Raw genomic sequence first — 53,241 nt, 5'->3', positions numbered from 1 at the left:
GGGGGCCGGGGGCGGGGGCGGCGGGGGAGGAGGAAACGGGGGCGGGTAGGAACCGTACGGACCGTGATCACCAGAACTCATGGCCGCGGAGGGTAGCAGCGGTATCCCGCCCAAGTCCCGCCGGGCGACGAACCACCCAAATCACCCCGCGCGCCCCGTCACCGGGACATGGCGTCCCGCACCGCCTCGTCCGTACGCGCCACCACGGCCGTACCGTCCTCCGCCGTGATGATCGGCCGCTGGATCAGCTTCGGATGCTCGGAAAGGGCCGCGATCCACCGGTCCCGCGAACCCGCGTCCCGCGACCAGTCCTTGAGCCCCAGCTCCTTCGCCGCCGCCTCCTGCGTGCGCGTGATGTCCCACGGTTCGAGCCCGAGCCGCTCCAGCACCGCACGGATCTCGTCCTGTGTCGGTACGTCCTCGAGGTAGCGGCGCACCGTGTAATCGGCGCCCTCCTCGTCCAGCAGATGCAAGGCGCTGCGGCACTTCGAACACGCGGGATTGATCCAGATCTCCATGGCCGCAACCGTACCCCCAGGCACCCGTCAAACAGGGTCTGGCCAGGGCCGATTGTCAGTGGTGGGCAGTAAAATCGAGGTAGTCAGAGAGGGTTCCCGACCGCCCCAGGAGGATGCCCATGGCCGCAGCCGCACTGTTCTCGATCGCTCCGCAACCCCTGTCGAAGACCCCACTGCCGGCCGGACGGCCGCGCGCGTGGTACGAGACCCACAACCGCCGCCTCAAGGCGATGCGCCTGGCGATCGCGCTGCTCGACACAGGCGTGTACCACCCGTCGCAGGCACCCAACCGCAAGATACGCACCACCGCGGAGCTCATCGGCATCCACCCGCCGTCGGACACGACGTGCCGGATGGTGCGCACGCTGATCCGCTACGGCCGCTGAACTGAGGCCGGGGGCGCGTCTTCGGCACGACCGAAGGCGCGCCTCTGCCCGGAAAGCGCACTGCCTCGCGGAAGTGTGACGCGTCACAGGCACTTTCAACTTCGTTACTCACCAGTACAGTTGCTCCGAAATCGCGATCTGCCCCCACGCGGAGAGGGTCGAATGAGCACTTTGGAAGCCGCAACGCTCGATCAGGTGGTCGACACAGCCCGGTATCCCCTGTCGGAACTCGACAGCGCCGAGGGGCGGGACATCGTCTCCCGTGCCCGGCGCGAACTGTCGGCTCTCGGCTGCACCGTGCTGCCGGACTTCATCCGCCCGTCGCTCCGCGACGTTCTGCGGCAGGAGTGCTCGGCCATCGCCCCGCTGGCCCACTCCGACGTCGAAACGGTCAACGTCTACAACATCGCGGTGGGCTCCACTCTGCCGGAGAACCACCCCGGCCGGAGAACCTTCCAGCGGGGCAACGCGTTCGTCGCCCGCGACCGCATACCCGTGGATTCCCTCATCAGCCGGCTGTACTCCCACAAGACGTTCCAGCGGTTCGTCGCGCGCTGCTTCGGGCTGCCGACGCTGCACGAGCTGGCGGACCCGCTCTCCGGGCTGGTCCTCAACGTCGTCGCACCGGGGAAGGAGCACCCCTGGCACTTCGACACCAATGAGTTCACCGTGAGCATGCTCACCCAGCAGCCGCAGTCCGGTGGCGACTTCGAGTACTGCCCCAACATCAGATCCGCGTACGACGAAAACTTCGACGACGTCCGCGACGTACTGGACGGCCGGGGCGAGCGCCTCACCCGCCGCCTCCCCCTGCGACCGGGCGACCTCCAGCTGTTCAAGGGCCGCTACTCCTTGCACCGGGTCAGCCCCGTGCGGGGCGAAGTCGCGCGTCACTCCGCGATATTCGCCTACAGCGAGCGCCCCGGCGTGATCGGCAATGTGGCAAGAACCCGGCAGCTCTTCGGCCGGGTACTGCCCGAGCACCTGGCGTCCGAAGGCCGGGCCGTGCGGGGCGACCGGCTGCTGGACTGACCGACTGCCGGATCGACCGACCGCCGGGCCCGCAGTTCGCCATCAACAGAGGAGCAAGCCCCGTGCGTTTCGACGCGACCGGAAAAGTCTCGCTCGACCACATCTACACGCAGCCCGACCCGGGCACCTACTTCAGCGTCCTGCGCCCGCTCGGCTACTGCGTCCCGCAGCTGGCGAAGCCCTACTTCGCGAAGCTCATCAAGGAGTACGCGGAGTCCCAGCAGGTGGCGGAGCCGAAAGTGCTGGACATCGGCTGCTCGTACGGAATCAACGCCGCCCTGCTGAAGTACGACGCGACCATGGACGAGCTCTACGCGCGCTACTCCAACGGGGGCGGCCGCCAAGCCCTGCTGGCCCGCGACCGCGAACTGTCCCGCTCCCGCCGCCCCGCGCGCGGCATCCGCATCGTAGGCCTGGACACCTCTGCCAGTGCCCTGTCCTACGCCCTGGAGGCGGGGTTCCTCGACGACGCGGTGAACGCCGACCTGGAGGAACACGAGCCCACACCGCAGCAGCGCGCCCAGTTCGCCGGGACGGACCTGGTGATCTCGACGGGCTGCCTCGGGTACGTGACCGAGCGGACCCTCACCCGGGTCGTCCGGGCGCAGGGCGGCCGCCGGCCCTGGATGGCCCACTTCGTGCTGCGGATGTTCCCGTTCGACCCGGTCGAGCGCGCGCTGGCCGGTCTCGGCTACCGGACCGTCCGCGTCGAAGAGGTGTTCAAGCAGCGACGGTTCGCCTCCCCCGAGGAGCAGTCGCTCGTACTGGACAGATTGTCCGCCGCCGGGGTGGATGCGCGGGGCCTGGAGGCGGAAGGCTGGCTCTACGCGCAGCTCTACCTGTCCCGCCCCACAACAACCACAGGTCCCCACGACCCGAATCGAGAGCAGAATTGAACACGAGCCGGGCAACAGCAGCCGTCGACACGACCTTCTCCCAGGAGTACCGCCTGCCGCGCGTGCCGCTGCCCACGCTGGAGGCGAGCTGCGAGCGGTTCCTCGCCTGGTGCGCGCCGCTGCTGACCGCCGGCGAACGGGCGGCCACGGAAGCGGAAGTGGCCGCCTTCCTACGCCCGGAAGGCCCCGGCCGGGTTCTGCACAGGGCACTGGAGGAGTACGACGCCACCGACGGCGTACACAGCTGGCTCGACACCTTCTGGCCGTACCGCTACCTGGGCCGCCGCGACCGGATCGCCCTCAACGCCAACTTCTTCTTCCTGTTCAAGGACTCCGGCGAGGAGCAGGTGGAGCGGGCGGCGGGCCTCATCGCGGGAGCCCTCAACTACAAGCAGCAGCTCGACCAGGAACTCATCCCGCCGGTCGTACAGCGCGGCGCGCCCCAGTCGATGGTGCAGAACAAGTACCTGTTCTCCACGACCCGCATTCCCGGGGCGGAACTGGACACCGTCCGCAGCCCGTACTCCGAGGCGTCCCCGGGCCCGTCCGAGGCGCGCCACATCGTGGTGTTCTTCAGGGGCGGCATGTTCCGGCTGGACGTGCTCGGCGCGGACGGTGTGCCGCACAGCCTGGACGACCTGCGGGCAGGCCTGCGCGCCGTCATGAAGGCCGGCGCCGTACCCCCCGCTCCCCATACCTCCATCGGCCACCTCACCACCATGGCCCGCGTGGAGTGGGCGGCGGCCCGGCAGACACTCCTCGCGTGCCACCCCCGCAACACCGATGCCCTGAACACCATCGAGACCGCCCTGTTCTGCGTCTCCCTGGAGGACTTCGCACCGTCGGACACCCAGGCGGCGTGCGACGAGCTGCTGTACGGGGACCGGGGCAACCGCTGGTTCGACAAGGCCGTGTCCTTCATCGTCTTCGCCGACGGCCGGGCGGGCATCAACGTCGAACACTGTGAGCTGGACGGCACCACCATCCTCAGCTTCACCGACGCCCTCCTGAGCACCCCCGCCGACGAGCACTCCCGCAGGTCCGGAGCCCGCCCCCAGGGCCCGCCGGCCCCGGAACCCATCACGTTCGAACTGAACGACACCCTGCGCGCCCAGGTATGCTCCGCCGCCGACGCCTTCGCGCAGTACGGGCAGAACACGGCCACCAGCACCCTCTCCTTCGAGGACTTCGGCGCCGACACAGCCAAGGCACTCGGCGTCTCACCGGACGCGTTCGTCCAGGTCGCCTACCAACTGGCCCACCAGCGTGCGAAGGGCCACCTGGGCGCCACGTACGAATCGATCGCCACCCGGCAATACCGGCACGGCCGCACGGAGGCGATGCGCGTAGTCACCCCGGAAATGCAGGACTTCGTAACGACGATGGACGACCCGACGACGGACGCACACACCCGGCGCACCGCGTTCCGCGCCGCCGCCGACAAGCACGTGGCACGTGCGAAGGAATGCCAGGCGGGCCAGGCCCCGGAGCAACACCTGTGGGAACTGGAACTGATCCAGCGCCGCCGCGGCAACGAACTGGGCGTAACGCAGCAGCCACCCCTCTACCGCACTCCGGGCTGGCTGAAGATGCGCGACGACTACCTGAGCACCAGCTCAGCGCCCTCGGCCAACATCCAGTACTTCGGCTTCGGCTCCACCAGCCCCCGCTGCATCGGCGTCGCCTACGTACTCCTGCCCCACCGCTTCAACCTCTACCTGAGCACCCCGCTCCGGGTGGCCGCCCAGATGCAAACCTTCGCCACCCGCCTCCGCGAGGCGGTAACCGAACTGAGCGAACTGCTCGCGTCCGAGGGCTGACCCGGGCGACTGAGGGCCGTCACGCCGTACAACACCGGGTGACGGCCCTCGGCCAGAAGTCCCGACTCAGGTCTCACCCGACGGCTGGAGGTGAGAGGACACAGCCGGGTCGGGCGCCCATTCCGCCGCCATGGATCCGTCCAGTTCAAGGCCGAGAGTGTATAGTTGCTCCCCGCGCTCCTGGCCGTCTCTCCTTTCCCATATGTCGGCGAGGGCCCCAATAGCGCTCGAATATCCCGCGTCTACTGCGGCACGGCAGAGTTCACCGGCACTCTCCGTTTGCCCCGCGTCCAGCTGCATCCGGATGAGAGAGATCAGTGCGCGGGAGTGGCCGAGGTCGGCAGCTCTTCTGTAGAGCCTTTCGGCCTCGGCGCCATCGCCGAGGCTCCGTCTGTGATCGGCCACTTGCCGTATGGCCTGAAGATCGCCTTCCGCCATTGCCTGCCGGTAAATCTCTTCCCAGCCGCCGCGCCCTTCCTTCTCAGCCAGGCCTGCGAGCACGGACAGGCCAAGCCACCGACCCTGATACGTAGTCCAGGGGGCATCCCACATTCCCGTGAACTTCGACCCAACCAGGTCAACTGCCTCCCGGGCCAACCGCTTGCCGACTTCTGGACTTGGCGCTTCAGACAGGAGTGAGGCAAGTGCCGCCAGAACAAAGTAATCGCCCATATCGACGGCCTGCCGCGCCGCCCTTTCCGCCCCCGCTATGTCTCCTGCTTTCTCCCGCATGCGCATAAGTTCGAACGCTGCCGATACGTCTCCAGCAGCCAGAGCCCGACCGAAGAGGCGATCCGCGGCTTCAGAATCGCCCGCGAGCATGCGGATCCGACCGCAGAATGTCAAAGCTTCCGCGTCGCCGAGATCTGCGGCAGCGAGAGCGAGTTGTTCCGATTCCTCGCTGCTCTCCAGGTACTCGGGCAACTGCGCGAGAGCGAGAAGCGCGGTAGGGTGGCCTGTCTCCGCCGCGGCGCGAGCGAGGCGCTCTGCCTCCGCGTGGTTGTCGGCTTCCTTATGCAGCAGGACCAGGTTGAGCAGTGGGTCCCTGTATCCCACATCCCAGGCCTTCCACGCCAAATTCTCCGCATCGACAAGAGGCCCCCGGTCCTGGCAGAAGTACGCCAGTTGCGCCCACGACGCGGAGTGGCCGCCTTCGGCAGCTTCTCTGAAGAGGGTGTACGCCATGTGCAGTCTGCTGCGGCTCTCGGCGGAGCCGGCCAGCTCGTGGAGATCGGCGGCACTCGCCGAGTACCGCTTTGCCGCCTCCCAGAAGAGGGCTGGGGGAAAGATAAAGCGGCGGACGTTGCGGGCGTGATGGTCGAGGTAGTCAGCCAACCGGTACACGTCAGGTATCGCGCCCATACCGCTCGGACTCGCCACATCATGGAGGGGTGCGGCCACTCCCATAATCTTCGTGCGCGCGTAGGCCAGAGCCCGCGAGAACCAGTCGGGTGGGGCGGCGGCGCGCTGCGCTTCTGTCAGGTAGCCGGGAGCCGCAGCTTCGAGGAACCGGGCAGAGAGCGGAGAGGTATGCCCCAGACGGCGGGCATCCATGGCAGCGGTGATGACCGCCTTGCCATAGCAGTCCGGCGGCCCGTCTCCTTGCTCGTAATGGTCGACCAGTTGGGGGCCGGCTGCGAGCGTCTGCGTAATCGCTGCGTCTCTGCTGGTACGTACGGCAACGAGCAGTGACGAATCATCCAGGGCGTGTACGGACTTCAACGCGGACCCGTGGAAGGCATTCGGTACGTGAAACAGGTCCGCCTGGGCAAGCAGAGCACGCGCTTGCTTGTGAGGATCCTTGCCGTTGTCGTCCAGCCGAGTGAGCGTGCGGTGATGCTCGGGCCACAGAGTCGCGATGATGACGACCGGGCCGCGCCGCTCCAGTTGCCGGCGCAGAGCTACGGCGGCCGCCTCTCCGGAATGACCTGACAGAAAGCCCTGAGCCTCGTTCAGCCACAGCACCGTCCGCGGGGCAAGAGCGTCTGCGGCCAGCACCGACAAGAGACTGTCCGTGTCTTTCGGGAAGACCAACTGCCAATCGCTCAGACATGTCCGTACGGCTTCGTAGGCAGTGCGGGTCTTTCCGGTGCAGGACTCACCGCGTACCACCACGAGCACGGCATCCTTGCCGGCAGCCACCGTATCCAGACGTGCGCGCAACCGCTGGTCGTGTTCGCGTTCGACATACGACGGCAGAACGAAACTCTGGCCCGATGTACCAGGCGACGCCTCCGAAGCGCCGGGGATCGCCGGGTGCACCCCGAGCTGCTGAGGGTGCCAGTTCGCCAGTGGACGAGGCTTGTCGGTCAGCGACCCGAGACGTGCGGCAGCGTCGTGGTCAGCGAGAGCAGCGACAGCGCGTTCACGCTGTACCCCAGTCCCGATCGCCTTCGCCCTCAGTCGAGCGACCTCGTGGTGCCGGTCACGCCAACTGACCGGGTCCAGTAGCAGTTGCTCCTCGCGAGACATCTCGATTCCTGCTCGTTGAGCGGTATCGCGCAGCTCAACGACAGCGGCAATGAACGTATCTGCCTGCTGGGGGAACCGGCTGCCGTGCAGCCATTCCCTGATCGTCGTCGGTGAGCCGACGCCTGCTGAGCGTGCCAGTGGTCTCAACGTCAGATGCCGCGCCAAGCGCGTGCGGTACAGCTCCCCCAGCCGGCGCAGGTCCGCGAAAAAGGCGTCCTCTCCCGCTCGGGAACCCCCGTTGGTCACCATCCGCTCCCCTGGTTGTCCAGTACGTCCTGCGTATCGCTGGACACATTGGCGATGCGCTCCCCCGCACCAGGCACACCACCCGATCGGTGTCCAGAGTTTCGCACACAGCTGCTGAACGCCCCGTTGGACATGGACTGTTGGGCACGTCATTCGACAGCGTCTCCACCGAGGAGCCCCGTATGCCTGTTAGCGACGTCGTCCACCGGAGCGTCGGCCTCCTGACCGATGCCTTTACTCCTTTGGGCACACTGCTCTTGGCCGTCTTCCTGCTGATATATATCGGCGTGATCCTCCCGGCTGTGTGGTCTCATCACGCGTACCGCCGCAGGGCGGCCAGAGGAATGCTCGACCTTCTGCTGCGGGCATTGAAAGTGAGGACCCGATGAACAGCGACGACCTCGACAACACCGTCTCCGACGCGCCGACGACCCGTATGCAGCGGATCGCGCGCAGTCGTGGCGCGCGTATCACCCGAGCAGCGGCGGGAGGAGCGGGCCGTCTGGTCATCGCCGTGCTCAAGGCCGCCGCCACACCGGCCACCCCCGAGCAGGTCACGGCCGACGCCATTGCGAGCATTGCCAAGGACGTCTCCAGCATTGAGGACATCCTCAACTCCCTTTCCGGCCGCAGGCAGTCAGAGGCCTCGGAGGAGTTCGGCGACAGCCTTCACACGGTCGCCTCAGACCTCGCACGCATCGTGATGGACCTGGAGCGCTTCGCTGCCGAGGACGACGACCTGTGAGCGATGCCGGCTCCGTTGGACGGGTTCAGCCCGCCCGCCCCGGCGACCCCGCCCGGGTAGGCCCGTACCGGGTCATCGGCCGTCTCGGCTCCGGTGGCATGGGCACCGTCCACGCCGCTCTCGATCCTGCCGGGCAGAGGGTAGCTGTGAAGGTGATCCACGCGGCGCAGGCCGAAGACCCGGAGTTCCGGGCCCGCTTCCACCGCGAAGTTGTCCTCTCCTCCCGCGTGTGCGGCCCGTGCCTCCTACCACTACTGGCGGCTGATCCCGACGCCGCTGCCCCGTGGCTCGCCACCGAGTACGCGCCCGGCCCCACCCTGAACCAGCACCTGGCCGGCCACGGACCGCTTGCGGGCGGCAGCCTGTACGCGTTCGCGACAGGCACCGCACAGGCCCTGGCCGCTATCCACCAAGCCGGTGTTGTCCACCGCGACATGAAGCCGCAGAACGTCATCCTCACGCCGGCAGGGCCCAAGGTTCTGGACTTCGGTATTGCCCACGCCGCCGACGGCACCTCGGTAACCCGCACCGGCGTCATGACCGGCACCCCCGGCTGGATCTGCCCCGAGCACTACCGCAGCGGCACCGCCGGACCCGCAGGCGACATGTTCGTCTGGGGTGCCCTTGTCGCCTACGCGGCCACCGGCCGCCTCCCTTTCGGCACCGGCGCACCGGACGTGGTGGCCTTCCGCGTCATGTCCCAAGCCCCCGACCTCGAGGGTGTTCCGCAGGGCCTGCGGGAGACCCTGGAGAAGGCCCTCGCCAAGGAGCCGGACGAGCGGCTGACCGCGACCGAGGCCGCCGAGGAATGCTCACAGCTCCTCGCGTCCCAGGCCACGCAAGTCCTCAGCAGCGAGGCCGCGATGGAGTCGACCCTCGTCGGGGACCTCATCGGGGCCGAGTGGGACATGCCTGTCCTCGACGACCCCACCTGGCACACGCCCCCCGCCCGCTCGCGGACGAGGCTGTACGCGACAGTCGCGACGGCGGCCGTCGTCGTCGGCGGTGTGACCGGGGCATTCCTCGCGTTGATGCCCGCCGAGACCGGCAGCACGTCCGGGCACAAGAGTCCGAAGTCGTCTCAGGGAAGGACAACGGCGCCGGCTCCCGGCTCGACCGGTGCACCGGCTGCAGCCAACAAGGGTGACGCGAAGATCAAGGACGATCCGCTGCCCGCGTACACGAGGGAAGGGCGTGGGGGAGAGCCCCGCTTCGAGGAGTGGGAAGCTGCCCGTGGCCCGGCCGTCACTGCCGAGAAGGGAGCAGCGTCCGCGATCAAGGATCGTACGGAAGCCCTCCTCGCGGACGACGGCATGACCGAGGCGACCGTGGACATCACGTACAACCACGCCGCCCAAACCGTTTTCGTGACCTCGGACCCGCAGCCGCTGTGGGGCGACTCCGCGCACGACACGTTTCTCCAGAACGCCGAGAAGGCGGCATGCCAGGAACTCTCCGAACGGCTGGGCTTGAACCCGGGCGGCTGGTCGTACGGCCGGTACGCCATCTACTGGCGCGAACTCATGACACCGGCGACCAGCGACACCATCCACGTTCTGGGATACGGGGACGCGGCCGGCGGCTGCGAAGGCCTTGAAGGCAGGGAGTATTCATGGCAGCCGGACACAGAGGGGCTGGAGAGAGCGCAGACCCCGAGCACGAGCCGGGACGAGATCCGGGTGGCCGACGAGACCGTCAACCGCCTCTTCTCCGAGTGGAACGGCAACTCCCGCCTGGTCAACGATCCCAATTACATCAGCCACAGCGACACGAGTATCGGCTTCGATTCGTTCAAGAGCGTCATGTACGTGTGGGCGCGGAAACCCGAATGGGACCAGCACACCCGGAGCCGGTGGGCAGAGGCAGCCGCCACCGTCGCCTGCGACACCATCACCACTGAGGCCGGCGCCCGTAAGGAATGGGCCTACTCCCAGTACGCCGTCGCCATCCGCGGCAGCGACGGCCGTGCCACTTTCCTGCGCTGGGGATCAGGCTCGAGCTGCCTGGAATGACCCGGGGTACGACCGCCTGCGGCGTGAACGACGACGAGCCGCCCCCTGCTCCGTGAGGTGCAGGTGACGGCTCGCCATGATCGTGTGTGCCAGGCCGGCGACGGCCTGTCGGCTAGATGTCGAAGTACAGCTCGAACTCGTGCGGGTGCGGGCGGAGCTGGATCGGGGCGATCTCGTTCACGCGCTTGTAGTCGATCCACGTCTCGATCAGGTCGGGGGTGAAGACACCGCCGGCCAGCAGGTAGTCGTGGTCCGCCTCGAGGGCGTCGAGGACGGCCGGGAGCGAGGTCGGGACCTGCTGGACGTTCGCGTGCTCCTCCGGAGCCAGCTCGTACAGGTCCTTGTCGATCGGCTCGGCCGGCTCGATCTTGTTCTTTACGCCGTCCAGGCCCGCCATCAGGAGCGCCGAGAACGCGAGGTACGGGTTCGAGGACGGGTCCGGGGCGCGGAACTCGACGCGCTTGGCCTTCGGGTTCGAGCCCGTGATCGGGATACGCATCGCAGCCGAGCGGTTGCGCTGCGAGTACACCATGTTGACCGGGGCCTCGAAGCCGGGCACCAGGCGGTGGTACGAGTTCACCGTCGGGTTCGTGAAGGCCAGGAGCGACGGGGCGTGCTTGAGGATGCCGCCGATGTAGTAGCGGGCCATGTCCGACAGGCCGGCGTAACCCTGCTCGTCGTAGAACAGCGGGTTGCCGCCCGACCACAGGGACTGGTGGACGTGCATGCCCGAGCCGTTGTCACCGAAGATCGGCTTCGGCATGAAGGTCGCGGTCTTGCCGTTGCGCCAGGCGACGTTCTTCACGACGTACTTGAAGAGCATCAGGTCGTCGGCCGCGGCGAGCAGCGTGTTGAACTTGTAGTTGATCTCCGCCTGGCCGGCCGTGCCGACCTCGTGGTGCTGGCGCTCGACCTGGAGGCCGTTGCGGTCCAGCTCCATGGAGATCTCGGCACGCAGGTCGGCGAAGTGGTCGACCGGCGGGGTGGGGAAGTAGCCACCCTTGTAGCGGACCTTGTAACCGCGGTTGTTCTCGACCGCACCGGTGTTCCAGGCGCCGGCCTCGGAGTCGATGTGGTAGAAGGACTCGTTCGCGGAGGTCTGGAAGCGCACGTTGTCGAACACGTAGAACTCGGCCTCGGGGCCGAAGTACGCCGTGTCGGCGATGCCGGTGGACGCCAGGTACGCCTCGGCCTTCTTCGCCACGTTCCGCGGGTCACGGCTGTACTGCTCGCCCGTGATCGGGTCGTGGATGAAGAAGTTGATGTTGACCGTCTTGTCCTTGCGGAAAGCGTCAACACGGGCGGTCGACAGGTCCGCGCGGAGCGCCATGTCGGACTCGTGGATGGCCTGGAAGCCGCGGATCGACGATCCGTCGAAGGCCAGCTCCTCGTTCGGGTCGAACGCCGCGGCCGGGATCGTGAAGTGCTGCATCACTCCGGGCAGGTCGCAGAACCGGACGTCGACGAACTTGACGTCTTCGTCGGCGATGAACTTCTTCGCGTCGTCGGCGTTCTGGAACATCCAACTCCTCCTACTCCCACCCGGTGGGGATGGGGTTGCAGCTCTCCGTGCGGCCAGTGCGGTGGCACACGCTGGACCCGACCATAGGCAGACCGGATTTCTCAAGCATGACCCATTTGTTTCGCGCAAGTTAACCGGACCGGCTCCCACCGGCTCCGGACCGGCGGCGAAGGGGCCCGACCTCCAGGGTACGAAAGCGGTCGCAGTACCTTGTACGGGTGGACAACAGGCAAGCAATCGGATCGTGGCTCTCCGGGCCGGGCGAAGCCGCCAAGCAGATGGGTGCCGACACCGGGTACCGCGGTGAGCGGCTCGGACTGCCGGAGCAGGGGCCGGGCGCCATCGCCCCGCTCGGCCGGCGCTTCGGCGCCCTCTTCGTCGACTGGGCCCTGTGCATGCTGATCGCATACGGGCTCCTCACCGGCGGTAACTGGCAGGCGTCCGGAAACTGGGCGCTGGGCGTTCTGCTCGTACTGAGCGTGCTCACCGTCGGCACCATCGGCTCGACGCCCGGCAAGCGCCTCCTCGGCCTGCGGGTCGTCGCGGAGAACGGCGACCGCCTCGGCCTCTTCCGCGTCCTCGTTCGCAGCGTGCTGCTGTGCCTCGCCATCCCGGCCCTGGTTTGGGACCGCGACGGCCGCGGCCTGCACGACCGCCTCGCACGCGCCGTCCAGGTCAGGATCTGATCGTACGAACGACAGAGCGGAAACGACAGAAGGGCGGCCCGGAACCTCTCGGTTCCGGGCCGCCCTTTGAAGTGTGTCGTCAGCGCATCTTTCCGCGCGGCATCTTCCCGCCCTTGGGCATCGGCCCCTTCGGGAGGGGCATGTTCGACATCAGGTCGCCCATGGCGCGCAGCCGGTCGTTGGTCGTCGTCACCTGGGGGCCCTGGAGGACGCGCGGCAGCTTGAGCATCGTGGTGCGCAGCTTCTTCAGCGGCACCTGACCCTCGTCGTTGCCGATGATGATGTCGTGGACCGGTACGTCCACCACGATGCGCGCCATCCTCTTCTTCTCGGCCGCCAGCAGGCTCTTCAGCCGGTTCGGGTTGCCCTCGGCCACCAGAACGATGCCGGCCTTGCCGACCGCCCGGTGTACGACGTCCTGGTTACGGTTCATCGCCACCGCGGGGGTCGTCGACCAGCCGCGCCCGACGTTCTGCAGTACGGAGGCCGCAGCGCCCGGCTGTCCCTCCATCTGCCCGAAGGCCGCCCGCTCGGCGCGGCGTCCGAAGACGATCGCCATCGCGAGGAAGGCCAGCAGGAAGCCCAGAATGCCCAGATAGACCGGGTGATCGATCAAGAAGCCGATCCCGAGGAAGACACCGAACGTGACGATGCCCACGCCCGCGAGAACGAGACCGATCTTGGAGTCGGCCCGCCGGGTCATCTTGTAGGTCAGGGCAATCTGCTTGAGTCGCCCGGGGTTCGCAGTGTCCGCGTTGTCTGCGCGTTCCTTCCTCGCCATGCTGTGAAGTTTACGTTGCCTGGGAAGCCCGGTCGGCCACGGCCTCCAGTACGTACTGAGCCTCGACCCGGTCCTTGGCCCTGCGCCGGTCTTCGAGCACCGATGTCCAGGCGTTGCGGCGTGCGGTGCGCTGTCCGCCGCCCATGAGCAGGGACTCGACGGCGCGCAGAGCGTCGGTGACGGACGGGATGGCGTGAGCGCGGACGGGGGCGGCCTGCATGGTGTGGGTCCCTCCTCGGGGCGGTGACTCGGGAACGACAGCGACTGCTGTGTGCAGCTGTGCGTAAACCTAGGGTCACTGATTGGTGTTACCAGCGCATGACCTGGCGGTCAAACACCCATGAACCCTTAACACGTACGGCTGAATCCCGGGCCCACACCGACGCGGCCCGTACGGTCCCCCTCACCTGCGGGGACTGTACGGGCCGCGTCGTCCCGGCCATTACTGGCCAGTAATTGCTTGTGCTCAGGTTCACACAGCCGGCGTGGCCGCCAGCTGCTCGCGCCGCTCCATCGCCTGGCCGAACAGCCGGCCCGCGCGGTACGACGAACGGACCAGCGGCCCGGACATCACACCGGAGTAGCCGATCTCGTCGGCCTCCTTCTGAAGCTCCACGAACTCGTGCGGCTTCACCCAGCGCTCGACCGGGTGGTGGCGCGGCGAGGGCCGCAGGTACTGCGTGATCGTGATGAGCTCGCAACCCGCGTCGTACAGGTCTTGGAGCGCCTGGCTGACCTCTTCGCGCTCCTCGCCCATGCCGAGGATGAGGTTCGACTTGGTGACCAGGCCGGCCTCGCGGGCGCGCGTGATCACTTCCAGCGAGCGCTCGTAGCGGAAGCCGGGGCGGATGCGCTTGAAGATGCGCGGCACCGTCTCGACGTTGTGCGCCAGCACCTCCGGGCGGGACGAGAAGACCTCGGCCAGCTGCTCGGGAACCGCGTTGAAGTCGGGGATGAGGAGCTCGACCTTCGTACGGCCGGCCTCGCGCTCCGCGGTCATCCCGTGGATCTGGCGCACGGTCTCGGCGTACAGCCAGGCGCCGCCGTCCTCCAGGTCGTCGCGTGCGACGCCCGTGATGGTGGCGTAGTTCAGGTCCATCGTGACGACGGACTCACCCACGCGGCGCGGCTCGTCCAGGTCGAGCGCGGCGGGCTTGCCGGTGTCGATCTGGCAGAAGTCACAGCGCCGGGTGCACTGGTCACCGCCGATGAGGAAGGTGGCCTCGCGGTCCTCCCAGCATTCGTAGATGTTCGGACAGCCGGCCTCCTGGCACACGGTGTGCAGTCCTTCGCTCTTCACGAGCGCCTGCATCTTGGTGTACTCGGGGCCCATCTTCGCCCGGGTCTTGATCCACTCGGGCTTGCGCTCGATGGGGGTCTGGCTGTTCCGGACCTCCAGGCGCAGCATCTTGCGTCCGTCGGGTGCGACTGCGGACACGTCCGGCTCCCTACGACTTCGATTCTTCGGCGCCCACCAGGGTACGCCCGATATTTGTATGGGGATTACGTCTCGCCAACCTATGGCCAGCGGTCCGCATTCCCCGGGCGCTGGACGGCCCGCTAGACGGTGGCCGTCTCGACGGGGCGAGGGGCCAGATCCGCGTTCTCCAGTACGTCCCGCAGGTGTTTCTCGATGACCGGCAGCACCTCGTCGATGGTGACGTCACGGCCCAGCTCGCCCGCGAGTGAGGCGACGCCCGCGTCGCGGATGCCACACGGCACGATCCGGTCGAACCAGGTGTTGTCCGGGTTCACGTTCAGCGCGAAGCCGTGCATCGTGACGCCCTTGGCGACGCGGATGCCGATGGCGGCGAGCTTGCGGTCCTCGCGGCGCTGGCCCGCGTTGGACGGGGCGTACTCGGGACCATTCATCCTCGGGTCGAACTCCTCGTCCTCGAGCCGGGAGTCCAGGTTCAAGTCCAGGGACAGGCCGCCGGCCGAAACCGACGGGCGCTGCTCCACCGGGTCGCCCAGCACCCAGACACCGCTGCGGCCCTCGACCCGGCTCGTCTCCACCCCGAAGTCGGCGCAGGTCAGGATCAGGGCGTCCTCGAGGCGGCGTACGTGCGCCACCACGTCGACCGGGCGCGGCAGCTTCATGATCGGGTAGCCGACGAGCTGGCCGGGACCGTGCCAGGTGATCTTGCCACCGCGGTCCACGTCCACCACGGGGGTGCCGTCCAGCGGGCGCTCGCTGTCCTGCGTACGCCGCCCGGCCGTGTAAACCGGCGGGTGCTCAAGGAGCAGGCAGGTGTCCGGGACCTCGTCCGCGAACCGTGCCGCGTGCACCTCACGCTGCTTCTGCCAGGCCTCCTGGTACTCGACGGCTTCCGCCCCGAACCCCAGTCGGACAAACCGCAGCTCACTCACGGCAACGCCTCCCTTGAACGAACACCGGGCACGTTTCGTGCGCCTCAGCCACTGTACGGCCGCGGCCAATCCGGTCACCGGCCAGGTCGTTTTCGTCAGTGTTCGTCAGCGTTCCCACGAATCCTCACACGATCGGATGAATGTGGGCCGAAGGGGCCGGGACGGATGGCACATGTCGCTAAATTCGCGCCGTTCCATGAGGGCTGCTGCCCGGCGCCCAGAAGGCAGGAGACCGCACAGCTGATGACGGAACGACCCCCGCAGCGCACCCCCAACCGCCAGCTCGCCGCGCTCATCGCGGAAGCGGGATTCTCCAACGCGGGCCTTGCCCGACGGGTGGACCAGCTCGGCCTGGAACACGGCCTCGATCTCCGGTACGACAAGACGTCGGTGACCCGGTGGCTGCGCGGCCAGCAGCCGCGCGGCACCACCCCCGCGCTGATCGCCGAGGTCTTCACCCGGCGCCTCGGGCGTCGCCTGTCCGCCCAGGACCTGGGGCTCGACGCCTGTGCGCCGGTCTACGCGGGGCTGGAATTCGCGGCCACCCCCGAAGAGGCCGTCGACATCGTCAGCGGGCTGTGGCGCAAGGACTCGGGAAGCCACGCCGAACTGCGCAAGATCGCGTTCACCCCGGCCGGTCTGGTCGTCCCGAGCCGGGACTGGCTGATCGGACGCGCGGACGACCGGGTCGCCCGAGGTGATCCGCTGCCGGTGAACGGTGCGCGGGTGCCTGCGCAGGGCCGCGCTCCCGCCGTGCCCCGGCAGCGGCAGACCGGCCAGACCGACCGCGGCCCCGGGCAGCGCGTCTCCGCGGGCGACATCGCGGCGCTGCGCTCGGTCGGCGAGCTGTTCCGGACGCTGGACGACGCGTACGGCGGCGGGCACGCCCGGCAGGCGCTGGTGCGCTATCTGGAGCACGAGACGGAGCCGATGCTGCGCGGTACGTACGGGGAGGCGACGGGGCGGCGGCTCTTCGCGGCCGCCGCCGATCTGACCCGGCTGGCGGGCTGGACGTCGTACGACATCGCGGCGCACGGCCTCGCCCAGCGGTACTTCGTCCAGGCGCTGCGGCTCGCGCAGGCGGCGGGCGACCGCCCGTACGGCTCGTACGTCCTGGTCACCATGAGCCGTCAGGCGGTGTACCTCGGTCACGGGCGGGAGGCGGTGCAGCTGGCGCGGGTGGCGCAGCAGGGCGTGGGGAGCGCGGCCCCGGCCGTCGTGCAGGCGCTGCTGCACTCGGCGGAGGCGCGTGCGCACGGGGTGCTGGGGGAAGTCCGGGCGTGCACGGCCTCGCTCGTACGGGCGGAGCGGGCGATGGAGTCGGCGCGGCCGGGGGACGAACTGCCGCACTGGGCGCGGTTCTTCGACCAGGCGCAGCTGGCGGACGAGTTCGGCCACTGCCACCGGGACCTCCAGCAGTACCGCGCGGCGGCGCAGCACGCGGAGCGGTCGCTCCAGCTGCGGGCGCCGGGCTATGCGCGGAGCCGGCTGTTCTGCCGGGTGGTGCTGGCGACGGCGCGGCTGGGGCTGGGGGAACTGGACCAGGCGTGCGCGCTGGGGGCGGAGTCGGCGCAGCAGGCTACGGAGATGCGGTCGGCCCGGGCGCTGGAGTATGTACGGGATTTCGAGAAGCGGCTGGAGCCGTATCGGGACGCCGCTGCTGTACGGAACTACCGGGAACGGGTTGCGGCGTTGGGGTGACGGTGGGGGTGCGATGCGGGTTGGGTGCGGGTTGCCTGCGGCGCTTTCCCCTACCCGCCCCTTCCCGAAACTGGGGGCAAGCCCCCAGCCCCCCGGACGCCCTCCGGGCGTGTCCTCAAACGCCGGACGGGCTGGATTCGGCAGCAGCATCCAGACCCTGCCCGGCACCACCCAGCCCCTCCGGCGTTTGAGGACCGGGGTCTGGGGCAGCGCCCCAGTTCGGGGCCCCGCGCCCAGCGTTCAGGCCGCCTCGCGCAGGGCCCCCGCCGCGTAACCCGGCTGGATGCCGAAGTCGAGGAGGATCTCGTGCGCGGCCCGGCGGCCCGAGTGGAGCGCGCCCTGGACCGTGCTCGTCTCGCGGTGGTCGCCGCACACGTACAGCCCGGCCAGGAGTCGTACGGGGCGGCGCAGGTCGTGCGGCGCCGGCATCGCCGGGACCGCCTCCCTGTCGTGGTGGACCGCGAGGAGCTCCCAGTCGGCGGTGGATACGCCGTACAGCCTGGCCAGGTGGGCGCGTACCGCGCGGTCGGGGTCCTGCGGGGGTGTGCCCAGGACCGTGGACGAGATCAGCGACCGGCCGTGCGGCGCGCGCGACGGGTCGACCTCGCTGAGTACGGCCGTGTGCGAGACGGGGCCGCTCCGGTCGGCGTCCAGCAGCAGGGCGGGGTCCGCGAGCGGGGACGTGGGCGCGGCGTGGTGAAAGACCGTCACCCGGTGGAAGGGCGGCACCCGCAGGCCCGGCAGTAGTCCGGCGGCGGCGCGGGCCCCGGTGGCCAGCAGAAGGGAGCGGCAGCCGAACGTGCCGTGGTCCTCGGTGGTGACCGACGTGGTCGAAGCGCCGGTCACCCGTACACCTGTACGCACCGTTCCTGGCGGCAGCGTGGCCGCCAGCAGCTCCGGCAGCGCGGAGGCCCCGCCCTCGGGCACGCACAGCCTGCCGCGGGCGAAGCCGCGCAGCGCGAGATCGGCGCACCGGCTGGAGGTGGTGAGCTCCGGGTCGCTGAGCAGTGCCGAGAGCAGCGGGCGCAGGAAACCGTTGACCGTACGGGGTGGCAGTCCGCGTCCGGACAGGGCTTCGGCGGCGGGCCGTTCGGGGCGGGTCATCAGCCGGTGCACGGGTGTGGCCGCGAACCGTCCGAGCGCCGCACCGAGGCGGGCCTGGTCGAGCGCGCCGCCGAACGGCGGTCGCGAGGTGCCCGCCAGGGCGCGCGCGGCGCTGAGCGCGCCCCGGGCGCTCCCGGCCTCTCCCGCGCGGTAGCGGCGGCCCTCACTGTGCACCAGGACGCCGGGCGAGAACGTGCGCAGCGGGAGGCCTTTGAGGCCCGGTGTGCGGAGCAGTTCCGGATACGCGGTGCTGAGGACCTGGCCGATGCGGTCGAGGCGGAAACCGTCGACCTCCTCGGTGGCCATCCTGCCGCCCACGTAAGGGGCTGCCTCCAGGACGCCGACTGTTACTCCGGCGCTGGTGAGCTGATGGGCGGCGGAGAGTCCGGCGACCCCGGCCCCCACTATGACGACGTCCGCGTGGTGTGCGGTGGTGAGCACGTGCCCCTCCCCGAGGTCGGCGCGACTGTGGGGGGACTCATGCCCTCAACAGGTTCACGGAATGCCCGAGTTCGAGTTGAAGCGTAGAAGCGGATGAGGGCGGGCACAGTCGCGCACCGGCGGGGGCATCGGAGCACAACCGGAGCACAACGGTCGTACGACGGACAGAAAGCGACTGGAATCGGTCAATCGGACGGCTCAGTTCAGCGCCGCCCGCAGGGTGTCGTCGATCCCCGGGAACGCGAACGCGAAGCCCGACTCCTCCAACCGCCGCGGCAGCACCCGCTGGCTTCCCAGCACGTCCGCGGAGAGCTCGCCCAGCGCGAGCCGCAGCGCCGGCGCGGGGACCGTGAAGAGCGTGGGCCTCTTCAGCAACCGCCCCATCGCCTCTGTGACCTCCCGGTTGGTGACCGGCTGCGGCGCCGTGAGGTTCACGGGACCGGAGAGCGATTCGGTGTCGATCAGGTGGCGCAGCGCCGCGATGTGATCGTGCATCGAGATGTAGCTCCAGTACTGACGGCCGGACCCCAGCCGCCCGCCGAGCCCCGCCCTGAAGAGGGGAAAAAGCCTTCCCCAGGCACCGCCCTCGCGTGCCACCACAAGTCCCGTACGGGCGAACACCGTCCGTACACCCGCCTCCTGCGCCGGAGCCGCGGCCTCCTCCCACTCCACGCACACGGACGGCAGGAAACCCTCGCCGGGCGGCGCTGCCTCGTCCACCGCGCGTTCCCCGGTGTCGCCGTAGAAGCCGATCGCCGAACCGCACACGAAAACCTTCGGCGGCGCGTCCAGGGAAGCGAGGGTTTCGGCGATCGCGGCCGTACCGAGGACCCTGCTGTCGCGGATCTCCTTCTTGTACGTCTCGGTCCAGCGGTGGTCGCCGACGCCCGCCCCCGCGAGGTGGACGACCGCCTCGCACCCGGCGAGCCCGTCGGCGGTGGCTTTGACGGCCCGCCGCTTGGGGTCCCACGTCACCTCCTCCCGGCTGCTCGCCGCACGCCTGACGAGGCGCACCACCTGGTGTCCGTCCGCGCGCAGCGAGCGCACGAGCGCCGTACCGATGAGACCGGTCGAGCCGGTGACCGCAATCCGCATGCGGCCCATCCTGCCCGCTTTCCCCCGCACCGGCGTGCGGGGGTGCACGAGGCGCTCACGAGGCGTGCGCTGAGGGGCGTGCGGTAAGCCCCTGAGCCATAGTGGGAGGGGTGAAGGAGCTCCGGATGCCGCCCACGTCAGCGACCCGCGCGACGACCCGCGGGTCCTTGGCCCGATGAGCTCGGCCCGGGCCAGGGGCGCGGAAGAGGCCCCCGGCTGGCTGCGCGGAACGCCGCAGCCGCGCTGGCTCAGGGCCCTGCCCGCGGTGATCCTCGCGGCCCTCACCTTCGCCCAGATCGTCACGCCCGAGACGCTCGAGCTCGGCTACTTCGTCGTCGCCGTGACACCGGTCGCGGCCCTCGCCTACGGCCCGTTGAGCGTCGCCGCGCTCGGCGGCCTCACCCTCCTGACGCTGAGCCTGCCGTACGGCCGCCGGATCTGGGACGTCGAGACCCCCGACCTGCTCGCGGTGGTGGTCGTCGTCGTGCTCAGCGTGGTCATCTCGTGGGTACGCACCCGGCGCGAACAGCAGCTCGTGACGGTCCGCACGGTGGCGGAGGCCGCGCAGCTCGCCGTCCTGCCGCCGCTGCCCGCCGCTGTGGGCCCGGTCCGGTGCGCGGGGCTCTACCGGTCCGCGCAGCGCGGGCTGCTGGTGGGCGGGGACCTGTACGACGTACGTGAGGGGCCGCACGGCGTCCGGGCCCTGGTGGCCGACGTACAGGGGCACGGTCTTGAGGCGGTTTCGACGGTCGCCGCGCTGCTGGGTGCCTTCCGGGAAGCCGTGCTGGACGAGGGGGAGCTGTCGCGGGTCGCGGCGCGGCTGGACCGGCGGCTGATGGTCGACTCCGCCGCCGTGGAGCACGCGGAGCTCTTCGCCACGGCGGTCGTGCTGGAGTTCCCCGCCGACGAAGCCGTTGTACGGGTCGTCAGCTGCGGCCACCCGCCGCCGCTGCTGCGGGGCGGGACCGCGCGTGAGATCCCGGTGGATCCGGCGCCGCCGCTGGGTCTCGGCCTGACGGGGACCGTGCCGGTGAAAGCGGTGTCCGTACCGCTGGAGCCGGGTGACCGGATCCTGGCCCACACGGACGGTGTGACGGAGGCACGCGACGCCGAAGGCACCTTCTATCCGCTCGCGCAGCGGCTGCCCGCGCTGGCCGCCACCGTACCGGCGGAGGACCTCATGGCCCTCAACGAGGTCGTACGCGAGGACCTGGTGCGCTTCGCGGGCAAGGCGGAGAACGTGCAGGACGACGTGGCCCTGCTCGCCCTCGGGCACGCAGAGATCAGCGACCAGGAGCCGGCAGCCGCATCCCGCCCATGAGTTCGTTCAGGCAGCGCGAGGCGAGTTCGGCGGGGGAGCCGGGGCCCGAGACGGGGGCGTCCGACACCGACCAGGTCTCCAGGGCCGTACGGACGGCTGCGGTGGCGGCGGCCGCGGCGAGCCGGACCTCAAGGGGGTCTGCCCCGGCTCCGGCGAGCCGGCCGAGGACCGGCACCAGCAGCTCCTCCGACTCCTGGTTCACGCGGTACCAGACGGCGCGCAGGGCGGGGTCGCTCTCGGCCGCGCGGAGCAGGCCGCGCGTCCAGTCGAGCTGCTCGGCGGCCTGGGCGTCGGGCGTGGCGAGCGCCTCGGCGACCGCGCTCTCCAGGGCGGTGAGGACTCCGGTGCCGGGCTCGGCCGCCGCGAGCAGGCCGCGCCAGCGGTCGGCGCCGCCGGAGAGCAGCGGGGCGACGGCGTCCTGCTTGCTGCGGAAGTAGCGGTAGAAGGTACGCAGCGCCACGCCCGCGCGGTGGGCGATGTCCTCGGCCGTGGTCGCGTCGGGGCCGCGCTCGGCGAAGAGCTCGGCGGCGGCGCGGGCGATGTCGAGCTGGGTGGCGGCTTTCCTGCGCTCGGTCAGGGAGGGCTGCGGCGCGGGCGGCGAGGGCTCGGGGGGCGGCTGGGTGCTCACCCCGGAAGAGTACGCCTGACGGTCCACGAAATGCACGTAGTGACGCTATGGCAAAACGTGCCATGAAGGCGTACTGTGGAATGTGAGCGGGTGAGAGAGCCCGCTGCCATCAGCAGACCGGAGAGACAGCGTGAACCGTTACGAAGGCCGTCGGGTACTGATCACGGGCGGCGGCTCGGGCATCGGCCGGGCCACCGTGCACCGCGTCCTCGCCGAGGGCGGCCGGGTCGTCGCCGTCGACGTCAACGAAGCCGGCCTGAAGGGGACCGCCGAGCGGGCCGCCGCCGACGGCGTGGCCGACCGCCTCACCACCGCCGTGTTCGACATATCCGAGGAGGCGGCGGTCCGCGACGGCGTCGCGGCGGCGGTTTCGGCGCTGGGCGGCGGCCTGGACGTGCTGGTCAATGCGGCGGGCATCCTGCGCTCCGAGCACACCCACAAGACGACGCTGGACCTCTTCAACAAGATCATCGCGGTTAACCTGACCGGGACCTTCCTGATGATCCGCGAGGCGATCCCCACGCTGCTGGCGGGTGACAAGCCGGTCGTCGTCAACTTCTCCTCGACCTCCGCCTCCTTCGCGCACCCCTACATGGCGGCGTACGCGGCGAGCAAGGGCGGCATCCAGTCGATGACCCACGCCATCGCGAGCGAGTACAGCGGGCAGGGGCTGCGCGCCGTCGCCGTCGCGCCGGGGTCCATCTCCTCCGACATGACCAGCGGCAAGGGTCCCGGCCTGCCCGAGGACGCCGATCTGACGCTCTTCATGAAGCTGGCCCCCGCCATCGGTGAGGGCTTCGCTGCTCCGGAGACCGTCGCGGGCGTCGTCGCCATGCTGGGCTCCGAGGACGGCGCCTTCATCACCGGCACCGAGATCCGGATCGACGGAGGGACCCACTTCTGACGTGCTACCCGCCGAACCGCTCCCACAGCCGGGGGAAGCGGTCGGCCAGGGCTTCCTCGTCCTCGATGTCGAACGGCGTGCCCTCCGGCTCCGGGGCCTGCGCCGGGACGCCCAAGTCCGGGGCGACCGCGCCGGTGAGCTGCTCGTACGCCTCGTCCGCGGCGTACCCCAGCTCCTCGCCGTCGCCGTCGACCTCGTCGTCGAACTCGTCGAGGAGGTCGGCCAGGTTGTCCGGGTCGTGCAGTGCCCCCTCGAAGACCTCCCGGCCCTGGCCGATCAGCCAGCACCGGAAGTAGTCGAACGCGTCGTCGCTCGCACCGCTGAGCAGCACGGCGGCCGCGCCCCACAAGTCCCAGCGGTACGCACGGTTGTAGCGGACCTCGAAGTGTCTGGCGAAGTCGAGCACGGAGTCGGGGTCGAGCTGGAGCAACGCGTCGACCAGCAGGTCGGCGTGATCCTCGGGGTCGCCCTCGGCGGCCTCGCGGGTGTGGTCGATGATCTCCCAGAATTCCGTCTCGTCCATCACGGGACAAGCATCGGCCTTGCCACAGGCCCGCGCACGCGGACTGCCCCGGATGCGGCTGTGTCGTTACCCGGCTGCGTCCGGGCGTGCGGCGCGGTGCGGCAAACAGGACAGAAGGTGTCTGCTTTGAGTGCCAGTGTCGATCCGTACAACCCGTACAACACACCACAGCGGCAGCGGAGGAGCAGGGATGAGCGAGCAGACCTCACCACTCAACGGCAGGATCGCACTCGTCGCCGGAGCCACCAGGGGCGGGGGACGGGCGATCGCCGTGCAGCTCGGAGCGGCGGGAGCGACGGTGTACGTCACCGGGCGCACCACCCGCGAACACGCCAGCGAGGTCGGCCGACCCGGAGAGACCATCGAGCAGACGGCCGAACTCATCAACGACGCGGGCGGCGAAGCCATCGCCGTACCGACCGATCACCTCCAAGAGGACCAGGTCAAGGCGCTCGTCGAACGCATCGACCGAGAACACGGGCGGCTGGACATCCTGGTCAACAGCCTCTGGGGCGGCGACCATCTGCTTGAGTTCGGCAAAAAGATGTGGGACATCGAGCTCGCGCGCGGACTGCGGATGCTGGAACTCGGCGTGAAGACCCACGCCATCACCCTCAGCTTCGCGCTGCCCCTGCTGGTGCGGAACCGGGGTGGCCTGGTGGTGGAAATGACCGACGGTACGGACGAGTACAACCGCACCCGCTTCCGGGAGAACTTCTACTTCGACCTCGCCAAGAACGCGCCGATCCGGATGGCGTTCAACCTCGGCCACGATCTGGCGGATGCCGGCTGTACGGCGGTCGCGGTCACCCCGGGGTTCCTCCGCTCGGAGGAGATGCTGGACACCTTCGGCGTCACCGAGGAGAACTGGCGCGACGCGATCGCCAAGGTCCCCGGCTTCGAGATCGCCGAGTCGCCGGTGTACGTCGGCCGGGCGGTCGCGGCCATCGCCGCCGACCCGCAGCGGGCGCGGTGGAACGGGCAATCGCTGTCCAGCGGTCAGCTCGCGAAGGAGTACGGCTTCACGGACGCGGACGGCAGCCGGCCGGACGGCTGGCCGTACATGATGGAGGTCCTGGAGGGCGGCAAGGACGCCCCGGCGAGCGACTACCGCTGACGGGCAGAAGCCGTTCAGCCGCACTAGTCGTAGAGCCGCGCTGTCCGGGCCGCCGCCTCCGCGAAACGTTCGCGGAGGGCCGGCGGCTCCAGGACCTCCAGCTCCGGGCCGAGGGAGAAGAGCTGGCTGAAGGCGACCTCGTACGACTCGACGGGCAGGGTCACCGTGACCCGCCCCAGCTCGTCCGGCGGCCCCGCCACCGCCAGGGCCTCGGTCGCCGCCGCACGGTCCACGGCGTACGGCAGCCGCCGCGCGCCTGACTCCGACAGCCGCACCACCACCTCGGAACGCAGGATGGAGCGGGCGAAATCCGCCGCCCGCTCCTCCCAGAAGTCCGGCAGCACAAAGGTTTCGTCCCGCACGAAACGCTCCTCGGACACGACCACCGCGGCGAAGCGGTCGATCCGGTACACCCGGAAGTCCCCTCCGGCCACGCGGGCACACAGGTACCAGACGCCGGCCTTGAGGACGAGGCCGTAGGGAGCCAGCTCGCGCTCGACCTCGTGGTCGTGGCCGCGTCTGTAGCGGACGGTGAGCATCCGGTCGTCCCAGACCGCTTCCGCGATCGTCGGCAGCAGTTCCGGCGTCTTGGGCTCCTGGTACCAGCCGGGGGCGTCGAGATGGAACCGCTGGGCGGCTGTGTCGGACGCGTCACGGAGTGACGGGAGCAGCGCCGCCGACACCTTGAGGCGGGCCGCCGACGCGGCGTCGTCGAGGCCCATCTCCCGCAGGGCGCGCGGGAGTCCGGAGAGGAAGAGTGCCTCGGCTTCGCTGCGGGCAAGGCCGGTCAGTCGGGTGCGGTAGCCGCCGATGAGGCGGTAGCCGCCGGTCCGCCCCCTGTCGGCGTATACGGGGACGCCGGCTTCCGACAGGGCTTGCGCGTCGCGCGTGATGGTGCGCTCGGAGACTTCCAGTTCGCGGGCCAGTTCGGCGGCGGTCATGGAGGGGCGGGACTGGAGGAGGAGCACCATTTTGATGAGGCGGGCTGCGCGCATGGGCGACATTGTGCCGGGTGGCGGGGCGGGTGGGGGAGCGGGTGCGGGCCGGTGGGCCGCTGCGCGGTGCTTTCCCCTACCCGCCCCTTCCCGCTGTGACACTTTGCGGCTCCGCCGCGTGGGGGACTCCGCCCCAGACCCCGCTCCTCAAACGCCGGAGGGGCTGGATATGCCCGCCGGAGGTGCTCCAAAGGAGCCCCGCCGACGGGCACAACTACTCAGAAGCCGTAGCGGTCCCGGGCTTCCTTCACCGCTGACGCCGGTACCTCGCCCCGGCGGGCGAGCTGCGCCAAAGTTGCGACGACCACGGACTGCGCGTCCACGCCGAAGTGGCGGCGGGCCGCCTCTCGCGTGTCCGAGAGGCCGAAGCCGTCCGTACCGAGCGAGGAGTAGTCCTGCTCGACCCACTGGCTGATCTGGTCGGGGACCTGACGCATCCAGTCGCTCACCGCGAGCACCGGACCCGGCGCGCCTTCGAGCGCGCGGGTGACGTACGGCGTGCGCGTCTCGCCGCGCAGAAGCGCCTCGTCGCACTCCAGCGCGTCGCGGCGCAGCTCGCCCCACGAGGTGGCGGACCAGACGTCGGCCGCCACGCCCCAGTCGGCGGCGAGGAGTTCCTGCGCCTCCAGGGCCCAGTGGATCGCCGTACCCGATGCGAGCAGCTGCGCGCGCGGGGCATCGGCGGCCGGTGCCGCTGCCTCCTTGAAGCGGTAGAGGCCCTTGACGATGCCCTCCTCGACACCCTCCGGCATCGCGGGCTGAGGCTTCGGCTCGTTGTAGACGGTCAGGTAGTAGAAGACGTTCTCGGCCTCGGGGCCGTACATCCTGCGCAGACCGTCCTTGACGATGACGGCCACCTCGTACGCGAACGCCGGGTCGTAGTTGAGCGACGCCGGGTTCGTGGACGCGATCAGGTGGGAGTGGCCGTCCGCGTGCTGGAGGCCTTCACCCGTGAGGGTCGTACGGCCGGCCGTGGCGCCCACGATGAAGCCGCGGCCGAGCTGGTCGCCGAGCTGCCACATCTGGTCGGCGGTGCGCTGCCAGCCGAACATCGAATAGAAGATGTAGAAGGGGATCATCGGCTCGCCGTGCGTCGCGTACGACGTCGAAGCGGCGATGAAGTCCGCCATGGCGCCGGCCTCGGTGATCCCCTCGTTGAGGATCTGGCCGTCCTTGGCTTCCTTGTAGTACATGAGCTGGTCGCGGTCGACCGGCTCGTACGTCTGGCCCAGCGGCGAGTAGATGCCGGCCGACGGGAACAGCGATTCCATGCCGAACGTGCGGGCCTCGTCGGGGACGATCGGCACCCAGCGCTTTCCGGTCTCCTTGTCCCGCATCAGCTCCTTCGCCAGGCGTACGAACGCCATGGTGGTGGCCATCTCCTGCTTGCCCGACCCCTTGAGGAGGGCGCTGAAGGCGCGGTCGGCGGGCTCGGGCAGCGCCACCGCGTGCACCCGGCGGGCCGGGGCGGGGCCGCCGAGGGCCGCGCGGCGCTCCTGGAGGTAGCGGACCTCGGGGGAGTCGGCGCCCGGGTGCCCGTACGGTACGAGATCCTCGTCCAGCTTCGCGTCCGCGATCGGCAGGTCCAGCAGGTCCCGCATGGCGCGGAACTCCTTGCCGGACAGCTTCTTCATCTGGTGGTTGGCGTTCTTCGACTCGAAGCCCGGACCGAGCGTGTAGCCCTTCACGGTCTGCGCGAGGATCACCGTCGGCGCGCCCTTGAACTCCACGGCCGCCTTGTACGCCGCGTACACCTTGCGGGCCTCGTGGCCGCCGCGCGAGGTGTGGAAACACTCGGCGATCTTCGCGTCGGTGAGCAGCCTGCCCAACTCGGCCAGCGCGGGCTCGGCGCCGAAGAAGTGCTCGCGGATGTACGCCACGTCACGGGTCGCGTACGTCTGGAACTGCGCGTCCGGCACCTCGCGCAGCCGGCGTACCAGCGCGCCCTGGGTGTCGAGCTGGAACAGCTCGTCCCACGCGGAGCCCCAGAGCGTCTTGACGACGTTCCAGCCGGCGCCGCGGAACTGGGCCTCCAGCTCCTGTACGACGCGGAAGTTGGCGCGTACCGGGCCGTCGAGGCGCTGGAGGTTGCAGTTGATGACGAAGGTCAGGTTGTCGAGCTGCTCGCGGGCGGCGAGGGTGATCGCGGTGGTCGACTCGGGCTCGTCCATCTCGCCGTCACCGAGGAACGCCCAGACGTGGGAGTTGGACGTGTCCTTGATGTTGCGGTTGGTGAGGTAGCGGTTGAAGCGCGCCTGGTAGATCGCGGAGAGCGGGCCGAGGCCCATGGACACGGTGGGGAACTCCCACAGCCAGGGCAGGCGGCGCGGGTGCGGGTACGACGGCAGTCCGTCGCCGGCGGCCTCCTGGCGGAAGCGGTCGAGCTGGCCCTCGTTGAGGCGGCCGTCGAGGAAGGCGCGGGCGTAGATGCCGGGGGAGGCGTGGCCCTGGATGTAGAGCTGGTCGCCGGAGCCGTCGCCTTCCTTGCCGCGGAAGAAGTGGTTGAAGCCGGTCTCGTACAGCCAGGCCGCGGAGGCGAAGGTGGCGATGTGGCCGCCTACGCCGAAGCGGGAGCCGCGGGTGACCATCGCGGCGGCGTTCCAGCGGTTCCAGGCGGTGATGCGGGATTCCATCGCCTCGTCGCCGTCGAAGGCGGGCTCGGCGGAAGTCGGGATGGTGTTGACGTAGTCCGTCTCCAGCAGCTTCGGCAGCGCGATGCCGGCGCCTTCGGCGTGCTGGAGCGTGCGGCGCATCAGGTAGGCCGCCCGCTGCGGGCCTGCGGCCTTGGTGACGGCGTCGAGGGAGGCCGCCCACTCGGCGGTCTCCTCGGTGTCACGGTCCGGGAGCTGGTCGAGCTCGCTCGGAGAAATGCCTACGGGGTCGGTCATGATGGCCGCCTTCCGGACAGGAGGGGGGTGGAGAAAAGGGGGGCCTTGTCTGGCAGGACAGGGCGGTGGGGTCTGTGGACCCGCGCCGTCGACTGTAAGTCCCTGATCGATGATCGATCAAAGCCTGGAGGCTAAAAACTTCTCCGCACAACGAAATTGGCATTCCGTGCCGTGAAATGGGGCACGGGGTGCCGGGGCGTATCCGGCCATTTCGGGCGGTGCGGGCCGTGGGCGAGCGCGGGTGGCCTGCGGCGCTGTCCCCTACCCGCCCCTTCCCGAAACTGGGGGCAAGCCCCCCAGACCCCCGGGACGCCCTGCGGGCGTGGCCTCAAACGCCGGCCGGGCTGGATATTGCCGCTTGCGGCAAATCGTCAGCCCCTCCGGCGATGAGGATTGCTACGGCTGCTGGGGGTGGTGGGGAACAAGCCCCGCGCAGCGGTCCGCGTTACGCGCGCGGGGCGCAGCCCAAAACGTGTTCCTTCACCAGGGTGCCGATCGCCGGGTCCCGGCGCCGGAACGCCTGCACCAGCGCCTCGTGTTCCTCCGCGTACGACTTCTGCACCGTGCCCAGCCAGCGGATGGACAGGGCCGTGAAGACCTCGATGCCCAGTCCCTCCCAGGTGTGGAGCAGCACGCTGTTGTGGGCCGCCCGCACCAGCTCGCGGTGGAACCCGACCGTATGGCGCACCTGCGCCGTCCCGTCCGCCGTGCGGTCCGCCTCGTACAGGGCCGCCACATGCGGCTCCAGCGCCGAGCAGTCCTCCGCCAGGGCGGCCGCCGCCAGCTCGGCCGCGATCTGCTCCAGGCCGGCCCGCACCGGATAGCTCTCCTCCAGGTCGGCCGCGGTCAGATTCCTTACCCGTACGCCCTTGTTCGGCGCCGACTCGATCAGGCGCAGGGACTCCAGCTCGCGCAGCGCCTCCCGCACCGGCGTCTGGCTGACCTCCAGCTCCGTCGCGATCCGGCGCTCCACGATCCGCTCGCCCGGCTTCCAGCGCCCGCTGACAATCCCCTCCACGATGTGCTCGCGGATCTGCTCGCGCAGCGAGTGGACGACGGGCGGGGTCATGAAGCGCTCCTTCAAGCCGTGTTCGGTGCTTTAGACCATACGGCGGCGCCCCCGCCCAGATAGCTCCGGACGGGGGCGCAGACGCTGGTGAGACGAGCGTTACAGGCCGAGCTCGACCTCGAACTCGCCGGCCTCCAGGATCGCCTTGACGGCCGTCAGGTAACGGGCCGCGTCGGCGCCGTCCACCAGGCGGTGGTCGTAGGAGAGAGCCAGGTAGGTCATGTCACGGATCGCGATGGTCTCGCCGAGGTCCGGGTGGTTGATGACCACGGGACGCTTGACGGTGGCACCGATGCCCAGGATGGCGACCTGGTTCGGCGGCACGATGACCGTGTCGAACAGCGCACCGCGCGAGCCGGTGTTGCTGATCGTGAAGGTCGCGCCGGACATCTCGTCCGGGCTGATCTTGCCGGAGCGGGCCTTGCCGGCCAGCTCGGCGGTCTTCTTGGAGATACCGGCGAGGTTGAGGTCGCCCGCTCCCTTGATGACCGGGGTCATCAGACCCTTTTCGGCGTCCACCGCGATACCGATGTTCTCGGTGTCGAAGTAGGTGATCGTGCCCTCGTCCTCGTTGATCCGGGCGTTGACGACCGGGTACGCCTTCAGCGCCTGGGCCGCGGCCTTGACGAAGAACGGCATCGGGGACAGCTTGACGCCCTCGCGGGCGGCGAACGCGTCCTTCGCCTTGTTGCGCAGCTTCATCAGCTTCGTGATGTCGACCTCGACGACCGAGGTCAGCTGGGCCTGCGTGTGCAGCGCCTTCATCATGTTGTCGCCGATGACCTTGCGCATGCGGGTCATCTTGACCGTCTGGCCGCGCAGCGGGGACACCTCGAGGGACGGAGCCTTCGAAGCGGCCGCCGGAGCGGCAGCGGCCGGGGCAGCGGCGGCGGCCTTGGCGGCCTCCGCGGCGGCAACGACATCCTGCTTGCGGATACGGCCACCGACGCCGGTGCCCTTGACCGTGCTCAGGTCGACGCTGTTCTCGGCCGCGAGCTTACGGACGAGAGGCGTCACGTACGCTCCGTCCGCCTCCGGCGCGGAAGGCGCGACGGGGGCGGCAGCGGCCGGGGCGGCGGCGGGAGCAGCCGGAGCGGCCGGAGCCGCGGCGGCGGGAGCCGGCTGGGCCGGCGCTGGAGCCTCAACAGCGGCCTCGGCCGGAGCCGGAGCCGGTGCGGGTGCCGGAGCAGGGGCCGGAGCCTCGGCGGCGGGCTCCGGAGCGGCGGCCGGGGCCGGAGCCTCAGCAGCAGGTGCGGCGGCCGGGGCAGCGCCCGCGGCACCGATGACGGCGAGCTTCGCGCCGACCTCGGCGGTCTCGTCCTCGCCGACCAGGATCTCCAGCAGCGTGCCCGCGGCCGGGGAGGGGATCTCGGTGTCGACCTTGTCGGTCGAGACCTCAAGCAGCGGCTCGTCCTCCGCGACCTCCTCGCCGACCTCCTTCAGCCAACGGGTGACGGTGCCCTCGGTGACCGACTCGCCCAGCGCGGGCAGTACTACATCGGTTCCGCTACCGGAGGCGCCACCGGCCGGAGCGGCGGCAGGAGCCTCGGCGGCCGGTGCCGGAGCGGCCTCCGGCTGGGGCTGAGCAGCTTCCGGGGCCTCAGCAGCGGGTGCAGGGGCCTCGGCAGCAGGTGCGGGTGCAGCAGCCTCGGCGGCAGCCGGGGCCGGGGCGGCAGCGGGCGCACCCGTGCCGTCGTCGATGACGGCCAGCTCGGCGCCGACCTCGACGGTCTCGTCCTCGGCGACCTTGATGGACGACAGGATGCCCGAGGCGGGGGCCGGGATCTCGGTGTCGACCTTGTCGGTCGACACCTCCAGCAGCGGCTCGTCAGCCTCGACGCGCTCGCCCTCGGCCTTCAGCCAACGGGTGACGGTGCCCTCGGTGACGCTCTCGCCGAGCGCCGGAAGGGTTACGGAAACCGGCATGGTTTCGGTTGCTCCTTACGAATTGCGGAAGTGGTCGTCGCGCCCGGACTGAACTAGTCGTGGGAGTGGAGCGGCTTGCCGGCCAGGGCCAGGTGGGCCTCGCCGAGCGCCTCGCTCTGCGTCGGGTGTGCGTGGATGAGCTGCGCGACCTCGGCCGGCAGAGCCTCCCAGTTGTAGATCAGCTGAGCCTCGCCGACCTGCTCGCTCATACGGTCACCGACCATGTGAACGCCGACCACGGCGCCGTCCTTGACCTGGACGAGCTTGATCTCGCCACCGGTCTTGAGGATCTTGCTCTTGCCGTTGCCCGCGAGGTTGTACTTCAGAGCGACGACCTTGTCCGCCCCGTACACCTCCTTGGCCTTCGCCTCGGTGATGCCGACGGAAGCGACCTCGGGGTGGCAGTACGTCACGCGCGGCACACCGTCGTAGTCGACCGGAACGGTCTTGAGACCGGCCAGACGCTCCGCCACCAGGATGCCCTCGGCGAAGCCGACGTGCGCGAGCTGGAGCGTCGGGACCAGGTCACCGACGGCGGAGATGGTGGGAACGTTCGTCTGCATGTACTCGTCGACGAGGACGTAGCCGCGGTCCATCGCGACGCCCGCCTCCTCGTAACCGAGACCCTGCGAGACGGGGCCGCGGCCGATCGCGACGAGCAGCACCTCGGCCTCGAACTCCTTGCCGTTGGCCAGGGTGACCTTGACGCCGTCGGCGGTGTACTCGGCCTTCTCGAAGAAGGCGCCGAGCGAGAAGTTGATGCCGCGCTTGCGGAACGCGCGCTCCAGCAGCTTCGAGCTGTTCTCGTCCTCGACCGGCACGAGGTGCTTCAGGCCCTCGACGACGGTGACGTCGGTGCCGAAGGACTTCCACGCCGAGGCGAACTCGACGCCGATGACGCCGCCGCCCAGGATGACCGCGGACTTCGGAACGCGGTCCAGGACCAGCGCGTGGTCCGAGGAGATGATGCGGTTTCCGTCGATGTCCAGGCCCGGCAGCGACTTCGGCACGGAGCCGGTCGCCAGCAGGACGTGGCGGCCCTGGATGCGCTGGCCGTTGACGTCGACGGACGTCGGGGAGGACAGCCGGCCCTCGCCCTCGATGTACGTCACCTTGCGCGAGGCGACCAGGCCCTGGAGGCCCTTGTACAGGCCCGAGATCACGTCGTCCTTGTACTTGTGGACGCCCGCCATGTCGATGCCGTCGAAAGTGGCCTTGACGCCGAACTGCGCGGCCTCGCGTGCCTGGTCGGCGACCTCGCCCGCGTGGAGCAGAGCCTTCGTCGGGATGCAGCCGTTGTGCAGGCAGGTGCCGCCGAGCTTGTTCTTCTCGATCAGGGCGACGTCCAGGCCCAGCTGCGCTCCGCGCAGAGCCGCGGCGTAACCGCCGCTGCCACCGCCGAGGATTACTAGGTCGAAAACGGTGCTGGCGTCGTTCGCCACGTCACGTCCTCCATGCATGTGCGCCGGTCGCCGGTCATCGACCGGGCGGCGGCTGGTATCGGCCGCTTTATATTCGGCCCTGTGGTGGGGGCCCTGTCCTGCCGAGAACCCATCTTCGCACTTGTCGACGGACGGCGGGACGCGGGGCCAGGGTGCGAGACGGTCCGGGGACCGCTCGCCAAGGGTTACTACGACGTACTGATGTACGGATTTCGTTGAAGGCGGAGTGGGGCGTCGGTATTCCGACATGCGTTCCGGCATGCGTTCCCACGTACGTGCCCGCGTGCCTACGGCCCCGGACGCGTGCCCGGAACCGTACACACGACGCCGCCTCCGCGGCTCAGCCGAGGTCGCCCGCGGCGGTGTGCTCGGCGAGCGCCACCAGGGTGCGGATCGCGGAGCCGGTGCCGCCCTTGGGGGTGTAACCGAACGGTCCGCCGTCGTTGAAGGCGGGACCCGCGATGTCCAGGTGCGCCCAGGCGATGTCGTCGCCGACGAACTCCTGGAGGAACAGACCGGCGACCAGGCCGCCGCCCATCCGCTCGCCCATGTTGGCGATGTCGGCGGTGGAGGACTCCATGCCCTTGCGCAGCTCGGCCGGCATCGGCATCGGCCAGGACTGCTCGCCGGCCTCCTCCGCGATCTCGTGGATGGCGGTACGGAACGACTCGTCGTTGCCCATGACGGCGAACGTGCGGTTGCCGAGCGCCAGCACCATCGCACCGGTCAGCGTCGCCACGTCGACGATCGCGTCGGGGCGCTCCTCGCAGGCACGCGTCAGCGCGTCACCCAGGACGAGACGGCCCTCGGCGTCGGTGTTGAGCACCTCGACGGTCTTGCCGCTGTACATGCGCAGCACGTCGCCGGGGCGGACGGCGTTGCCGGACGGCATGTTCTCGGCGAGCGCCAGCCAGCCGGTGACGTTGACCTTCAGGCCCAGGCGGGCGGCCGTGATGACGGCGGCGAACACGGCGGCGGCGCCGGCCATGTCGCACTTCATCGTCTCGTTGTGGCCGGCCGGCTTGAGCGAGATGCCGCCCGAGTCGTAGGTGATGCCCTTGCCGACGAAGGCCAGGGTCTTCTCCGCCTTGGGGTGCGTGTAGGCGAGCTTCACCAGGCGCGGACCGTGCTCCGAGCCCTGGCCGACGCCGATGATGCCGCCGTAGCCGCCCTTGGCGAGCGACTTCTCGTCGAGCACCTGCACCTTGAGACCGTGCTCCTTGCCGGCGGCGGAAACCACGGCGGCGAAGGACTCCGGGTACAGGTCGTTCGGCGGGGTGTTGACCAGATCGCGGGCGCGGTTGATCTCCTCGGTCAGCGCCACGGCGCGCTCCGCGGCGGCCTTGAACGCCTTGTCGCGCGGCTTGCCGCCGAGCACGACGGCCTCGGCGAGCGGCTGCTTCGGGCCATTGTCCGCAGACTTCGCAGTCTTCCCGTCCTTCTCTCCACCCTGGTACGCGGTGAAGGAGTACGCACCGAGCAGCGCGCCCTCGGCGATGGCGGCGGCGTCCTCGACGGCCTCGACGGGCAGCGCGAAGCCGGCCTTCTTCGAGCCGCTGAGCGCGCGGGCGGCCGCACCGGCCGCGCGGCGAAGGGACTCGGCGCTGTACGAGTCGTCCTTCTCCGGGGCCGTGCCCAGGCCGACGGCCAGTACGACAGGGGACTTGAGGCCCGACGGCGCGGGCAACTTGGTCACCTCGCCCTCGCCGCCCGAGGCGCCGAGGGTCTTCAGGACGGAGGCGAGCTTTCCGTCGAACGCCTTGTCCACGGCCTCGGCGCCCGGTGCGACCACCAGGTCCCCGGACTTGGAGCCGACGCCCTTCGCCAAGCCGACGACGATGGCGTCGGCGCGCAGCGCCGCCGCGCCGGAAGTGCTGAGAGTGAGAGCAGTCACGGTGGTGAAATCTCGCTTCCGTTGAGTTCTTCGGCCGAGGGGGTGGGGCCGGCCGCGCCCGGCGCGACAGTATCCCGGTGGCCCGGCATCCCGGTGTCCGACTGCCCGCCGGACCGGTTGAGCGCCGGGAACGAGCCTACGCGCGGTTGCCCCGTTCGATCACAGCAGCGAGCAGTTCACTCATCAGAGGTGTCCCTTCCGTGTTTACGGTGCGCTGAGTGAGGCCTGCGTCACACTCGTGGAAATCCGGCAAGTAACCATCACCTTGCTTGCATGATTTCCACAGATCTTCCGCGATTTCTCCGCAGGGGAGGTCGCCGAGGGGGAGGGTGCGCCGTGGCGTACAGGACGAGAACACGTATGGGCAGAACCGGAGCGGCGCTGCTGGCGGCCGGTCTGCTCGTGGTGGCGGCGCCGCCGACAGGTGCGGGGGCGGCCGCCGTTCCGCGTATCGACCTCAGGGTGCTGGTCGTCGACGACGGCGGCGACGCCGTGGAGGCGGTCGAGTCGGAGCTGCGGAGCACCGGCGTCCCGTACACCGTGGTGCGGCTGGACGAGCCGGGCCGGCCGCTGATCGACGCGGGTTTCCTCGCCGACACGGTCGACGGGCGGCCGCGCGCCAAGTACCAGGGGGTCGTACTGCCGAACGCGGACCCGTTCGGCGCCGGGTCGGCGGAGTCCGGCGCCCTCGCCGTGTACGAGAAGACCTTCGGCGTCCGGCAGGTCGACGCGTACAGCTGGGCGCATCCCGGTGTCGGGCTCGACTACACGAGTGACGGCGGGTACGCCGGGCCGCTCGACGGCGTGGACGCGGCCGTGACGGCGGCGGGCAAGGCCGGCCCCTTCGGCTACCTGGACGGAGCCGTCGAGTTCGAGGACAACTCGCCCTCCGTCGGCGAGAGCTACGGGTACGCCGGCCGGCCGCGCGAGGGCTACACCAGCTACCTGGACATGCCGGTCGCCGGAGCCGGCGGCGGACGGGCCAGCCTCGTCGGTGAGTACGCCCACGACGGGCGCCGCGAACTCGTCGTCACGTTCGCCTACAACCAGCACCAGCGGCAGTTCCGGCTGCTCGCCCGCGGCATCGTCGAATGGCTCACCCAGGGCGTCCACCTCGGGCAGAGCCGCAACTACTTCTCCGTACACGTCGACGACGTCTTCGCGCCCGACAGCCGCTGGGACACCGAGCTCAACTGCACCCCCGGCGACTTCGGCTGCGGGGACGGCGAGGGCGCGGGAACCACCCCCATCCGCATGACCGCCGCGGACGCGCAGTACGCCGCCCAGTGGCAGCAGAGCGCCGGCTTCACCCTGGACATGGTCTACAACGCGGGATCCGGCGAGGCGTGGAAGACCGCCAACGCCGGCAGCGACCCGCTCACCACGCAGCTGCTGGCCGACCGGGCGAAGTACCGCTGGGTGAACCACACGTACACGCACCCCTACCTCGGCTGCGTCCAGGACACCTCGACCGTTCCCTGGCAGTGCGCGAAGGACGCGGCGGGCAGCACACTGTGGATGAGCCGCGCCGAGATCTCCGCCCAGATCAGGAACAACCACAACTGGGCGGTCGGCAAGGGCATCGCCGTCGACAGGGCCGAGCTGGTCACCGGCGAGCACTCGGGCCTGAAGGCACTGCCGCAGCAGACGGTGGACAACCCCAACCTGGCCGGCGCGCTCGCCGACAACGGTGTGAAGTGGGTCGCGAGCGACAACTCGCGCGAGCCGCGCCAGCGCGCCGTCGGCGGCGCGCTCACCGTGCCGCGCCATCCGATGAACGTGTACTACAACGTCGGCACCGCCGCCGAGATGACCGACGAGTACAACTGGATCTACAGCAGCAGGGCCGACGGGGGCAGCGGCGTCTGCGAGACCAGCCCCGGCTCGACCTGCCTCGACGCCCCGCTCGACCCGGCCACCGGCTACGCGACGTACATCGCGCCGCAGGAGGCGCGCACCGCGCTGGGCCACGTCATCGCCAACGACCCGCGCCCGCACTACGTCCACCAGTCCAACCTGGCCGAGGAGCGGCTCCTCTACCCCGTCCTGGACAAGGTCCTCGGCGACTACCGCGCCCTCTTCGCCGACAACACCCCGGTCGTCAACCCGCGTCACCGGGACACCGGTTACGAGCTCGCCCGACGCGCCGCCTGGGACAAGGCGCTCGCCGACGGCAAGGTCACGGCGTACCGCATCGGCACGACCGTCACCGTCCAGGCGCCGTCGGGGATCGCGGCGCCCGTCACCGCGCCGGAGGGCACGCGTAAGCAACTGTTCCTGGGCACCAGCGTGTTCGGCACGGCGTACGCGGGACAGCGCTCGGCCTGGACGAAGCCCGAATCGTTCCAGCAAGCGATCACGCTCCGGCTGCCGGCCTGACCAGCCGGCGGCTGACCACCCGACCTGCCACTCGTCCTGGGGGGGACACGAACATGGGCCGCGGGCTCCACGTCAGCATGCTCACCGAAGGTACGTATCCGCACGTCCAGGGGGGCGTCAGCACCTGGTGCGACCAGCTCGTCCGGGGAATGCCCGACGTCGACTTCCATGTCGTCTCACTCACCGGCAGCGGCCGCGAGCCCGTCACCTGGGAGCTGCCGCCCAACGTCTACCGGCACACGACGGTCCCGTTGTGGGGAGCAGACACGGCGTTACGAGGTGCACGACGCGGTCCGCGCTCCCTCGCCGGCCGCGACCGCCGCGGCTTTCTCGCCTCGTACGAACGCTTCCTGCTCGCCGTACTCGACCCGGAGGCGGGCTGCGACTTCGGCCATGAGCTGTACGCTCTCGCCGCGCTCTCCCGCCAGGGCCGGCTGACCCCCGCCCTGCGCTCGGAGGCCGCCCTGCGGACCCTGACCAGGGTCTGGACCATGCGCCACCTGCCCACCGCCCGCGCCGCACCCACCCTCCACGACGCGCTCACCGCCACCGACCTGCTGGAACACCTGCTGCGGCCGCTGGCCGCCCGCATACCCGCCGACAGCGTCGCGCACGCCGTCAGCAGCGGCCTCGCCACCCTTCCCGCGCTCACCGCCAAGCACTTCGACGATGCGCCCTTCCTCCTCACCGAACACGGCATCTATCTGCGCGAGCGCTACCTCGGCTACCGCACGGCCGCCCAGCGCTGGCCCGTCAAGGCGCTGTTGCTCGGCTTCTACCGCGAGCTCAACTCGCTGGGCTACCGGGAGGCCGACCTGATCACGCCCTGCAACCAGTACAACCGCCGCTGGGAGGAGCGGGGCGGCGCCCCGCCCGAGCGCATCCGCACCGTCTACAACGGCGTCGACCCGCACCTCTTCCCGCACGCCGGCCCGGAACCGGACGTCCCCACCCTCACCTGGGCCGGCCGCATCGACCCCATCAAGGACCTGGAGACGCTGGTACGGGCCTACGCCCTCGCCCGCGCCCGGCTGCCGGAGCTGCGGCTGCGGCTTTTCGGCGGGGTGCCGGACGGCGGCGAGGACTACCGCACGAAGCTGGAGAAGCTGGCGGCCGAACTCGGCGTCACCGACGGCATCACGTACGAGGGACGCATCTCGGACGTGGCGCGCGCCTATGGGGCGGGACACGTCGTCATGCTCTCCAGCATCAGCGAGGGCTTCCCCTTCAGCATCCTGGAAGCGATGTCGTGCGGGCGGACGACGGTGTCGACGGATGTGGGCGGCGTACGGGAAGCAGTCGGCGACACGGGGGTCGTGGTGCCGCCGCGCGAACCCGAGGCGATGGCGCGGGCGGTGCTCGGCCTGATGGCGGACGACGCCCGGCGGGCCGAACTGGGCCGGCTCGCGCGGCAGCGGGTGATCGACCTGTTCACGCTGCGCCGGTCGGTCGAAGGCTTCCGTGAGATCTACCGCGAACTGGACGGCGTACCGGAGCCGGAGAGCCCGGTCCTGGGCCTGGGCCTGGCGGCCACCACTCTTCCCGCTCTTCCCGCGCACTGGACGACCGAACTCAAGGACCCCTGGTGGAGCGACCTGTCGACGCACGGGGCGGCGTGATGAGCGGCCCCCTGTGGACGCCGGACGCGACCGTACGGCGCGACACGCTGCCGCGCATACCGAGGCGTATGCCGAAGCACCAGCGGCCGCGCTGGGCGGCGGATCCCGTCGACGAACTGGCCGACCGCCTGGGCGATTTGACATCCGCTGCCGTACATCCCGACGAGATCGCGGCGATCCTCGAATCCGACGGGATGACGGACGACCACATCCGGCTCACGTACGGCCGCGAGAGCTCTTTCGCGCTGGCCGAGGCCCTGTTCGCCCGCGTGCCCCGCGCCTACCCGGAACCGGAGGCGCAGCCGGCGTCCGGCGGCCCCTGGCGCATCGGCCTCGCCGGATGTCTCCTGCGCGGGCTGGTGTTCGCGCTGCCGGGGCTCGCGTACGTACTGGGGGCGCCGTTCGTGGCCGGTGCGGCTCCCGGCGGAACAGGCGTGCCCGCCGGGACGGACGTGCTCCTCGTGGGCGCCCTCTTCGGCTGGGCGTGGAACCAGGCGCTGGCCCACCGGGCGTACACCTGGCTGGGCCTCGGCGAGCGCCCGTCGGCGGCCCGAACCCTGCTCGTCGGGGCGCCGGCGGGCGCCCTGCTGGGAACGGTGGCGGCGGTCGCGGTCGCGGGACCGGGGGAGGGCGGGGCGGCGGCGTTCGCCACGGCCCAGGCGGTGTACCAGGGCGCGGCGACGGCCCTGCTGGTCCTGGCCCGCGAACGCCTGCTGCTGTACGCCCTGACCCCGATGGCGGCGGGCGCCCTGCTGACCCTGGTGCACGAGGTCCCGGACGCGGGGAGGGCGGCGCTGCTGTCGGTGTCGGGGCTGGCGGTCCTGACGCTGGCGACCCGCGAGGTACTGCGGGGCCCAGCTTCAGCCCCTCCGGCGTTTGAGGAGCGGGGTCCGGGGCAGCGCCCCAGTCCGGGCGGGCCGTCGCTGCTGCGGTCGCTCCCGTACGGCATCTTCGGGCTCGCGACCGGCGTACTCGTCATGCACGCCGTGCTCCAGAACCTGCTCGGCGGCGCCTCCGGCATCGTCGCCGCCCCCGGCGCCGTCGCGCTCACCCTCAGCATGGGGCCCGCGGAATGGCTGCTCTACCGGTTCCGGCGCCGCACCGATGCCGGGCTCCGGAAAAGCACCACCTCCCAGGAATTCCGGCGTGCCGCCACCGCCGCCCTCGCCCAGTGCCTCGGCGGCTACCTCGCCGTACTGCTCGCCCTCCTCGCCGCGACAACCCTGCTGTGGCTCGGCGCGCCCCTGCCCGACGCGGCCCGCGCGACCGGCCTGCTGCTCACCGGTGTCATGCTGTGGACCGGGCTGCTGCTCCAGGCGTTCGGCGCGGTGACCGCCGCCGCGACCGTCTGCGGCGCGGCCGCGCTCCTCCAGACAGCGGCACTCCTGGCGGGCCCCGGAGCCACCGGCCTCGCCACGCTCGCCGTCCCCGGCGCCGGAGCCGCCGTGCTGACCGCCCTGGTCTGCGTACTGCTGGGTCGCGCGACGGCCCACCGTCACTGAGGATGGCCCACGTGAGCAACCTGCTCGTACCCTTCTACGAGCACCCCGCCGAACGCCCGGCCGCCTGGGACGCCGTCATCCGGGCGGCCTCCCGCCTGTACGGAGTCGTACTCAACCCCGCCAGCGGCCCCGGCGACGCACCCGACCCCGCGTTCGCCGCCGTGTCGACGCGCCTGCGCGCGGCGGGCGTACGCGTCCTCGGGTACGCCGACACCGACTACGCGCGCCGCCCGCACGCCGCAGTGGTGCGGGACCTGCTGCGCCACCGCGACTGGTACGGCGCGGACGGCGCCTTCCTGGACCAGGTGACCGCAGAACCGCAGGCGCTGCCCCACTACCGGCGTCTCGCCGTCGCCGCGCGCGCGGCCGGCGCGGCCACCCTCGTGCTGAACCACGGCGTCCACCCCGACCCCGGCTACCTCGAACTCGCCGACGTACTCGTCACGTTCGAGGGCACCTGGGGCACGTACCGCGGCGTCGCCCGGGACCTCCCGCCGTGGACGGCGGCGTACGCGCACGACCGTTTCTGCCACCTCCTCTACGCCGCACCGCCCACCGCCGAGTTCACCGCCGGCGTCGGCTGCGCCGTACCGGGTGAAGCACCGCACCCGTGGGGGACGTTGCCGCACGCGCTTGAGGCGGTCCGATGAGGGGCGGACGCGCACTTCTGCTCCTCATCCCGCTACTCCTGCTCGCGGGCTGTACGGGCGGCGGCCCTCCCGCACCCGACGACCGCGGGCCGGACACCGCCCGCTGGCAGCCCCGGCCCGGTATCGCCTGGCAGTGGCAGCTCAGCGGCAAGCTCGACCCGGCCGTCGACGTACCGGTGTACGACATCGACGGCTTCGACCACCCCGCCTCCGCCGTCGCCGACCTGCACCGCCGCGGCCGCAAGGTCATCTGCTACCTCTCCACCGGCGCGTGGGAGGACTTCAGGCCGGACGCCGGCGAGTTCCCGAAGTCCGTCCTCGGCCGGGGCAACGGCTGGAAGGGCGAGCGGTGGCTCGACATCCGCCGTACCGACGTCCTGGAGCCCCTGATGGCCCACCGCATGGACCTCTGCCGCGACAAAGGCTTTGACGCGGTGGAGCCCGACAACATGGACGGCTACCGCAACCGCACCGGCTTCCCCCTGACCGCCGCCCACCAGCTCGACTACAACCGCCTGATCGCCCGCCTCGCCCACGACCGCGGCCTGGCCGTCGGCCTCAAGAACGACCTCGACCAGATCCCGGAACTGGTGGGGGACTTCGACTTCGCGGTCAATGAGCAGTGCGCGCAGTACGACGAGTGCGCGAAGCTCACGCCGTTCATCGACGCCGGCAAGGCGGTCTTCCATGTGGAGTACGAGCTGCCGACGAGCCGCTTCTGCCCCCAGGCGCGCAAGCTGAAGCTCAGCTCGATGCTGAAGAGGTACGACCTGGGGGTGTGGCGCGAGCCCTGCGACTGACCGCGCCTACTCGTCTACTCGTCCTCCGGGCAGTCGTACGACGTACCGCCCTGCTGCCACTCCTTCCCGGCATCGATGTTCTTCCCGGAGTCCCCGCACATCAGCACCGGCGCCGACCCCTTCTCCCCGTGGTGCAGGACGGCCAGCAGCTTGTTGAGCGGCCGCTGGAGCGAGCCCGCCGCGAACAGCAGGCGGCCACTGGCCCCCTCCAGGTCGAAGGACCCGCTGTTGATGATCTGCTGGACATTGGGACGCGTCAGCTCCACGCCCGCCGCGTTCGCCTGACTCGTCGCCTGGGCGAGCACCTGCACCGCGTCATGGGCGAGCGCGGCGTGCCCGTCGTTCAGCCACAGATCGGACTTGGTGAATTTCTCGGTGTACGCGTCGTTGAACGCCTTCGCCGTCGCGCTGCGGTCCGGATGTCCGGCGGGCAGCATATGGGCCGTGTGATAAAGGTGCAGCCAGGACTTCCCCACGAATCCGCCGGAGAGCGCCGCATTGGTGAGCTCGTTCCCGCCCATCACGGTGAGGTCCTTGTTCGCGCATGGGCTACGGCTCTGATAAGTCTCCAGGAAATTGTCGAACTCCCGTACCCGCGAGGTCCAGTAGACCAGCGTTCTACTCTTTCCCGCGACCTTGCTGCACACCGCTTCGGCCACCTCCGACATGCTGAACTTCATGTCGAGGTCGGGCTCGTTCGGTACGACCACTCCGCTGTTCCCGCCGGGGATGTAGCCGATACGGCTGCCCGCGGAGGGGAAGGCGAGGGCGAACTCCTTGCCGAGTTCATCGCTGTACACATCGGTCGGATCGGTCACCACGGCGACGCTTTCCGCGGGTGCGCAGGAATTCTCTCCCGTACGCACCGTATTCGCGTGCTTCACGAACTCCGACACGACCCGCGCCTCCCGCTTGTTGTTCGGCGCGGCGCCGTGGTAATAACGCCCGACCTCCATGGCTTTCGCCGTGGCCGTCGAGCTGACAATGGGAATCCGGGCCGAATTGAGCACGCGCAGCGCCGCGACCGTTTCCTTCCGGCTCTCGGTGAATCCCGTGACCCCGATGAGGTGCTGGTCCTTCTTCGCCTCGCGGACGATCTCCGCCGCCACCTTGCGGGCGTTCTTGAACTGCAATCCGGCGTCGTACGTCTTGATCCGCACCCAGACGCCGTTGTCGTTGGCGGGCGCCATCCGGTGCAGCGACTGCTGGGCCAGCGCGAGGCCGCGCAGTTCGGGGATGGCCGCGCCGGACTGCCGCTCGGCTTCGTTCGGCGCCACCGAGGCGCGGACATGGGCGATGGTCACCGTCCGCTCGGGCTTGCCGTCGGTCTCCGCGATCTTGTTCTGCTCGGCGATCAGGTTGAGCGCGTCGGTGTACTGGGCGGAGAGCGCGGGCCCGGCCGCCTTGGCCTGCTGTACGTGGTCGGAGCCGGTGAGGCACTGCGTGTACGTGTCCGTGAAAGGGCTGTCGAGGTACGGGATGCAGGAGAGCTGTCCGGTGAGCCAGAGAGCGACGGCGAGCGCCCCCGCTTCGAAGGCCAGTTCCCTGCCGGGGCGCAGCCGCACCCGCGGCGTCCAGACCGGCGACACCGTCACCCCGTGGCCGCCGCCCCGCTCCGGGCGCGGGAGCCGCACCTCGTAGGGCGTCGGGATCGCACCCTTCTCGGGGTCGAGCCGGCGCGCCGCCTCCTCCAGCGTGCCGGCGCCGGGCGCCGCGTCGTGCGTGTCGGGCAGCGCGGCGATCACCACCGTGGCCGCGTTGGGACTCGACCGCTGCTGGGCGCCGTACAGCCTGATGAAGCCCGCTACGGCCGTGCTGCCGCCGTCGCCGCCGTCGGCCCCGGTCCGGGTGCCGTTGAGCAGGAGCGCGTGGCGCGGGCGGCGGCGTCTGCGGCCGGGGTGGAGCAGCCCCTGGCGCGCGTAGGCGTACAGGTCGGTCATGAGCGCGGCGATGAGCAGCCCGTCCCACCGGTCGACGTCGTGCGCGCCGCCGCCGTCCCCGACGGCGGCCTCCCACATCCGGTTGAACTCGGTGAGCGCGGCGGCGTACGTACGCTTGCCGCGGAAGTTCTCCGGCCACAGCAGGCGAAAGCGCCTGCGCCGGGCGAGGCGCCATTCCCAGCGGCGCTCCCAGATCCTGAGGTAGACCCATTCCGCCACCGACCAGATCGAGCGGACCGGAACGGTCAGAAGCCCCGCGTTGATCGCCGGGCCGGGCTCGCCCCTGGGCGGCAGTGCGGCCGTCGCGCGCCCCCGGTGCCTGGCGAACACCCGGTCCGCCAGCCGGGCGTCCGTTCCCACCCGGTTGCCGGCGACGCACTGGAGAAGGTCGTACGTGGGCAGCCGCAGTTTGCCCGCCTCGTCGGGGGCGTTCTTCTTCAGTTCCTCGGCGATCTTCGCGATCAACTCGGTCCTTGACCCGCCGCGCCAGTCGACATGGGCGTACGGAGTGCACGGCACGGTGCCCCGCGCCCTCGACGAGCGCTGGAGGCCCAGCTTCAGGGCCTCCAGGGCCTGTTGCGCTTCCTCCGGGCCGGTCCGCAGCACGATGGGTGGGTGCTTGGGGCCGCGTTTCGACAGCCGCGACCGGGTGCGCACCGCCCTGCGGTAAGCCTCAGTGAATTCGCTGCTCTGATCCCAGCCAGGAAATTCGGGCATCTTCTGTCTCCCCCGACAGCAGTGGGGAATGATCGTGCACCTTGCGGTGACGGGCAGTCAACTGCCGTGTATCCCACTGGTGTTCACCCGTCACCCCAGCACCAGGACCACCAGTGCGGCCGTCGCCGCGGTCTCCGCCACGCCGCCGAAGACGTCACCGGTGACCCCGCCGAATCGGCGCACGCAGTGGCGCAGCAGCAGCTGCGCGGCGGCGAGTGCGGCCAACACGGCGGCGGCGTGACGCAGGGCGGCGTACGGGCCGAACAGCGCACCCGCGACGCCCGCGCAGGCGGCGGTCACCAGCACGGTGACGGCCACCGCGGTACGCGCCGATACCGTGCCCGCGACCGCCGCGCCCAGCCCGTCGGGCCGGGCCGGCGGGACGCCCGTGCGGGACGCGAGGGTCAGGGCCAGGCGGGCGGCGACGGCGGAGACGGCGGCGCCGGCCGCACCCTGCGCCCACCCGGCGGCGTACAGCTCGAAAAGCGCGGCGACCTGGGCGAGGAGGACGAACAGCAGCGTGATGACGCCGAAGGGGCCGATGTCCGACTGCTTCATGATGCGCAGCGCCTCTTCGGCCGGTTTGCCGCTGCCCAGGCCGTCGGCCGTGTCGGCGAGTCCGTCGAGGTGCAGTCCCCGGGTGAGGGCGGCGGGTACGGCGGCGCTCGCCACGGCGGCGAGCAGCGGCCCCGCGCCGAGCAGCAGGAGTACGCCGCCGAGGGCCGCCGCGCACAAGCCCACGACCAGCCCGGCCAGGGGAGCGCACAGCATTCCGGCGCGAGCGGCCTCGCGGTCCCACCGGGTCACGCGTACGGGAAGCACGGTGAGCGTGCCGAAGGCGAAACGTATGCCGTCGCTGAGGAGAGAGGTCACGGCGCGCACGCTAGTCGCCGGAGACGGCCGGTAGGTTGCGCATAGCGCACAAACCCACACATAAGGGAAGCGAGTGGCATGGGTCACTGGTGGTATCGCAACATCCTTGAGCCGGGAAAGCTCCCGCTGCTGCTGGCCCTGCTTTCCTTCGTCCTGACGTTCGCGGTCACCCGCACCATCACCCGGCTGATCCGGGCGGGCCGCGGCCCCTTCAGGAACGTCTCGCCCGGCGGTCTGCACATCCACCACGTGGTGCCCGGCGTGATCCTGATGACGATCGGCGGCTTCGGGGCGGTGGCCACCGGCGCGCACGGCGTCAGCTCGGCGCTGTGCGCGGTGATCTTCGGGATGGGCGCGGGGCTGGTCCTCGACGAGTTCGCGCTGGTCCTCCATCTCGACGACGTCTACTGGAGCGAACAGGGGCGGCAGAGCGTGGAGGTCGTTGTCGTGACCGCCGCCGTGGTGGGGCTGGTCCTCATCGGATCCGTCCCGTTCGGGGTGGATCAGCTGACGCCGGACGAGCGGCAGAGCCGCGCCGCACTCATCCTCAACGTGTGCTTCAACTTCCTCCTCGCGGTGATCGCGCTCAGCAAGGGGAAAGTCCTCACCGCCCTCTTCGGTACGGTCGTGCCCGTCGTAGCGCTCGTCGGCGCGATCCGGCTGGCCAAGCCCGGCTCCCCCTGGGCGAAGCACCTCTACCGCCGGCGCCCCAAGGCCCGCGCCAGAGCGGCGCTGCGCCTGTGGCACCACGACCGGCGCTGGTCGGGGGTGGGCCGCAAGGTTCAGGACCTGATCGGCGGGACGCCGGACCGGACGCCGGACAGGACTCCTGACCCGAAGCCGGCGCGCGACGAGAGGTGAGCGAGCGCGCACAGCAGCAGTCCGAGCGGGCCGCCGGGGCCGAGTGCGATGCCGGCCCGCGCGTACAGCGGAGCCCACTCGCGGCGCGCGAGGCGCCGGGCCGCCGTCACCGTCGCCGTCTCGTCTCCAGGTGCTTGCGGTGCATCCACTTGGGCAGACCGGGCGCTTCGAGGAAGCCCTCGGCGCGGGCCGCCGCGATGCCGATGCGCAGCAGGTCGGAGCTCTTCTCGAAGAGCAGGAACCGGGGCTCCCAGATCGGCCGGTACTTGGCGTTGGCGCGGTACAGCGACTCGATCTGCCACCAGCGCGAGAAGAAGCTGAGCAGCGAGCGCCACATCCGCAGCACCGGCCCCGCACCGAGCCTGGAGCCACGTTCGAAGACCGACCTGAACATCGCGAAGTTGAGTGAGACCTGCGTGATCCCCATGTCTCTGGCGTGCTGGAGCAGCTCGATGACCATGAACTCCATCAGCCCGTTCTCGGAGTCACGATCGCGCCGCATGAGGTCGAGGGAGAGTCCGCGCGGCCCCCACGGCACAAAGCTGAGCACCGCCCTGAGCTCCCCGGCGCCGTCGGTGCATTCGAGCATGACGCACTGCCCGTCCGCCGGGTCGCCGAGCCGCCCGAGCGCCATCGAGAAGCCGCGCTCGGTCTCCCCGTCGCGCCAGTCGTCGGCTTTGCGCAGCAGTACGGCCATCTCGTCGTCGGGGATTTCTCCGTGGCGACGGATGCGCACGGTGTACCCGGCCCGCTTCACCCGGTTGTAGGCCTGGCGCACGGTACGCATCGCGCGCCCCTCCAGGGTGAACTCGTCGATCTCGACGATCGCCTCGTCGCCCAGCTCCAGCGCGTCCAGTCCGTGGCGGGCGTAGATGGTGCCGGCTTCTTCGCCGGCGCCCATCACGGCGGGAATCCAGCCGTGCTCGCGCGCCTCCGCCAGCCACGGCTCGATGGCGCCCGGCCAGGCCTCCGGGTCGCCGATGGGGTCACCGGACGCGAGCGATACGCCGCCGACGACCCGGTAGGTGACGGCGGCCTTGCCGGTGGGGGACCACACGGCGCTCTTCTCGCGGCGCAGCGCGAAGTAGCCGAGGGAGTCGCGCTCGCCGAACTTGTCGAGGAGGAGCCGGAGTCCGGCCTCGTCCTCCTCGGTGAGGGGTTCGACGGTGCGGCGCGACCGGAAGGCGGCGTACAGGACGGCGAGGAGCAGCAGGGTGCTCATGACGTTGATGGTGACGTTGACCCAGCCCGGTGTGATGATGCCCGCGAACCGGGCGTCTTCGGGGGCCAGCGACACCAGCCGCATCACGCCGTAGTGCCAGCGGTCCAGGAACGAGGCCCGGGTGTCGTCGGGCGCGGTGTTGCTGGCCGTGACGAGCAGGGTGGCGATCAGCGAGGTGACCAGCAGTCCGCCGACGGCGACGACGGCGGCCAGGGCGGGGTTCGAGCGGTCACCCTTGGCGTAGAACTCGCGGCGGCCGAGCAGCAGGGACAGGACGAAGGCGCCGGTCAGGACCAGGGAGACCCAGTTCTGCCAGTACTGCCGTACGTCGGGGAAGGGCATCGCGAGGGCGAAGAGCAGGAAGAAGAGCCCGCCGAGTACGAGGTTGAGGATCCAGGCGGCGCGTTTGCGGCGGCGCATGGTGATCGCGAGGAAGAGCGTGAACGCGCCGGAGGCGAAGCCCGCCGTCAGCAGGTACGGGGTGAAGTAGTCGTCGGTGTTGTGGCGTCGCAGATCCTGACCGAGCGACACCCAGACGGCGCTCAGGAAGTTGATGAACGTGACGATGCGCAGATACCAGACGGCGAATGCCGCGCTGCGGCGTGACCGGGGGGTGCGCCGGTTCGCAGGGCTCGTTCGCGACTGCTTCGTGCCTTCGGTGGCCAAGCGGACTTCTCCCATGAAAAGCGATGGTATGGGGGCACCGCGCCGCGAGCGGTGCGGATGTGCGGCCGGCGGTGCCCGGCCGCACACACGGTCAGTCCGTTGCGTTTCCGGCCTCGCCGACGGTCTCTTTGACCGTCTCCTCCTCGTCCGCCGCCCGCTCGGGCAGCTCCGCCGCGAGGGCGGCGGCGGCCTGTACGAGGGGGAGGGCGAGCAATGCCCCAGTTCCTTCCCCCACAGTGACGCCCTGATCGAGCAGAGGGTTGAGTGCCATCCGGTCCAGCGCCTTGGCCTGGCCCGGCTCGCCGCTCACCTGACCCGCGAGCCACCAGTCCGGCGCCCGGAAAGCGGCGCGCTGGCCCACCAGGGCGCAGGCCGCGGACACCACGCCGTCGAGGATCACCGGCGTACGCCGCACAGCGCACTGCAGCAGAAAACCGGTCGCCGCGGCGAGGTCGGCGCCGCCGACGGTGGCCAGCAGCTCCAGCTGATCCCCGAGCACCGGCCGGGCCCGGCGCAGTGCGTCGCGGATGGCGGCGCACTTGCGCATCCAGGCCAGGTCGTCGATGTGTACGCCGCCGCGGCCGGTGACGACGGAGGCGTCCGTGCCGCACAGGGCGGCGATGAGGGTGGCTGCGGCGGTAGTACCGCCGACACTGAGGTCGCCGAGTACGACGAGGTCGGTCCCGGAGTCGGCCTCTTCGTCGGCGATCGCCATCCCGAGACGCACGGCCTGCTCGGCCTCGTCGCGTGTGAGCGCGTCCTCGACGTCTATACGCCCGGAACCGCGCCGCACGCGATGGCGTACGACGTCGTCGGGCAGCAGCTCCGGATCGCAGTCGAGCCCGGCGTCGACGATCCGTACGGTCGCGCCGGCACGGCGGGCGAGCACGGCGACGGGGCTCTCACCGTCCAGCACGGAACGCACCAGCCGGTGGGCGCCGAGGGCGGGCCGGGCGGAGACCCCCAGCTCGGCCACGCCGTGGTCACCGGCGAAGAGAACGACGCGGGGCCGCTCGATGGGCTTGACCCGTACGGAGGCCTGTGCGGCCGACAGCCACTCACCCAGCTCGTCGAGCCGGCCGAGCGCGCCGGGCGGCACGATCAGCCGCTCCCGGCGTTCCTCGGCATCGCGCCGCACGCCGCCGTCGGGGCGCTCGATCAGGTCGGAGAAGTCGTCGAGGTTAAGCGAGCTCATTCGCCGAACAGTACCGCCACCCTCCCTGACGCCCCGTCAGGGGTGACGGGGAGGGCCTCTGCGGGGCTTTCCCCGACCCGCCCGGGCCGGAGTCCCGCCCTCACCCCCGCAGCACGACCGCCTGACCCGCCACCACCAGCAGCACTTGCTCGCACTCACCCGCGAACGCCGCGTTCAGCCGACCCAATTCGTCCCGGAACCGCCGCCCGCTCGCCGTAGCCGGCACAACCCCCGAGCCGACCTCATTGCTCACCGCCACCACCGTCCGCCGCGTCCGCCGCACCGCCTCCACCAGCTCGGTCACCCGTTCCCCCAGCGCCCGCCGCCCGTCCGTCGCCCACTTCGCGTCGTCCCACGCCCCGACCCGGTCCATCGCGTCGGTCAGCCACAGCGCCAGGCAGTCGATCAGCAGCGGCGGCCCGTCAGCCGCCAGCAGCGGAGCCAGCTCGCACGTCTCCTCCGTGCGCCACGCGCCCGGCCGGCGCTCCCGGTGCAGGCCCACCCGCTCCGCCCACTCCCCGTCACCTTCCCGCGTGCCGCTCGTCGCGACGTACACGACCTCGGGAAACGTCTCCAGGCGCCGCTCGGCCTCCACCGACTTGCCCGACCGCGCCCCGCCCAGCACCAGAGTCCGCCGCGGAACGTCAGGCACCGCGTGGTACTCCCCGACCACCACAGTCGTCCCGTCCGGCACAGCCCGCGCACCCGCCGCCGCGAGTCGCCGATCCAGCTCGGGGCCCGGCGGCACGTCGTGATCCAGGTGTACGGCGATGACGTCCGTCGTCGCCCCCACCGCCCCGGCCGCCCGCAGCCGCGCCAGCGCGTCCGGCCGGTCCATGATGTCGGCGACGACCATGTCGTACGTACGGCCGTCCGTGGCAGCCCCGGCGGGCGCGCCACCCGGCGGCAGGTACAGCAGCACCTCGCCCTCCGGCGAGGTCACCTCGTACCCCGTACCGGGCGAATCCATCGGGACGGCCCGCACCCGGTGCCCGCTGATCAGCGTCAGCACCCGCCCGTCCGGCACCCGCCCGGCCGCCGGCAGCCCGGCCGGCAGCTCCATCGGCGGCCCGTCGTGCGGGTGCGTCAGCAGTACCTGCCGTACGCCGGTGAGCGAGTGCCCGGCACGGGCGGCGGCCAGCGCGGCCCCCGGCGTCAGATCGAGCAGCAGCGCGTCGTCCACGAGCAGCGCGGTCGCCGCCCGGGCCAGCCCGCCGCGGGCGGTGGCGCACGAGGCGCAGGGGCAGTCGGGGCGGGGCAGGCCTGCCGGGGCCCCGGTGCCGAGGAGAGTCAGTTCCACGAGGACGATCCTCCCGCGTCCCCGCCGGAGGTGCGCGCCCGGCTACTCTGCGGGGCAGGCTGTGCTGGACAAAAGCACGGGTGGGACCCGGGAGGCGAACATGGCGTGGACGTGGCGGTTCGAGAAGGCCGACGGTACGGAGGTCCAGCCGGCGGTGGTGCCGGAGGAGTTCACCACGCAGGGCGACGCGGAATCGTGGATCGGCGAGGTCTGGAAGGACCTGGTCGAGGGCGGCGCCGACCAGGTGGTGCTCTTCGACGACGGCACGAAGATCTACGGCCCGATGAACCTGCACGCAGAAGAGGCCTGAGGGCCTGACGGCCGGAAAGCCTGATAGCTCGTCCCGACCGCCGGAGAGGCTCCTGCCAAGCCCCTCCGGCGATCGAGGACCGCCGCACTCTCTAGAGCTCGCCCAGCGTGACCTGCGCCGTGCGACTGTCGTCGCCGCGCAGGTAGCTCACCCGTACCTCGTCGCCCGGCTTGTGGGCGGCCAGGGCCTCCGCCAGCGAGGTGATCGTGGTGATCTCGGTGTCGTCGAGCGCGGTGATGATGTCCCCGGCCCGCAGGCCGGCCTCCGCGGCCGCGCCGCCCCGCTCGGCCGATACGACGGCGACGCCGGACGGTTCGAAGTCGTCGTCCACGACCGTACGGCCCGTGATGTCCAGCGCCGCCCGCCCCGAGTGGGTGACCCTGCCGTCCCTGACGATCTGGTCGGCGATCGTCCTCACCGTCGAGGACGGGATCGCGAAGCCGATCCCCGGCGCCGCGCTGCCGCCGATGCCGGGGTCGGTGGCCGCCAGGGTGGGGATGCCGATGACTTCGCTGTCGAGGTTGACCAGCGCGCCGCCGCTGTTGCCGGGATTGATCGCGGCCGAGGTCTGCACCATGTTCGGGATGGTCGCGCCCGTGCCGCCGCCCGAGCGCCCCTCGCTCACGGTCCTGCCGACCGCCGAGACGATGCCCTGCGTGACACTGGTGGAGAGACCCAGCGGGCTGCCCATCGCCAGCACGATCTGCCCCGCCTCGACCCGGGACGAGTCCGCGAACCTCGCCGCTCTCAGTCCGTCGGGGACTGCGTCCAGCTTGATGACGGCAAGGTCCTGCTCCGGGTAGGCGGCGACGAGCCGCGCGCCGAGCACGGCGCCGCCCGTGGCCGCCGTGACCTTGAAGTCTCTCTCCCGGCCGACCACATGGGCGTTGGTGACGATATGGCCCTTGCCGTCGTAGACGACACCCGAGCCCAGGCCCTCGGACGCGTCGATCTGGACGACCGAGGGCAGGACGTCCCTGATCACCTTCTGGTACTCGTTCTCCAGGTCCTGCCGCGCGGCCATGGGCGCGCCCGCCTCCGCCGTCGCCTTCGCCGTCGACTTCGGAGCCGACGCCGTACCCGAGGCGGAACACCCGCTCAGACACGCCAGTACGACCGCACAGGACGCGGCGGTCAGCGGCAGCGACAGTGGAAGTGGCGGCCGGCGGCGCGTCGTACGGCCGTGGTCAGGTGATCCGTCCATGCCTGGAGTGTCCCTTTGGAGGGAATTCGAGGCGCGCGGGGAGCGGCCATCAGAGGGGCGCCGGGGGCAGCTTCAGCCCGGCGGTTTCAGGCCGACGGTTTCAGCCCCGTACGCCGCAAAGGTGCAGCAGGGCGGCGACCCGGCGGTAGGGGTCGGTCCGGCTCGCGCGGTCCTCCAGGGCCAGGACCCGCTCCAGCTCCTCCGCCGGAAGCCGCGACGCGTCATTGGCGTCGCCCTCGACGTTGTCGGTGAAGACCCGCACGCCGTACCACGCGTGCAGCGGGGCGGCGATCCCGGCGAGGGTCGCCGTCAGGGCGTCGAGACGGTCCGCGCGCACCGGCAGGCCGAGCCGGTTGGTGTACGTCGCCGAGTCGAACGCGGCGAGCGCCCCCGCCCAGTCCCCGGCGAGGCCGGGCCGCATCGCGAGCGCGTCGGCGTTGCGTACCAACAGGGACAGCAGGCCGCCGGGCGCCAGCATGCGGGCCAGGCCCGCGACCATGGCGTCGGACTCCTGGACGTACATCAGCACGCCGTGGCACAGCACCACGTCGAAGCTTCCGGGCAGGAAATGCACCCCGGTCTCCAGGCCGTCGCCCTCGACCAGGCGCACCCGCTCGCGGATGCCCTCGGGCTCACCGGACAGCGCCTCGCGCGCCGCCACCAGCATGTCCGGGTCGGACTCCAGGCCGGTCACCTTGTGACCGGCCCGGGCCAGGCGCAGGGCCTGCGTGCCCTGGCCCATGCCGACGTCGAGGACGGCGAGCCGCCGGCCCACCGGGAAGCGGGCCGATATCTGCTCGTCGAGCTGGCGCGCGACCAGTTCCTGGCGGACGATGTCGCGCAGCCCGCCAGTAACCTTCAGCCAGTCGGCCGCCGCACCCGCGAATCCGGAGATTTCAGCGCTCAGGGTCGTTCCCCGCGCTTGACCTGGGGCTTCGGCAGGCGCAGGCGGCGCATCTGGAGCGTACGCATCAGGGCGTAGGCGACGGCGCCGCGCTTCGGCTCGTTCGGGAAGCGCTCGTTCAGCTGCTTCTTGAGCCGGATGGCCAGGCCGATCGAGTCGACGACGATCATCACGATCACACCGAGCCACAGCAGCAGCGCGATGTTCTGGATGTTGCTGACGCGGACCATGCTGAGGACGAGGATCACCACCGCGAGCGGCAGGAAGAACTCGGCCACGCAGAAGCGGGAGTCGACGAAGTCGCGCACGAAACGGCGGACGGGGCCCTTGTCGCGGACCGGCAGGAAGCGTTCGTCACCGCTCGCCAGTGCCTCCCGCTGCCTAGCCAGGTCCGCACGGCGGGCCTCGCGCTGACGCTTCATCGCCTCCTTGCGGTTCGACGGAGCCGCCGCCCCGTTGCGGCGCTGCGACTGTGCGACAGCGCGCTTCGGGGTGGGGCGGCCCTTCGGGGCCTGCGGGTCACGGGACGCTTTGGAGAGGTCCACCTGCACCTTGTCGGTGGGGG

General features: G+C 70.6%; 43 protein-coding genes (1 of these 43 only partly in view). 18 read left to right on the top strand and 25 right to left on the bottom strand.

Features of this window, described 5'->3' with window-relative positions; translation table 11 throughout:
- Window positions 1-158: 158 nt before the first annotated feature.
- Entirely contained in the window at window positions 159-518 is a 360-nt protein-coding gene (locus J7E96_RS01230; protein WP_215126461.1) for an arsenate reductase family protein, read from the bottom strand.
- Between the two features lie 113 nt (window positions 519-631).
- Here J7E96_RS01230 and J7E96_RS01225 point away from each other — a divergent pair, with 113 nt between their 5' ends.
- From J7E96_RS01225 to J7E96_RS01210, 4 genes are all read left to right on the top strand, one after another.
- On the top strand, window positions 632-904 hold the full coding sequence (locus tag J7E96_RS01225; protein WP_214977567.1) for a hypothetical protein: 273 nt from the start codon (window positions 632-634) through the stop codon (window positions 902-904).
- Between the two features lie 162 nt (window positions 905-1,066).
- Entirely contained in the window at window positions 1,067-1,936 is an 870-nt protein-coding gene (locus J7E96_RS01220; RefSeq protein ID WP_215126460.1) for an arpA protein, read from the top strand.
- A gap of 62 nt (window positions 1,937-1,998) precedes the next feature.
- A complete protein-coding gene (locus tag J7E96_RS01215; protein ID WP_215126458.1) occupies window positions 1,999-2,832 on the top strand; it encodes a class I SAM-dependent methyltransferase in 834 nt (277 codons plus the stop codon).
- Window positions 2,829-4,652 (top strand): choline/carnitine O-acyltransferase, encoded by a 1,824-nt coding sequence (locus tag J7E96_RS01210; protein WP_215126456.1) that lies wholly within the window; start codon window positions 2,829-2,831, stop codon window positions 4,650-4,652. Before J7E96_RS01215 ends, J7E96_RS01210 begins: the two co-directional genes overlap by 4 nt.
- 66 nt (window positions 4,653-4,718) lie before the next feature.
- On the opposite strand, the gene J7E96_RS01205 is transcribed toward J7E96_RS01210, so the two are convergent.
- Window positions 4,719-7,373: a lipopolysaccharide assembly protein LapB gene (locus tag J7E96_RS01205; RefSeq protein ID WP_215126454.1), complete on the bottom strand. Its 2,655-nt coding sequence runs from the start codon at window positions 7,371-7,373 to the stop codon at window positions 4,719-4,721.
- Between the two features lie 382 nt (window positions 7,374-7,755).
- Between J7E96_RS01205 and J7E96_RS01200 the strand changes: the two genes are divergently transcribed.
- Together J7E96_RS01200 and J7E96_RS01195 are read left to right on the top strand one after the other, a co-directional pair.
- Entirely contained in the window at window positions 7,756-8,115 is a 360-nt protein-coding gene (locus J7E96_RS01200) for a hypothetical protein (protein WP_215126452.1), read from the top strand.
- On the top strand, window positions 8,112-10,127 hold the full coding sequence (locus tag J7E96_RS01195) for a serine/threonine-protein kinase (protein WP_215126450.1): 2,016 nt from the start codon (window positions 8,112-8,114) through the stop codon (window positions 10,125-10,127). The genes J7E96_RS01200 and J7E96_RS01195 overlap by 4 nt, the downstream gene beginning before the upstream one ends.
- 112 nt (window positions 10,128-10,239) lie before the next feature.
- Here the strand turns inward: J7E96_RS01195 and glnA are convergent, their stop codons facing one another.
- The gene (gene glnA / locus J7E96_RS01190) at window positions 10,240-11,649 is read right to left on the bottom strand and encodes a type I glutamate--ammonia ligase (protein ID WP_215126448.1); all 1,410 of its coding nucleotides are present in this window, start codon (window positions 11,647-11,649) and stop codon (window positions 10,240-10,242) included.
- A 218-nt stretch (window positions 11,650-11,867) separates the two neighbouring features.
- On the opposite strand from glnA, the gene J7E96_RS01185 reads away from it, so the two are divergent.
- Window positions 11,868-12,335 carry an RDD family protein gene (locus J7E96_RS01185; protein ID WP_215126446.1) on the top strand — a complete coding sequence of 156 codons (468 nt, stop codon included), beginning with the start codon at window positions 11,868-11,870 and terminating at the stop codon, window positions 12,333-12,335.
- A 79-nt stretch (window positions 12,336-12,414) separates the two neighbouring features.
- On the opposite strand, the gene J7E96_RS01180 is transcribed toward J7E96_RS01185, so the two are convergent.
- From J7E96_RS01180 to lipB, 4 genes are all read right to left on the bottom strand, one after another.
- Entirely contained in the window at window positions 12,415-13,116 is a 702-nt protein-coding gene (locus tag J7E96_RS01180; protein ID WP_215126444.1) for a DUF4191 domain-containing protein, read from the bottom strand.
- 10 nt (window positions 13,117-13,126) lie between these two features.
- Complete coding sequence (locus J7E96_RS01175) at window positions 13,127-13,336, bottom strand: hypothetical protein (RefSeq protein ID WP_215126442.1); 210 nt, start codon at window positions 13,334-13,336, stop codon at window positions 13,127-13,129.
- A gap of 252 nt (window positions 13,337-13,588) precedes the next feature.
- Window positions 13,589-14,554: a lipoyl synthase gene (lipA, locus tag J7E96_RS01170; RefSeq protein WP_215126440.1), complete on the bottom strand. Its 966-nt coding sequence runs from the start codon at window positions 14,552-14,554 to the stop codon at window positions 13,589-13,591.
- Between the two features lie 122 nt (window positions 14,555-14,676).
- Window positions 14,677-15,486, bottom strand: coding sequence for a lipoyl(octanoyl) transferase LipB (gene lipB, locus J7E96_RS01165; RefSeq protein ID WP_215126438.1), 810 nt, complete (start codon window positions 15,484-15,486; stop codon window positions 14,677-14,679).
- Window positions 15,487-15,729: 243 nt separating this feature from the next.
- Here lipB and J7E96_RS01160 point away from each other — a divergent pair, with 243 nt between their 5' ends.
- Complete coding sequence (locus tag J7E96_RS01160) at window positions 15,730-17,187, top strand: regulator (protein WP_215126436.1); 1,458 nt, start codon at window positions 15,730-15,732, stop codon at window positions 17,185-17,187.
- A gap of 240 nt (window positions 17,188-17,427) precedes the next feature.
- Here the strand turns inward: J7E96_RS01160 and J7E96_RS01155 are convergent, their stop codons facing one another.
- A complete protein-coding gene (locus J7E96_RS01155; protein WP_215126435.1) occupies window positions 17,428-18,732 on the bottom strand; it encodes an NAD(P)/FAD-dependent oxidoreductase in 1,305 nt (434 codons plus the stop codon).
- 198 nt (window positions 18,733-18,930) lie between these two features.
- Complete coding sequence (locus tag J7E96_RS01150; protein WP_215126433.1) at window positions 18,931-19,836, bottom strand: TIGR01777 family oxidoreductase; 906 nt, start codon at window positions 19,834-19,836, stop codon at window positions 18,931-18,933.
- A 166-nt stretch (window positions 19,837-20,002) separates the two neighbouring features.
- Between J7E96_RS01150 and J7E96_RS01145 the strand changes: the two genes are divergently transcribed.
- Entirely contained in the window at window positions 20,003-21,148 is a 1,146-nt protein-coding gene (locus J7E96_RS01145; RefSeq protein ID WP_215126431.1) for a PP2C family protein-serine/threonine phosphatase, read from the top strand.
- Here the strand turns inward: J7E96_RS01145 and J7E96_RS01140 are convergent.
- Entirely contained in the window at window positions 21,111-21,776 is a 666-nt protein-coding gene (locus J7E96_RS01140) for a TetR family transcriptional regulator (RefSeq protein WP_215126429.1), read from the bottom strand. The genes J7E96_RS01145 and J7E96_RS01140 overlap by 38 nt on opposite strands.
- A 130-nt stretch (window positions 21,777-21,906) precedes the next feature.
- Between J7E96_RS01140 and J7E96_RS01135 the strand changes: the two genes are divergently transcribed.
- Complete coding sequence (locus J7E96_RS01135) at window positions 21,907-22,680, top strand: SDR family NAD(P)-dependent oxidoreductase (protein ID WP_215126427.1); 774 nt, start codon at window positions 21,907-21,909, stop codon at window positions 22,678-22,680.
- Between the two features lie 4 nt (window positions 22,681-22,684).
- Here J7E96_RS01135 and J7E96_RS01130 read toward each other — a convergent pair whose 3' ends face one another.
- Entirely contained in the window at window positions 22,685-23,203 is a 519-nt protein-coding gene (locus J7E96_RS01130; RefSeq protein WP_215126498.1) for a DUF4240 domain-containing protein, read from the bottom strand.
- Between the two features lie 190 nt (window positions 23,204-23,393).
- On the opposite strand from J7E96_RS01130, the gene J7E96_RS01125 reads away from it, so the two are divergent.
- Window positions 23,394-24,320: an SDR family oxidoreductase gene (locus J7E96_RS01125; protein WP_215126426.1), complete on the top strand. Its 927-nt coding sequence runs from the start codon at window positions 23,394-23,396 to the stop codon at window positions 24,318-24,320.
- A gap of 23 nt (window positions 24,321-24,343) precedes the next feature.
- Here the strand turns inward: J7E96_RS01125 and J7E96_RS01120 are convergent, their stop codons facing one another.
- From J7E96_RS01120 to J7E96_RS01095, 6 genes are all read right to left on the bottom strand, one after another.
- Complete coding sequence (locus J7E96_RS01120; RefSeq protein WP_215126424.1) at window positions 24,344-25,315, bottom strand: YafY family protein; 972 nt, start codon at window positions 25,313-25,315, stop codon at window positions 24,344-24,346.
- Window positions 25,316-25,533: 218 nt separating this feature from the next.
- Window positions 25,534-28,203, bottom strand: coding sequence for a pyruvate dehydrogenase (acetyl-transferring), homodimeric type (gene aceE / locus J7E96_RS01115; RefSeq protein ID WP_215126422.1), 2,670 nt, complete (start codon window positions 28,201-28,203; stop codon window positions 25,534-25,536).
- A gap of 445 nt (window positions 28,204-28,648) precedes the next feature.
- Entirely contained in the window at window positions 28,649-29,272 is a 624-nt protein-coding gene (locus tag J7E96_RS01110; RefSeq protein WP_215126420.1) for a GntR family transcriptional regulator, read from the bottom strand.
- A 99-nt stretch (window positions 29,273-29,371) separates the two neighbouring features.
- Window positions 29,372-31,198, bottom strand: coding sequence for a 2-oxoglutarate dehydrogenase, E2 component, dihydrolipoamide succinyltransferase (gene sucB / locus J7E96_RS01105; protein ID WP_215126418.1), 1,827 nt, complete (start codon window positions 31,196-31,198; stop codon window positions 29,372-29,374).
- Between the two features lie 53 nt (window positions 31,199-31,251).
- Window positions 31,252-32,640: a dihydrolipoyl dehydrogenase gene (gene lpdA / locus J7E96_RS01100; protein ID WP_214977541.1), complete on the bottom strand. Its 1,389-nt coding sequence runs from the start codon at window positions 32,638-32,640 to the stop codon at window positions 31,252-31,254.
- Between the two features lie 340 nt (window positions 32,641-32,980).
- Window positions 32,981-34,534, bottom strand: a complete 1,554-nt coding sequence (locus J7E96_RS01095; RefSeq protein WP_215126416.1) for a leucyl aminopeptidase — start codon at window positions 34,532-34,534, stop codon at window positions 32,981-32,983.
- 360 nt (window positions 34,535-34,894) lie between these two features.
- On the opposite strand from J7E96_RS01095, the gene J7E96_RS01090 reads away from it, so the two are divergent.
- From J7E96_RS01090 to J7E96_RS01070, 5 genes are read left to right on the top strand one after another with little or no spacing between them, the layout of a single operon-like run.
- Window positions 34,895-36,913 carry a hypothetical protein gene (locus tag J7E96_RS01090; protein ID WP_215126414.1) on the top strand — a complete coding sequence of 673 codons (2,019 nt, stop codon included), beginning with the start codon at window positions 34,895-34,897 and terminating at the stop codon, window positions 36,911-36,913.
- A gap of 53 nt (window positions 36,914-36,966) precedes the next feature.
- Complete coding sequence (pelF, locus tag J7E96_RS01085; RefSeq protein WP_215126412.1) at window positions 36,967-38,532, top strand: GT4 family glycosyltransferase PelF; 1,566 nt, start codon at window positions 36,967-36,969, stop codon at window positions 38,530-38,532.
- Window positions 38,499-40,034: a hypothetical protein gene (locus J7E96_RS01080; RefSeq protein WP_308295789.1), complete on the top strand. Its 1,536-nt coding sequence runs from the start codon at window positions 38,499-38,501 to the stop codon at window positions 40,032-40,034. The genes pelF and J7E96_RS01080 overlap by 34 nt, the downstream gene beginning before the upstream one ends.
- Window positions 40,035-40,036: 2 nt before the next feature.
- Window positions 40,037-40,684 carry a spherulation-specific family 4 protein gene (locus J7E96_RS01075; protein WP_215126410.1) on the top strand — a complete coding sequence of 216 codons (648 nt, stop codon included), beginning with the start codon at window positions 40,037-40,039 and terminating at the stop codon, window positions 40,682-40,684.
- The gene (locus J7E96_RS01070; protein ID WP_215126408.1) at window positions 40,681-41,484 is read left to right on the top strand and encodes an endo alpha-1,4 polygalactosaminidase; all 804 of its coding nucleotides are present in this window, start codon (window positions 40,681-40,683) and stop codon (window positions 41,482-41,484) included. The genes J7E96_RS01075 and J7E96_RS01070 overlap by 4 nt, the downstream gene beginning before the upstream one ends.
- Window positions 41,485-41,498: 14 nt before the next feature.
- On the opposite strand, the gene J7E96_RS01065 is transcribed toward J7E96_RS01070, so the two are convergent.
- Complete coding sequence (locus J7E96_RS01065) at window positions 41,499-44,141, bottom strand: hypothetical protein (protein ID WP_215126406.1); 2,643 nt, start codon at window positions 44,139-44,141, stop codon at window positions 41,499-41,501.
- Window positions 44,142-44,231: 90 nt separating this feature from the next.
- Window positions 44,232-45,014, bottom strand: a complete 783-nt coding sequence (gene cobS / locus J7E96_RS01060) for an adenosylcobinamide-GDP ribazoletransferase (protein ID WP_215126404.1) — start codon at window positions 45,012-45,014, stop codon at window positions 44,232-44,234.
- Between the two features lie 78 nt (window positions 45,015-45,092).
- Between cobS and J7E96_RS01055 the strand changes: the two genes are divergently transcribed.
- On the top strand, window positions 45,093-45,875 hold the full coding sequence (locus tag J7E96_RS01055) for a hypothetical protein (protein WP_215126402.1): 783 nt from the start codon (window positions 45,093-45,095) through the stop codon (window positions 45,873-45,875).
- 106 nt (window positions 45,876-45,981) lie between these two features.
- Here J7E96_RS01055 and J7E96_RS01050 read toward each other — a convergent pair whose 3' ends face one another.
- From J7E96_RS01050 to J7E96_RS01040, 3 genes are all read right to left on the bottom strand, one after another.
- Window positions 45,982-47,778 (bottom strand): phosphatidylglycerol lysyltransferase domain-containing protein, encoded by a 1,797-nt coding sequence (locus tag J7E96_RS01050; protein WP_215126401.1) that lies wholly within the window; start codon window positions 47,776-47,778, stop codon window positions 45,982-45,984.
- Window positions 47,779-47,854: 76 nt separating this feature from the next.
- On the bottom strand, window positions 47,855-48,958 hold the full coding sequence (gene cobT / locus J7E96_RS01045; RefSeq protein ID WP_215126399.1) for a nicotinate-nucleotide--dimethylbenzimidazole phosphoribosyltransferase: 1,104 nt from the start codon (window positions 48,956-48,958) through the stop codon (window positions 47,855-47,857).
- A gap of 100 nt (window positions 48,959-49,058) precedes the next feature.
- Window positions 49,059-50,258: a bifunctional adenosylcobinamide kinase/adenosylcobinamide-phosphate guanylyltransferase gene (locus tag J7E96_RS01040; RefSeq protein WP_215126397.1), complete on the bottom strand. Its 1,200-nt coding sequence runs from the start codon at window positions 50,256-50,258 to the stop codon at window positions 49,059-49,061.
- 100 nt (window positions 50,259-50,358) lie between these two features.
- On the opposite strand from J7E96_RS01040, the gene J7E96_RS01035 reads away from it, so the two are divergent.
- A complete protein-coding gene (locus J7E96_RS01035; RefSeq protein ID WP_214977534.1) occupies window positions 50,359-50,568 on the top strand; it encodes a hypothetical protein in 210 nt (69 codons plus the stop codon).
- A gap of 91 nt (window positions 50,569-50,659) precedes the next feature.
- On the opposite strand, the gene J7E96_RS01030 is transcribed toward J7E96_RS01035, so the two are convergent.
- The 3 genes from J7E96_RS01030 to J7E96_RS01020 form a co-directional block, all read right to left on the bottom strand.
- A complete protein-coding gene (locus tag J7E96_RS01030; RefSeq protein ID WP_215126395.1) occupies window positions 50,660-51,772 on the bottom strand; it encodes a S1C family serine protease in 1,113 nt (370 codons plus the stop codon).
- A gap of 100 nt (window positions 51,773-51,872) precedes the next feature.
- Window positions 51,873-52,616: a bifunctional 2-polyprenyl-6-hydroxyphenol methylase/3-demethylubiquinol 3-O-methyltransferase UbiG gene (locus J7E96_RS01025; protein WP_215126495.1), complete on the bottom strand. Its 744-nt coding sequence runs from the start codon at window positions 52,614-52,616 to the stop codon at window positions 51,873-51,875.
- 59 nt (window positions 52,617-52,675) lie between these two features.
- Window positions 52,676-53,241: the 3' portion of a DUF3043 domain-containing protein gene (locus J7E96_RS01020; RefSeq protein ID WP_215126393.1), read on the bottom strand. The gene runs 34 nt beyond the window's last position; the window shows 566 of its 600 coding nt (coding positions 35-600); its start codon lies off the right edge, out of view; its stop codon occupies window positions 52,676-52,678.

Source organism: Streptomyces sp. ISL-96 (assembly GCF_018614035.1).
GTDB lineage: Bacteria > Actinomycetota > Actinomycetes > Streptomycetales > Streptomycetaceae > Streptomyces.
Note: the sequence above shows the minus strand (reverse complement) of the source record. Positions and strands in the feature narration are given on the sequence as shown.

Excerpts from the sequence above, each read along its gene's own strand:
- J7E96_RS01230 (WP_215126461.1), bottom strand. The coding sequence starts at position 518 with ATGGAGATCTGGATCAATCCCGCGTGTTCGAAGTGCCGCAGCGCCTTG.
- J7E96_RS01225 (WP_214977567.1), top strand. The coding sequence starts at position 632 with ATGCCCATGGCCGCAGCCGCACTGTTCTCGATCGCTCCGCAACCCCTG.
- J7E96_RS01220 (WP_215126460.1), top strand. The coding sequence starts at position 1,067 with ATGAGCACTTTGGAAGCCGCAACGCTCGATCAGGTGGTCGACACAGCC.
- J7E96_RS01205 (WP_215126454.1), bottom strand. The coding sequence starts at position 7,373 with ATGGTGACCAACGGGGGTTCCCGAGCGGGAGAGGACGCCTTTTTCGCG.
- J7E96_RS01200 (WP_215126452.1), top strand. The coding sequence starts at position 7,756 with ATGAACAGCGACGACCTCGACAACACCGTCTCCGACGCGCCGACGACC.
- glnA (WP_215126448.1), bottom strand. The coding sequence starts at position 11,649 with ATGTTCCAGAACGCCGACGACGCGAAGAAGTTCATCGCCGACGAAGAC.
- J7E96_RS01180 (WP_215126444.1), bottom strand. The coding sequence starts at position 13,116 with ATGGCGAGGAAGGAACGCGCAGACAACGCGGACACTGCGAACCCCGGG.
- J7E96_RS01175 (WP_215126442.1), bottom strand. The coding sequence starts at position 13,336 with ATGCAGGCCGCCCCCGTCCGCGCTCACGCCATCCCGTCCGTCACCGAC.
- J7E96_RS01160 (WP_215126436.1), top strand. The coding sequence starts at position 15,730 with ATGACGGAACGACCCCCGCAGCGCACCCCCAACCGCCAGCTCGCCGCG.
- J7E96_RS01150 (WP_215126433.1), bottom strand. The coding sequence starts at position 19,836 with ATGGGCCGCATGCGGATTGCGGTCACCGGCTCGACCGGTCTCATCGGT.
- J7E96_RS01145 (WP_215126431.1), top strand. The coding sequence starts at position 20,003 with ATGAGCTCGGCCCGGGCCAGGGGCGCGGAAGAGGCCCCCGGCTGGCTG.
- J7E96_RS01130 (WP_215126498.1), bottom strand. The coding sequence starts at position 23,203 with ATGGACGAGACGGAATTCTGGGAGATCATCGACCACACCCGCGAGGCC.
- J7E96_RS01125 (WP_215126426.1), top strand. The coding sequence starts at position 23,394 with ATGAGCGAGCAGACCTCACCACTCAACGGCAGGATCGCACTCGTCGCC.
- J7E96_RS01120 (WP_215126424.1), bottom strand. The coding sequence starts at position 25,315 with ATGCGCGCAGCCCGCCTCATCAAAATGGTGCTCCTCCTCCAGTCCCGC.
- aceE (WP_215126422.1), bottom strand. The coding sequence starts at position 28,203 with ATGACCGACCCCGTAGGCATTTCTCCGAGCGAGCTCGACCAGCTCCCG.
- J7E96_RS01110 (WP_215126420.1), bottom strand. The coding sequence starts at position 29,272 with ATGACCCCGCCCGTCGTCCACTCGCTGCGCGAGCAGATCCGCGAGCAC.
- sucB (WP_215126418.1), bottom strand. The coding sequence starts at position 31,198 with ATGCCGGTTTCCGTAACCCTTCCGGCGCTCGGCGAGAGCGTCACCGAG.
- J7E96_RS01090 (WP_215126414.1), top strand. The coding sequence starts at position 34,895 with ATGGGCAGAACCGGAGCGGCGCTGCTGGCGGCCGGTCTGCTCGTGGTG.
- pelF (WP_215126412.1), top strand. The coding sequence starts at position 36,967 with ATGGGCCGCGGGCTCCACGTCAGCATGCTCACCGAAGGTACGTATCCG.
- J7E96_RS01075 (WP_215126410.1), top strand. The coding sequence starts at position 40,037 with ATGGCCCACGTGAGCAACCTGCTCGTACCCTTCTACGAGCACCCCGCC.
- J7E96_RS01070 (WP_215126408.1), top strand. The coding sequence starts at position 40,681 with ATGAGGGGCGGACGCGCACTTCTGCTCCTCATCCCGCTACTCCTGCTC.
- J7E96_RS01065 (WP_215126406.1), bottom strand. The coding sequence starts at position 44,141 with ATGCCCGAATTTCCTGGCTGGGATCAGAGCAGCGAATTCACTGAGGCT.
- J7E96_RS01055 (WP_215126402.1), top strand. The coding sequence starts at position 45,093 with ATGGGTCACTGGTGGTATCGCAACATCCTTGAGCCGGGAAAGCTCCCG.
- J7E96_RS01050 (WP_215126401.1), bottom strand. The coding sequence starts at position 47,778 with ATGGGAGAAGTCCGCTTGGCCACCGAAGGCACGAAGCAGTCGCGAACG.
- cobT (WP_215126399.1), bottom strand. The coding sequence starts at position 48,958 with ATGAGCTCGCTTAACCTCGACGACTTCTCCGACCTGATCGAGCGCCCC.
- J7E96_RS01035 (WP_214977534.1), top strand. The coding sequence starts at position 50,359 with ATGGCGTGGACGTGGCGGTTCGAGAAGGCCGACGGTACGGAGGTCCAG.
- J7E96_RS01030 (WP_215126395.1), bottom strand. The coding sequence starts at position 51,772 with ATGGACGGATCACCTGACCACGGCCGTACGACGCGCCGCCGGCCGCCA.